The following is a 51358-nucleotide window of genomic DNA, read 5'->3' on the forward strand; positions in this document are numbered from 1 at the left end:
TCCCCCCCACATTGAAGTGCGAAACATGCGTCTACTGACAAGTCTACCTCAAAACTTGTCAACAGCCGCATGTTTCGTGTCTGTTGAGGAGCTGCCGCCGCTCCAGGCAGTGCCGGAGCGACGAAGAAGAGGATCTTGCCCTGGAAGGCTGGTGGACGTTGAAGTGGTCGCTCTACCGGGTTAGTTGGTGAGAGCGGGGAAGGGAAGGTTTCTTCCCCTGTCCTAGCCGGGTTGATGTCGGCGGCCACTGACGAAGACTTGCGAGCAGGAGCAACTTTTTGGCGCGTAACATGCGTCTGTCCACAAGTTTTGCCGTACAGTACCGCTCACTTGTACGTGAAAGGATCGCCAAGTGGGCAATGAAGTAGGGCCGTTGCGCGCACGCCGACCGGCGTCGGCTCCCGTGCTCAAGCCTGTAAGGCCTGTTGAGGGACCGGACCATGACCTAGCCGAACTGATTGCCTCGCAGCTCGGGCACGGTCCGGTTCACGAAGTCAAGACGACGGTCTATCGAAGGCCACCGCACGACATGCTTGGGACCGACGGTTACTCGTTGGTCAGCAACTACTTCCTCCGCCGTGTGCTGCCGTACTGCCTGATGCACAACATCATCAGCAAGCTTCAGGGAGCAGTCCTGTCGAACATCATCGGTCGGCAGAAGAAGGGGCGGATCAGTGTCACTCATGCGGAGATCGCCAAGGAGCTCGGAGTCGCTCGCACGAGCATCGGGAATGCTCTGGACGCACTGTGCAGGAAGAACCTGATCCGGAAGGTTCGGCGCAGCACCTACGAGCTCAACCCTCGGGTTGCGTACAACGGTAACGGCGCAGAGCAGCGAGACTTCCTGGCGGAGCTACGATCGCTTGAGCTGGAGTCCCGTTTCCCTGACGAACTTGCTCCCGAGCTCACTCTTTTCTCCAGGTCCGAGATCAGCTGAACGAAGGGACGGACCCCATGCTGTTCACTACCACCGGCCTCCTCGGCGCGCTCTATCAGCTTCAGCTCACACCGACGGCGATCGACGTCCTCTCAGTGATGGTCAAGCATCAGCAGCCTGGAGGGGCTGTCGAGATGAAGCAGTCCGAGATCGACGCCATCCTCGGCGTCGGCCAGGCCTCCATGAGCCGTGCCATGGCGCTTCTCGTTGACCGGGGGATCGTTCTCCGCTCAGGCGGTGGGCGAGGCCACCGCTACGCGTTGAACCCCGCTGTGGCTGGCTACGAATCGCAGAGTGACCTCCAGGACGAGATGAGCAAGCAACTTGCCCTGGGCGGGCCCGCGCCCATCCTCGTACCGGACTACGCCAAGCGGCCGCCCAAGAATGGCAAGAGCGGGCTGCACGCGGTGGCGTAGGAAGGCTCGGGGAACACGTCCCGGTGGTGAGGAAAGCTCCCTAGAAATCCAATTCCACGTACTGAATTCCGTCGAATTCCACCTGCAGGCCCTGCGCCCGGGTGCCGCTGTTCTTGAAATACTCCTCCTGGAGGCCCTCTGCGACGATGTTTTGCAGTTGGGCGTGCGTCGCACCTGAGTCCTTCGCGGTGAACAGGCGGGCCGCGTACGAGGGGGGCAGGTGCTGGGTGATGAGGCGGAGGCGGGGGTCGTCGGTGGAGGTGCCGGCGGCGGAAAAACCGAAGCGGGCCCTGGTCTCCACGGTGATGCCGCCGGTCGTGGAGGCGCGCTTGCGGGCTGCTGCGCGTACCTTCGGCTGCCAGGTGCGGCGTACCGCTGCTTCGATGCGGGAGGCGAGGACGCCTTTTGCTTTTTTGATTTTTTTATCGCGGTAGCGCTCGACCGTGCGCTGGGTGGTGCCGACCTGGCGGGCGACGCGGCGGGCGAGTTCGGCGTTGGAGGCGGGCTTGGTGCCGGTGGTCCTGGCGTGCTTGCGGTCGGCGATCTGGGCCTGCTTGAGCAGGTAGGTGATCTGGCCGTATGTGGTGGCCGGGATCGGGCGGTGGACGTTCTCCTGTTCCGCCCGCTCCAGTGCGTCGTCGATGAGCCCCACGGGTCTCTCCTACTCTCCGCTGTCCTCGTTGGACTGGGGATCTTTGATGTGGCGGGCGGGGTTGTCGCCCTGGTCGAGGAGGTGGGCGGCCCACAGGAAGGGCTGGACGCCTTCGACCTTGACCATGCCGGGTGATACGCCGAGTCGGAAGATTCCGGGCAGTGGCTTGCCGTCGGGGCCGGTGGGCAGCAGGTTCTGTGGGGCCTGGTCGTCGCTGGGGTAGACGACGCAGTCCGAGAGGACGGCGATCGGGTAGAGGCCCGCGGCCGCCATTTTGAGCATCTTGCGGTGCATGTTGATGCGGGCCGTGGAGATGATGGCGGCGCGGAGGTCGGGGCGCCAGGTCGGGCGGGCGAGGGCCGGCCAGGGTTCGCCGGGGCGGTAGTTCTTGCCCTGGGGGCGTTCGCGCATCTTGCCGACGCCTCCCTTGACGGTGCCCTTGATCGCGGTCAGTACGGCGGCGAGGCCCGGGTCCTGTTGTTTGTGTACGGACATGGCTTCGACGAAGTCGGGGGCGGCCATGCCGGGGGTGACGCCGAGCTGCTCCATCACCGTCAGGTAGGCCTGGCGCAGGTGCTTGTAGACCGGGTCGAAGTAGGCGCCGTTGTCGAAGCGTACGACTTGGTGGAGGAAGGCGGGCGGGGTTGTCGTCAGGCCCAGGCGGTCGAGTCGGTCCGTATCGCCGATTTCCCATGCTGCCGCGGGCGCGGGGATGCCGAGGCGGGCGAGCTGGTCGGTGGTGGGGCGTACCCAGGCTTCCAGCGGCTGTACGTGGTGGCCTAGTTCGGCGGCGTAGGCGACGGTGGGGGTGGCGTACCAGGCGGGGCCGGTCGGCTTCGTTCCGTCGGGGGTGAAGGGGTTGGGCAGGCGGGGGTCGATGTCGATGTGCGACAGGTCGACGTGCCAGGAGCCGGGCAGCGCCTTGTCGAAGTCCGGCGCGTTGAGGTGCACGGCTTCGCCGAGGCCGACGACGAGGCGGTTGAGGGCCGCAGCGAAGGCCATGTTCACGTCGAGGCCGAGGGCGTACGGCTTGAGGCATTCCTCGTCGGTGAGCAGTTCCGGGTCACGGATCCACTCGTATGCCTCTTCGTTGATTGCCTGTTCGAGTGGGCGATTGTTTGTTCCCCACAGGGTGGAGGGGACGGGGTGTTCGGCGGGGGCCTCGCAGGGGGCGGGGTCGACGGCGAGGGTGAGCGAGCCGGGCTGCGGGCCGGACATCCAGCCGCCGTCTTCGCTGCGTACGGCGCGGGTTCGGGGGCGCAGGGCTTCCATCAGGGCGATGCCGCAAGTCGCTCCGCCTCCGCGCGGGGTGAGGACGAGGGCGGCGTACGTGGCGAGGACGCGGGCGAGTTCGGGCGGGGGGATCTCGCCGGCGGTGGCTGCGCGGGCGAAGTCCTTGCCCCAGTCGCGGGCGTCGAGGGCTCCCCAGGAGACGAGGGCGAGCTGAACGCACTGGCGGCGGTTGCCCGTTGCGGGGCGGTAGATGCGCGGCCAGGGGCCGAGGCCTCGCTTGGTGAGCTTCCACTTGGCCCGGGTGAGCGCCTTGATCACTTTATGGTCGTCGGGGAGGCGCTGTGCGCGCTGGACTGCCGGGTCGTCGGGGAGCTGGGCGGGCAGGCCGAACCGTACGGCGGCGGATTCGGTGAGCACGATCAGGGGGTCGGCGTCCTTGCCCGAGGGGTGCAGGGCCTGGGCGCCGAGGCCGGATTCGTTGAGGGTCCAGTCGACGAGGCCGGAGAGGGTTTTGGCGGGGCAGTCCAGGACCAGGCCGCCCGTGCAGTAGGCGGTGCCGTCTCCGTCCACTACGGCTAGGGGGCCGTTGGGGTAGGGCGTGTTGGGGGTGGGCTTGGGGGTGGGGGTGGGTTTGGGGGTGGGGGCTTTGACGGTGGCTTTGGGGGGTGCCGGGGTCGTTTGGGGGGCGATTATCACGGCGTGATAATCGGCGGCCTTCTGTTGGGGTTGGGCCGGGGGCGGCGGAGCCGGGGTGAGGGGCGGGGTGGGCGGCTCGGGCGCGGGTTGAGTCTGTGGCTGCTCGGGGGCGGCGGCATCGGTCTTCGGCGCCGCTTCGTTCTGCGGCTCCGTCTGCGGCTCCGTGATTATCACGGCGTGATAATCCGCGGCGGCGGGCTGGGGGGCGGGGCGGCGGGGCGCGGCTTCGGGGGCCTGGGGCGCTGGGAGGTTGGGCTGGTTGGGCTGGTTGGGCTGGTTGGGCTGGTTGGGCTGGTTGGGCTGGCCGGAGGGGTAGATCTTGGCGAGCTTGTTGAGGAAGTGGGCGTACAGCTCTCGCTGAGGGGGGCGCGGGTGGGTGCGGCCCTTCTCCCAGTCGACGAGGGTGGCCTTGCGTACGCCGAGCGCTTCGGCGAGTGCCTCCTGGGTGAGGCCGTGGGCCTTGCGCAGCCGTTCGCGCTCGCTGGGCGGCGGCAGGAACGGCTGGCTTGCGATCAGGGCATCGATCGCGTCGAAGCGGTCGGACATCGGGCACCTCCTGCCCCAAGGCTACCTTGAGGCGGACTTTGACCGTACTTTTGGCGTACTGGTGTGTCGGGCTGGGGCTGGGGGCTGGGCTGGGCTAAGGGGAGCGGGCGGGTTCGGACCTGCGGGCTGGAGCCGCTGGTGATTATCACGGCGTGATAATCCGGGAGTCGGTCGCCGCGCTTGGCGAAGTGGCTGTCGGTTCGGCCCAGTTGCGGCCTCGGTCTCAACGCCGCGCCGCCCCTCTGGGCGAGCGCGAGCCAGCCGCCGAATTATCACCGCGTGATAGTTGGGCCCGCCCGAGCACCCACGCGGTGGGGGGCGGTGCGGTAGGGCAGTCGCGACTATCACGCCGTGATAATCCGGGCGTTGGCTGCCGCCGGGGCTGCAGTACCGGCCCTGCCCCGGACCAGGCTTCGTCGATGAGGCGGCGATTATCACGGCGTGATAATCCGGCGGCTGGCCCTGGCCCTTGGAGGCTCGGCCCAGGGGAGAGGCGGTCGGGGACCGGCCCGGGGTGCCGGGTGGAGCTTGGTCGGCGGCCGTGATTATCACGCCGTGATAATTCGGCGAGCTCGTCGACCGTCGGTGGCGGGGCCATGGCCGTGGGGCCAGGGGCGAGCCGCCGCCGAGGTCCCGGTGATTATCACGGCGTGATAATCGCGAACCCTCCGCACCGCATGGGTGCTCGGGCCGGTCCAACTATCACGCCGTGATAATCCGGGGCCGGCTCGGCGGGCAGCTGTCCGGTGTCCGGCCGGGAGGGCGACCGGGGGACGACCCGGGGACGACCCGGGGGGGGCGAGCAGGAAGCGCGGCTCCGTGGGGGCCGCCGATTATCACGGCGTGATAATCCGGGTGGGCCGCTGTCCGGCCAGGTGCCGCCAGCCCTGGTCGCGTCGTAGGCGGGGCTTCGGCTCGGGTCTCGATTATCACGCCGTGATAATCACGAGCGCCTCGCTGCCGCCTCGGCACCCTGCCTGGTGTCCCGTCACCCTCCGGTGCTCGCGGAGGGTGGGGGCCAAGTCCCGCCGTCCTCCCGCTCACCGGCCCCCAGTCTCCCCGCTCCTGCGGATTATCACGGCGTGATAATCCGGGGCCGGTCGGCGGAGGGCCGGTTGGTGGGGCGCCGTCACGGGTGGGTCTTGAGTTCCTCTCGGTTCTTTCTCTGGAGGAGCACTGTCAGTTGGAGGCGCTCGGTGGCGGGGACGCGGGCGATGATCATGGCGGCTAGGGCGTTCATGTCGTCCCACGGCATGGTGGCCGCCGGGTCCGAAGGTGCTGCGGGCTGGTCGTGGTGGTCGGGCTGGGCCGGTACGGCTGGTGCTGCTGCCTTCGAGCCGGCCGGGGTTGGCTTGGTCGGGTCGATTATCACGGCGTGATAATCGGCGGCCGGCTTTCGTTCGGCGCGCTGCTTGGCTTCCTTGGCGCGGGCGTCGGCCGCGATGCGCTGTTCCTCGGCGGTCAGCTTGCCGAGGTTGCGTACGTGCTCGACCTGGCGGCGGCCTTCGGCGAGTTCGGCCTGGAGGTCGGTGGAGAGCTTCAGCAGGGACAGCTTCGAGGAGATCGTCGCCTGGGAGATGCCGAGCCGGTGGGATGCCTTGGTCTGGCTTCCGTAGAACTTCACCAGTGCATCGAGGGCGTGGGCCTGCTCGAGGTCGGTCATGTCGTCGCGGTGGAAGTTGGCGACGAACGCGGCTTCCAGGAGTGCTTCGTCGGTGGCCACGCGGGAGTTGTCGACCTGGACCCGGAGGGTCTTGAGGCCGGCGCGGCGGGCGCCTTCGAGGCGGCGGTGGCCGTCGACGACGATGTACTTGGCGCCTTCGTCGAGGTCTCCGGCGCGCTCTCGGCGGGCCTGCAGATAGGCGTCGACGGAGGCGACGGTGATGGCGTTGACCAGGCCGAGCTCCTGGATGCTGCGGGTCATTCCGTCGAGGTCGCGCAGGTGGTCGCGAGGGTTGTCGGGGTTCTGGCTGATGAGCTCGACGGGGAGCTCGGTGGGGTCGGGGACGCCTGCGGTGGGGGCGCCGGTGGCGGCCCCGATGGCGGCGCGGCGGGCGCTGACCGGGCGGGCCTGGCCGAAGGAGACGCCGGCGCCGAGTCGTTCGGCCTTGCTCATGAGATCTCCCTCGCCAGGGCGCGCATGCCGATGGCCTGGTCGGACTTGGGTGCGTACGCGAGCAGCGGGCGCTTGAGGCGTACTGCTTCCTTCTGCTCCTTGAGGTCGGCGATGACGCCGACGACGCGGGGTTCCTTTATGTCGGTCCACGCCTGGAGGGAGGAGGTGGCGATGTAGCCGCGGCGGCCGTCGTACTGGTTGACCACGATGCCGAGGTAGTCGATGTCGAGGGCGAGGTCGCCGCGGAGGTCTTCGATCTGGCTGGTGAGCAGGTCGTAGGCGTCGGCGGAGCTGTCTTCGGCCTGGACGACGATGAGGACGCCGGAGGCGCCGGGGGCTTCGTTGGTGCGGCGCCGTCCGTAGTGGACGGCGGCGTCCATGCTGAGGCCGAGGCTGGGCGGGCAGTCGACGAGGATGGCGTCGAATTCGCCTTCCAGGGGAGCCAGTGCGCGTTCGAGGGAGGCTTCTCTGGCGCGTACCGCGGAGAGGCGGACGTCGAGGAGGAAGGCGTCGTGGCAGCCGGGCAGCAGGTGGAGCCGGTCGCCGAAGCGGTCCTCCTCGATGGGGACGACGAGGTCGGCGAGGCGGCCTGCCGCTTCTCCCGCCATGTGTTTGGTGAGGCTGTCGCCCTCCATGGGCAGGGGGTTGTGGCCGAGCTGGCGGGTGAGGTGGCACTGCGGGTCGAAGTCGACGAGCAGGACGCGCAGCCCGAGGCCGGGGAGGTCTTCCAGGGCGAGCGGGTCGGAGCCGTCGTTGTCGTCGAGCAGGGCCGCGAAGTATTTGGAGACGCGTACGGGGTGGAGGGTGGCGGCGTCCTCGGCGAGGGCTTCGCCGGTGCCGGCGGTGATGGCGGTCTTGCCGACGCCGCCCTTCTGGTTGCAGACGATGATGCGGCGGGGGATTTCGGGGCGTACGACGGTGGGGGCCGGGTGGGTCTGGAGCCAGACCTGGACGGCCTGGGCCAGGCCCTGGGTGAGGGAGATTCCGCGGTCGGCGGCGATGTTCCTGAAGGTGTCCCACTGGCCGGCCGGGAGCCAGGTGGAGAAGGAGTCGGCGCCGGAGGTGTCGACGGCGGTGGGGGCGGAGGCGAGGGCGGACCACTGGGCGAGGCCCTGTTCCACGGCGCCCTGGATCTCTATGCCGAGTTGGGCGGACCTGATCTTCAGGTCCTGCCTGAGCCAGCCGGGCAGTTTGGAGACGACCTTCTCGCGGTCGCCAGCGTTCGCGGGGGAAGCCATAGGGGGAACCTTACTAACGAACTTGCTCAACTTCCGTACCGACACGTTAGTTAGGTATCAGGGTGGGGGGCGATTATCACGGCGTGATAATCGAGGGGCGGCTCGTCTCCGCCGCCGTCCGGCCCTCGTCCGGCCCTCGCCCGGCCCTCGCCCAGCCTCCCGATCGCCTCCTCCTTGCCGCGCCATCGGCCCGGGCGGCTGCCTCAACGGGCCGGGGCGGCGAGGGGGTTCGGGGATTATCACGGCGTGATAATTGCGGCTCGGTTGGCGGGGTGGCTTCGGCCCCTGGGTCCCGCTGCGCGGCGCGGTCCGGATTATCACGCCGTGATAATCACCTGCGGCAGGGAAGCGGTGCCCGGCCCGGGGCTCGCGCGTCGGCCGGTGACGAGGCGAAGTGACGGGGTCTCAAGGGACGGGCGGGAGTCACGAGTGGGCGCCTGGTCCGGCCCGACGAGGCCGATTATCACGGCGTGATAATCCAGCCCCGCGGCGGCGCCCCTCGGGGTCGGCCCGGCGGCGGGTCCCTGAGGGCGGCTCAACAAGCCGTGGTGGCAGGGGGGAGCCGGGATTATCACGCCGTGATAATCCCGGACGCAGGGCGGGGCGGCCTCCGGTCTGCGGCAGTGCACGGCCCCGATTATCACGCCGTGATAATCGGGGCCTCAGGGCGGAGCGGCCTCGGCTCCCGCTGCGCGGCGCGGCGCGGATTATCACGGCGTGATAATTCCGCACGGCGGGGGAGAGGAGCGGATGCCGGGTCGACCGGTACGGGGGATGGACCGGCCGGCCCGGCAGTCTGGGGGTGATGCCGAGTCAGGCCGTCCTGCCGAGGCGGACTTCCAGGCCGTCGAGGATTCGCTCCAGGCCGTAGACGAAGTTCTCGTCGCGGGAGGTGCGCGGGTCCTTGCCGCGCTTGTCGGCGTAGCCCTTCTGCAGGCGCGGGTAGGACTGGGCGGCTTCTTCGGCGGCGGGCCACAGGCGCTCGACCCAGTCCTGTTCGGTCTGGCCGCTGCGGGCGAGCATGGTGAGCCAGGCCGCTTCGCTGGTGGTCATTCCGGTGACGTACGCGAAGACGGTGCGTACCGCGTGATCGGATTCGTCGAGGGGGAAGCCCGCTGCCTCGAAGGTGGCGATCATGCGGTCGGACAGGCGCATCAGGTTCGGGCCGAGGTAGGCGACGCCGACCTCGCCGAGCACCGAGGCGATCCAGGGGTGCTTGAGGATCATGGCGCGCAGGTTGTGGGCGCGCAGGGTGGTGACGTCGCGCCAGTGGGCGGGCCTGTCGGTGTCGGGTTCGTCGATCTCGCCGTACACCTCGTCCACGACGAGCTCGATGAGTTCGTCCTTGTTGGCCACATGCCGGTAGAGGGAGGTGGCGCCGGCTCCGAGGCGGGTGCCGAGCTTGCGCATGCTCAGCGCGTCGATGCCCTCGGAGTCGAGGAGTTGTACGGCTTCGGCGACGATCTGCTCGCGGCTCAGGGCCGGCTGTTCGCGCCGGCCACGCGGGCGGGTCCACACCGAGGGAATCGTCTGCTGCTCGTCGATGGGCACGTGGCCTCCTCATCTGCCCGTTGCGTGGGGGCGCCTGCGGATTATCACGGCGTGATAATCCGGGCCGGTCGTGCTCTGCGAATCACCGTAGCGCACACCATTCGCAACTAGCGTACACCATTCTTCTTCTGAGTACAGTGTTCGCATGGCTGGATGTGAGGAGTCAGCAGGGCGTGCGCAGGCCCTCGGTGGCGGGCTCCGCCGTGTAGTGGCCGATGTGGTCGCCGGAGGCGATGGGGACGCCGGCCAGGATCTCGGCGGGGACGTCGAAGGCGTCGACCAGGGTGGTCATGTGGGGGGCGAGGTCGGCGAGGATCGCGTTGACCGTGCGGGGCAGGGCGCGCACCTGGTCGGCTGTCATGTGCTCATCGGCGAGCAGGTCGCCGGTGTGCTCGGTGATCTGCTTGAGCAGGAAGAGCCGGCACAGGCTCTCCAGCAGGAAGCGGGCGGTGGGGTCGAGGGCCTGGGCGGCCGCGGCGAGGAAGGCGTCGGCGGCTTGGAGGCGGGCGTGGGCGGAGACCATTTCCAGGGCGGCCGGCGAGGTCTCGTTCCAGCGGGACAGCGGGTCGCCGCACGGGCCGTGGCGCAGCGCGGTGCGGGCCCTGGCCTGCCACAGGCCTTCGACCTCGGCGAGCAGGTCGCGCAGGAAGTGCAGGTCGGTGAGGCTGCGTTCGGCGGCGGGCAGGTGGGCGGAGGCCTTGCGGTCGACCTGGTGGCCGAGCACCATCTCGGAGGCCGCCTTGACCCAGATGACGAGGTTGTCGCCCTCGGCGGTGATGCCGCCCTCGATGTTGAGGGTGAGGTCGGACAGGCCGTTGGCGGGGAAGAGGCCCTGGGCGCCGCAGCGTTCGCGGCACTCGGTCGTGATGCCGCGGGCCTGCCAGGTGATCCAGCCCTTGGCGATGGCCACCAGGCGCTCGGTCTCCTCGCGGTCCTCGTCGGTGTGCCGGGCCCAGCGGTCCACGGTGGTGCGGTGCAGGAACGTCATGGCATAGGCGGTGGCGAGCTTGTCGAGGAGGCGGCTGTGGTGGCTGCGGTGGGCGGCCAGCGCCACCTTCTGCCCGGCCTTGGGGCCGGCGATGAGACGGTCGTGGGAGTAGCGCACGGCGATGGAAAGCGCTGTACGTGACATGCCGAGTGTTCCGGCGCTCATGCAGAGCTTTCCCATGGTCACGCGGCCGATGGACCGCAGCAAGCGCTTTCTCTTGTTGCCGAGATTGCTGCTCAGACCGCCCTCCGCGTCCAGCCGTCCGTGGGCGGCCTCCAGGAGGGCTTCGCGGGGGAGCCACACGTGGTCGAAGGCGGTGAGGCAGTGGTCCACGGGGGTGCCGGTGCGCTCGGGCAGCGGGCGGACCTTCACGCCGGGCAGGTGGCCGTTCTCGTCGCTCAGGGGAGTCAGGAAGAGGAAGATCCCGTGGTCCTGGTCGTCGACCAGGAGGCGGGCGGCCACCACGGCGCTCTTGGGCCCGCCGATGGTGCTGGTGTTCGGCATGAACTTCTGCGCGCCCGGGTTGGGGGTGTGCAGCACGAACCCGTCGGTGGTGCGGTCCAGGGTCGCGGTGGTCTCCATGGAGGCGACGTCGTTGCCGTGGGCGAGCTCGGTGCAAAGAAACGTTCCTGTGCGCTTCATCGACGTAAAGGCGGACAGGTCCCGGCCCTCGTTGTCGTGGTCGAGGAGGCTGCCGAGGAACAGGTTGTAGTGAATGCTCGCCACGGTGCACAGGCCGCCGTCGACGGGGCCGGTCCACTCGTGCAGGGCTGCGAGGCGGTGCGGGTCGTCGGCGAGTTCCTCGGCACTGTCGACGGCCTGGTTGGCCAGGCGCAGGCGCCGGTAGGAAAGGGCGGCCCGCTCGGCGGGGGCCAGTCCCGGGCGGTGGGCGAAGTCCGCTCCGCTCACCAGGCTGCGCCAGGTCTCGTGCACGCGGTCGCGGTCCTGGCGGTCGAAGAGCAGGTGGGCCAGTTCACCGGCCGCCAGGGCCGAGGCCCCGAAGGCGAAACGGCCGTCCCGGCCGTCGGCGCCGGCGGCCGCCTCCATCTCTGTGTCGACGAACTCGGTCTTCTGGAACGTCAGCAAGGTCATGGACCTCTCCCCGTTGATGAGGAACCCGGTAGGTGGGAAGCTCAGGCCCTAAAGATACGTACCAACCGGTTTTATTTTCAAGCCCCTTCTTGAGGCCGCCTCAAGCGGCACTTGAGTGGCGCTCATGCCGGGGGCACCCCGCGATCACACCGGAATGGCCCATTCAGGGCATGGAGCCCAGCTCCGGGGGCAGTTCGGCCACCAGGGACCTCCCCCGGGTCCGCCGACTCCGCACGTTGAAAAACCGATCAGCTGGTTTTATTCTTCCCTATGACTGGGCAGTCGTCGATGATCGTCAGGGAATGAGCCTGGTTAGGCGGATATGTGCAGGTTCGGCACGCACGCTGGTGCGGCGTGTCGCCGCTGCTAGAATACGAACCCTTCGGTTTCTTTCTCGGCTGGTCAGGGCATGTGTGGAGGTGGGTTGTGGCGCGGCAGGAACGAGCGGTTCGGACTCGGCAGAAGATCCTTGTTTCGGCGGCCGAAGTGTTCGACGAGGTCGGGTACGAGGCGGCGACGATCACCGACATCCTGAAGAAGTCGGGGATGACCAAGGGAGCTCTGTACTTCCACTTCACCTCGAAGGAGGAGCTCGCCCAGGCGGTGCTCGCCGAGCAGGTGCTGGCCATGCCGCTGGTGCCGGAGCGGGACCTTAAGCTGCAGCAGTCGCTGGACGAGTCGCTGCTGCTCACGTACCTGCTGGGGCGGGACACGGGTGATCCGATCGTGCAGGGCAGCATCCGCCTGACCGTGGACCAGGGTTCGCCGAGGGACGGCCTGGACCGGCAGGTGCCGATGGCGGGGTGGATCCAGCACAACGTCGAGCTCCTGAGTGAGGCGAAGGTCCGCGGGGAGATCATGGCGGACACGGACGTCTCCCGTGTGGCGAAGCTGATGGTGGGCTCGTTCACCGGGATCCAGGTGCTGTCGAGGATCATGTCGGACCGCACCGACATGGCGGAGCGGGTGGTCGACCTGTACCGGCACGTGATGCCGTCGATCGCCATGCCGGCCGTGCTCGTGCGGATGGACTTCACGCCGACGCGCGGGCCGGAGATCTACGAGGCGGCGATGAAGCTGCGCGGCGGCGCGGAGCTGGTCCTGCCGGGCTGAGTGCCGCCCTTTTCCGCGTTGCGGGGGCGGGCGGGGCCGTGCCTGTGCACTGTGTGCGCAGGGGTTTTGGTACGTCAATGCAGTGATCCACTGAGCGGAGGCACGGATGAGTCAGGCTGTCTGCCCGTATGCGCTGGATGTCACGGGGCGGGATCTCGCGGGCGAAGCGGCCGCGCTGCAGGCGCAGGGGCCGGCTGTCGAGGTCGTGCTGCCGGGCGGCGTGCGGGCGTGGGCGGTCACGCGGCACCGCTACGTCAAGCAGCTGCTGCTCGACCCGCGGGTGTCCAAGGACGCGCGGCAGCACTGGCCCGAGTTCGCCGAGGGGCGCATCACGCAGGAGTGGCCGCTGTATCCGTGGGTGGCGAACGAGAACATGCTGTTCTCCTACGGGGACAGCCACGCCCGGCTGCGGCGCCTTGTGTCCGGGGCGTTCACCATGCGCCGCACCGAAGCCCTGCGGGGCAAGGTCGAGGAGGCGGCCGAGCGGCTCCTGGACGTCCTGGCCGAGGTGCCGGCGGGGGAGACGGTCGACTTGCGCGCGTCGTTCGCCAAGCTGCTCCCGATGCAGGTGATCTGTGAACTGTTCGGTGTGCCCGAGGAGTTCAGACAGCCGCTGTGCGCCACGCTGGAGGTCGTCTTCGACACGGTCGTCCCGGCCGAGGAGATGGACGCGGCGCGACTTGAGGCGTACCGGATCCTGGGCGAGCTGGTGGCGGCCAAGCGGGCGCGGCCCGGGGACGATCTGACGTCCGCGCTGATAGCGGCGCGCGACGACGGGGACCGGCTCAGCGAGGAGGAGCTCCTGGGCACGCTGTATCTCATGATCGCGGCGGGCCAGGAGACGACGTCGACGCTGATCGCGAACGCGGTCGGGGCGCTGCTGGCCCGTCCCGGGCAGCTGGCGCACGTACGGGCCGGGCGGGCCGGGTGGGCCGAGGTGATGACCGAGACGCTGCGCACGCACAATCCCGCCGCCTTCCAGCCGCTGCGGTTCGCGGTGGAGGACATCGACCTGGACGGCCTGACGATCCGTCAGGGGGATGCCATCGTCGTCTCGTTCGCGGCGGCGGTCTCGGACCCGGGGCAGCACGGGGCGGACGCGGGCGTATTCGACGTGCTGGCCGGGCGCGGCGAGGACCTGGCCTTCGGGCACGGGGTCCACCGCTGCCTGGGGGCGCCGCTGGCCAAGCTGGAGACGACGGTGGCGCTGGAGGCGCTCTTCGGCCGGTTCCCGCAGCTTGCGCCGGCCGGGCCGGTGGCGGACCTGGAGCCGCTGCCGTCGTTCATCGTCAACGGGTACGCGACGCTGCCGGTGGTGCTGCGGCCCGCCGCCTGAGCCTGCACCCCTCGGGAGAGGGACCCGCACGAGCTCCGCGGCCCGCGTACGGCCGCGGAGCTTTCGCGTTCCCGGAGGCGGGGCGGGCGTGTGTCACTGTGCGCCGTTGCGCACACTGTGCGCTCCACCGTACGGTGTTCCTTACGCCTGCGGGGGTTCGAATCCCCGCAGACCATGAGGTTTCCCTGGGGACGTGCATGGGCCATCTAGAAACCGCCGCAGCGGTTTGTTAAGGTGAGGTGTGCGGTCTTCACGCACAGGCCGAACGAGGGTCTCTCGCGCACGGCATCCCTCCGCACTAACGGAGCGCCTTGATGGCAAGACAGGAACGCGCGGTACGTACGCGCAATGCGTTGATCGAGTCGGCCGCCGAGCTGTTCGACCGGGACGGTTTCGAGACCGCGTCGCTCTCCACGATCAGTGCCCGTGCCGGTGTGAGCAACGGTGCGCTGCACTTCCACTTCGCGAGCAAGGCGGCCCTGGCCGCTGCGGTGTGCGAGGCGGCGGCGCAGCGCCTCGGCCGGATCACCGGGGAAGGCGGAGAGCAGGAGCAGGCGGACGGCGCGCTGCAGATACTGATCGACGCCAGCCACGCCCTGCTGCGGGGCTTCAGTCACGACGTGGTGCTGCGGGCGGGGTTCGACCTCGGCGACAGCCCGGAGTCGACGGGTGCGGGGGAGGACCTGCACCGGCGCTGGCAGGGCTGGGTGGAGGCGGTGTTCGCCCAGGCCGACCGCGAGGGGACGCTGGCCGACGACGTGTCGGCCCAGGACGCGGCGCTGGCCGTGGTGGCCGCCGTGGCCGGCTTCGAGGCGCTGGGCGGGCAGGACCCCCAGTGGCTGTCCCCGGCGTCGCTGACGCGCTTCTGGGGGCTGCTGCTGCCCCGGCTGGCCGAGGAGTCGGTCCTGGACCGCCTGGTGGCCTCGGGGACGGCGGCCGAGGCGGGCTGATGGCCCGGTGTCCGGAGTTCTCCGGCTGCCGTGCCGCGTTTGGGCGTTCAGTACGGGGTGATGGTGCCCGAGGCCTGCATGCGGGCGGCGAGCGAGGTCAGGCGGGTGCCGTAGAGGTCGAGGGTGTCGTCGGTGCCGTGGTCGTCGAGGTGGTCGAGGACCACGGTGATGTCGTAGGTGCCCCGGGCGCGGGCGGTGGCGCGGTCCTCATCGGTGCGCGGAGCCCGGGAGAGGCTCTCGCGGGCGGCTTCCTCGGCCGCGTTCTGCTCGCACCAGTTCCGCCAGGCCGCGTTGTCCTGGGGCCGGACCTGCTGGTCGGGGGGGAGCAGCTGGGCGGCGAGTTCTGCCTGTCGGCGCAGCTGCGTGCGGATGTAGGCGGCGGGGTCGGCGGGGCGCCAGTCCAGGAACCAGGCGTGGAGTTCGGCGGCGATGGTGTCGGCGTCGAGGCCCTGGTCGATGAGCGGGCGCAGGCTGAAGGCGAGCCGCCTCAGGCCCTCGCCCTGGGTCCAGTTGACCCGGGGGCGCACCTGGCGGGCGATCTGGATGTCCTTGGCCACCTGCAGCGGGGAACGGCGGGTCGAACCGGCCTTCCTGCCCCTCCTCGGCTGCTTCGTCTTTCTGGCCCTCGGGGCCTTCTCGGGGCTCTCGGGCGCCGCTTTCGGGGCTCGGTTGCGCCCGCGCGCAAGTGTTGCTCTCGTGTTTGAAAAACCACGTTCTACCTCAGCTGTCGGGCCGGGGGTAGAAGCGGTACGGGAAGGGGGCTCAAGGCCGTGAACAGGGGGTCTGCGCAGAACTGTTTCTCCACAGACTTCTCCACAGCTGTATCCACAGGGGCAGTTCGCCCCGTCGGGAGTGGCTGGTGGGACGGGAGTGAGACCGGTGACGCGCCCCTCGTAGCCGGCGACCGGCACCCGGTGGCCCATGGCGGCGTCGTAGACGGGAGGGATGGCGGCCGCGTACACGGTGGCGGTGGCGGTGTACTTCCGCCCGGGCAGGCGCAGATTGCGCTTGGAGCCGTGAACCAGCCATACAAGTGCGCCGAGTTCGCGCAAATAAGCCACGTGCCTCTTCAGGCCCGCCCGGCTGATGCCGACGCGCCCGGCGGTGCCCTCCAGGTCGTACAGGACGGTGCCCGCGCCGTAGTCCATGCGCGCCGCGAGATCGCGTGCCACGGCGACGGTGACGGCACTGGCCCTGGGGTGGATCCCGCTCCCCACCAGCCATTCCACCGCCCGCAGCCAGGCGCGCGGCTGCGCGTGACGCGAGGCCGTGGTGAGCACGTCCTGGGCAGCCCTGGCCACCGGAAGCCACGAGTTGGCCCGTTTCCTGGCCCGCCGGACAGGGGAGGGAAGGAACGGCGAGACGTCCCCACGAGGTACGGATCCAGCCGATTGACCGTGTGCAGAAGCGAAACGATCGGACAGATCTAACGGATTACAGCTGACGAACTGGCAAACCTGACCGCTGTGCAGCATGATGTGTGGTGCACTCCTGATAGGGCTCTGGCATTAGTTGGGGCACTCCCCCTCTCGGGATCACAAGACGGCTACGGGACGACTGCCTCCTTTCGGGGTGGTGGGACTTACGGAGCCTGACAACTCGTCACAAGACGCAAGTCGCAAGTCGCGAGACGGAACAGATGGGTCGGTTGTCTCCCTTCGGGGGTCGGTTGCCTCCTCTCGGTTTCGGGGTGATGGGTGTGGTGGACGGTCTCCTTGCAGGGAAGCCGTTGTGGTGCGAAGCCCCTTGCGGGGCTGGTTCGGGTGAACCGATTTAGTCCATCGGATTGGCGTCCGATGGGCACTCCGTCCGCCGAGTTGGCGCTCGGTCGGCAGAGACGAGATGCAGGGGCCGCGTAGTGGTGGTGGTTAAAGCCACCCTCGCGGCACGTGAGCGGTCCCTTGGTTCCACAAGGGCCGGACTCACCCCGTGCGTTACGGCATGACACTCCCCTCGACCCGCACACCTGTGCGCTGTCCGCGCGCGGTCGCAGAGGGCATGCCGAAGAGCCCGTGAACGGCGGTGACGATGCCGTACGGGTACTGGTGTGCAAAGGAAATGGCGTACCGGCGCCACGCGTGGTTGGCGTTCCCTCCCACGTGGCCCTCCCCCGGGTCGTAATGGCAGGTCATCAAGGTGACCTCGATCGAACATACCGTGCAACCGGTATGCATTCAATCGGCCTTACGAACCCGGCTTCTTGCCTGCGGCAAACCCCTTCACCTACGGGTTCCGGCATACGAGAAGAAGCCCGCGGCCACCCCCGGCGGGAGCGATGCTCGGCCAGGGATCAACGTACTCTGTCGGGCAGTTGGGTGTGACGCACCTGACTCAGACGGTCATCGCCGCCATGCTTTCGAGTTCCCGCACCGTGCTCGCGGGGTCGACCTCGACGAGGGCGGCGGGGGTGGCCAGGCACGGCATGACGAGCCGCCAGAAGCCGGACAGCGAGCGGTGGGAGACCCACTGCGGGTCCTTGCGGCCGAGCAGTTCGAAGCCGGTCGTCGCCGCCACGATGGCGGCGACCATGTCGTGCTGCTCCATGTGCCCGGCGAGCAGGCGCTCGTCACAGGCCTCCGACAGCAACTGCTGCACGCACGCCTGCCATTCCTGACGCAGGTTCACGTTGCCGGGGTGGGCCGCCTCGCCGCTCAGCTGGAAGCCCGCGCGCGACACGACGTCCTTGTGCAGCTGGTCGACCAGGGCGTGCGAGGTGTCGGTCAGGCGCTGCAGGGCGTTCATGCCGGGACGCTGGGCGATCCAGGCCGCGCGGCGCAGGCTCACGGCCGCCGTCGTCTCCACCGTCGTGGCCAATGCGGCTTTGTTTTCGAAGTGGAAGTGGAGCGCGCCCAGGCTGACGCCGGCGCTGGCGCTGATGTCGGCCAGCTTCGCCTGGACGTATCCGTGGCGCTCGAAGGCCTCGGCCGCGGAACGGATCAGCGAGTGGCGGGTGCGCACGGCACGTTCCTGTTTCATCACCGGTGGCTCCTCAGGGGATGGGGCTGCACCATGAGAACTTATCAAACCAGCTTCGCGGTTTTGTAACCAGGGCTTGCCCGGAGTCGTCCGGATCGCTCCTGTATGCGCGGGCGCCGGCGGCCTTCAGTGCGCCCCGAATGCCCCTGTCCGTACGGGAATTCGATGGGCCCTGCAGTAATCCCGGGCATCGATCCACGCCCCCGTGCCGGCCGTCGGCCACAGGAACCGGCCGCCGCTCCGCCGTTCCGGGTCCGGCACCGGGAGGAGGAATCGGGGTGGGCAATCCGGCCGGAAAGCCATCAGATCCCGCACCCGGGGCGGAAGTTGAAGAGGCGGCTCCGGATTTGGCCGAGATCCGCCGGGGTGCGTCGGGCGTTTTGAGTGCCTATGTTCCTGCTTGAAAACCAGCATGCAGGTATGTTTTAGTCATCGCCGAACCCCGCGGAGGGGGTCGGCGACCCGCCCGGCGGCGGGTTTCCCGTCCCTGACGGCCGGGTCGACGAGAAGGCCGTATATCGCTGGACGCACAGCCTGACCTGGTCTTTTCTGTGATCCGCTCCGTGGGGTCCCCAGCTCCCGCAGCCGCACCATCGTCCCCCGGGGTGCGGCTGCGGGCTGTAGTGCTCCACCGCTTCACACGGAAGTACGCAAGACCTTTCTCGACCGAGTCTCGAAAAAAAACCAGCGGACTGGTACTTTTCCTTCCGAGGTTGAGGTTGCGGCCGTTCGAGGGGAGCCGTACGTGCACTTGCATCACTCGCGTGCCTGGTGGCAGGCGGCGCACAAGCCGGAGCAGTACGGCCGGTCCGGCGCCGCTCCCCGCGGGGACCGCGGACAACTTCCTCCGTACGCGCACCACTTCCGGGGAACCACCGACGACCGACCGATCGTGCCCAGGCCGCACACGGACCTGAGGAGCCACAGGGGGAGGACCCACCACGTCATGAACGTCTTCGACGCTCACACCGAACCGGCCGGCCGCACGCCGTCCGGCGCGGCGACGCAGGGGAGGGTCCTTCGATGAGTCTCGACCTGGCGGCGCCCGCCGAGGACACCCCGGCCGCCGAGGCCCAGCGCCCCGCCGGACAGCAGGCCACCGTCGCCATCGCATCGCTGCTGCCCTCCGACTCCCCCCGGGCGGGCGGCCTCAACGACGAGCACGCGCAGATCCTGGCCGACCTCGACTCCCCGCTCCCGCCGATCCTGGTGCACCGCGCCTCCATGCGGGTCATCGACGGCATGCACCGGCTGCGCGCGGCCCGGCTGCGCGGCGACAAGAACATCGAGGTCGAGTTCTTCGACGGCGAGGCCGAGGACGCCTTCGCGCTCGCCGTCAAGCTCAACGTCGTGCACGGGCTGCCGCTCTCGCAGGCCGAGCGCACCGCGGCCGCCACCCGCATCGTCACCGCCCGCCCGCACTGGTCGGACCGCCGCATCGCCGCCAACACCGGCCTCGCGGCCGGCACCGTGGCCGCCATCCGGCGCCGTTCAACCGTGCAGAGCGAGCAGTTGAACGCCCGGGCCGGACGCGACGGACGCATCCGCCCGCTGCACGCCGCCGAAGGCCGCATCCGCGCCAGCCAGGTCATCGCCGCCCACCCCGACGCGTCCCTGCGCGAGATCGCCCAGCGCGCCGGCATCGCGACCGCCACCGCCAAGGACGTACGCGACCGGATCCGCCAGGGCCAGGACCCGGTGCCCCAGCGCACCCGGGCCGCCGTCCAGCTGCCCGCGCCCCGGGCGGCCGAGACCCCGGCCCGCCCGGCCACCGGCCGCGCCACCACCCGTACCTCGGCGGCCGCCCTCTCGATGATCCTGCCCAACATGAGCAAGGACCCCTCGCTGCGCACGGAGGCGGGGCGCATGCTCCTGCAGCTGATGAACCTGCACTCCATCGGCGACGAGGCGAAGTGGCGCCGGCTCGCCCAGAGCGTGCCCCGCCACCGCGCGGCCACCCTCGCCCAGGCCGCCCGCCGCTGCGCCGACCACTGGCTCCGCCTGGCCCACGAACTCGAGATGCGGTGCTCATGACCGCCCACGACGCACCACGCACTCTCGGGAAACCTCGTCCCTCCTTACGAGTCCCGAGCGGAGAGCACGGTGGACACCAGGCAGCACAGGAGAACCGGACCCTGCACAACGGTTCAGGAACGCACCCGGAAATTGCACCCCGGCCGGTTCGCGGAAACGGCCAGCATCATGAGCCTCTGCCGAAAACGACTGCTGAGCTGGTCGATCCAGTTCCGCAGACCGACCGGGTGACAACCGGGCCGGATTCCACTTCGACATTCGAATCCCACAGAGAATTTTATGGAGGAGCCGTGCGAACAGCTTCGCGGCGCCAGCCGGACCCGAAGAACGCGATATCCGTCCCGGCCTTCACCGATGGCGAGGTGTGAGAAATGAGCGCCGAATTCGCCGAGCTGGTGGCCGAGACCCCGTTCATCTGGCGGGCCCGCAGAGCCGGTGCCCGCCACCGCCTGATCTGCTTCCCGCACGCGGGCGCCGGAGCGGGCGCCTACGCCGAGTGGGCCGAACTCGTCCCGCCGGAGATCGAGCTCGCCGCCGTCCAGCTGCCCGGGCGCCAGAACCGGATCGCCGAGGACCCGCCGGCCGCCGTCGGGCCGCTGGTCAGGGTGCTCACCCAGGCGCTGCGGCCGGTCATGGACGGGCCGTTCTCCTTCTTCGGGCACTCCGGCGGCGCCACCCTCGCCTTCGAGGTGGCCCGGGCTCTCGAGGCCAAGGGCGGGCCGCGGCCCAGCCGCCTGTTCCTGTCCGCGCAGCCCGCGCCCGGCCTGCTCGGCGAGGTGGCGCAGCTGCACGACCTCACCGACGACGAGCTCGCCGCCGAGATCGTGCGCCTGGGCGGCATCGAGCCGGAGATCGCCGAGGACGAGGACGTCATGGACTCGCTCCTGCCCACCCTGCGGGCGGACTTCGACCTGTGGGAGAACCACCGCATCGAGCCGGGCCCCCGCCTCGCCACCCCCATCACGGTGCTGGCCGGCGACGACGACCCCCGGGCCCCGCTGGACACGCTCGGCCCCTGGCGCGAGCAGACCGGCGCCGGCTTCGACAGCCGCTTCTATGCGGGCGGCCACTTCTACTTCCTCGACAAGACCGCCGAGGTGGTCGCCTTCATCAGCCAGACACTGCTGGCGCCCGAGATGGCAGGGAGAGCCTCATGAGCACGTCCCAAGCGATCGACCCGTCGCTGGTCGCCGAACTCGCCGCCGCCGCCCGGGCCGTGCCCGGCGTCCAGGAGGCCGTCGCCGTCGTACGCCAGGGCGCACGGCCCGCCGCGGCCGGGGCCGCCGCCCCGGAGCAGCCCGGGCAGAACGCGCCCGGGCCGGTGGAGCCCGCGGCCGCGGCCGCGGCCCCGAAGAAACCTTCCTCCCAGGTGTACGGCGGTGAGCTGCACATACCGGCGGGCGCCCCCACCACCTTGCAGGGCGCCCTGCGCACCGCCGCCGAACTCGCCCCCGGCAAGGGCACCGTCTACCTGCGCCGCGACAGCGAGCCCGACCTGCAGACCTACCCCGAGCTCCTCGCCGAGGCCGAGCGGGTGCTCGCCGGGCTGCGCGCGGCGGGACTGGAGCCGGGGGACGCGGCGCTGTTCCAGTTCGGCGACCACCGCGCCTACATGACCGCGTTCTGGGCCTGCGTGCTCGGCGGGTTCGTGCCGACGCCGGTCGCCGTGGCCACCACGTACACCTCGCACAACGAGACCAACCGCAAGCTGTTCGGCGCCTGGAACCTGCTCGACCACCCGGTCGTGCTGACCGACGCCGCGACCGCGCCCGCGCTCAGCGAGGTCCGCGAGCTGTGGGGCGAGTCCACCGTGCGGATCCTCACCGTCGAAAAGCTCGCCCGGCACGAGCGGGACGGCGACTGGTTCCCGACCCGGCCCGAGACACCCGTCTTCAACCTGCTGACCTCGGGCAGCACCGGCGTCCCCAAGTGCGTCCAGCACACCAACGCCAGCGCGGCGGCCCGCAGCTGGGCCGTCATCCAGGGCCGCGGCTACACCGAGGACGACGTCAGCGTCATCTGGATGCCGCTCGACCACGTCACGATCGTCTTCTACAACATCCGCGACATGTTCCTGCGGGCCCAGCACATCAACGGCCGCATCGACGACTTCCTCGCCGACCCGCTGTCCTGGCTGGACTCCCTGGAGCGCTACGGCGCCACCAACACCTGGGCGCCCAACTTCGCGTTCGCGCTCATCAACGAGCAGGCCGACGAGATCGCCGGGCGCAGCTGGGACCTGTCGAAGGTGCGCGAGTTCACCAACGGCGGCGAGCCGGTCGTGGCCGGCACCTCCCACCGCTTCCTCGAACTGCTCGCCCCGCACGGCCTGCCGGCCACCGCGATGGCGCCGGCCTGGGGCATGTCGGAGACCTGCTCGGGCGTCACGTACTCCACCCAGAGCCGCGAGGACCGCACCGCCGGGACCGTGGTCGTGGCCCCCTCCTCCTTCGACACCGAGCTCCGCTTCCTCACCGAGGACGACAAGGGCGGCCAGGACGCGGTCGCCTTCTCCACCGTCGGCGGCCCGCTGCCCGGCGTCACCATCCGCGTCGTCGACCCGGACGGAGCGGTCCTGCCGCAGGACCGCATCGGCGAGCTCCAGATCCGCGGCGTCACGATGATGCGCGGCTACCACGGCAACGCCGAGGCCAACCAGGCCGCCTTCGACCCCGAGGGCTGGTTCCGCACCGGCGACCTCGCCTTCGTCCACGAGGGCGCGCTCGTCATCGCGGGCCGCAAGAAGGACCAGATCGTGGTCCGCGGCGCCAACTACATCGCCCACGAACTGGAGAGCGTGGTCGAGGAGGTCGACGGCGTGCGCGTCACCTTCTCGGCGGCCGCCGGCGTGCGCGAACCGGGCGAGGGATCGGACCGCCTGGTCGTCTTCTTCGTCCCCACCCGCTGGGACAACGACTCCCTCGCGCGGACCTTCACCGAGATCCGCGCCCGGCTCGGCCGCGAGGCGGGCCTCGCCCCCGACCTGCTCGTGCCGGTCACCGACGCCGAGTTCCCCAAGACCGCCAGCGGCAAGATCCAGCGCGCCGCCCTCGTCGCCGACCTGCGCGCCGGACGCTTCGCCGACCGCATCGCCCAGGACGACGACTGCGACACCGACGCGGGCACCCTCTTCTTCGAGCGCCAGTGGTCGCGCCTGGACGAGGCGAGCACCACCGAACCGGCCGACGGGGTACGCCTCGTGTTCGCCGAGCCGGGCCAGATCAAGCGCCTGGGTCTCGACGGCGTCGCGTCGGTCGTGGTCACCCGGGGCGACTCCTTCGTCCACGCGGCCCCCGACCTCTTCCACGTCACCCCGGGCGACGCCGGCCAGCTGCGCCACGTGCTGGCCGACGTCACCGCACGCCACGGCCGCATCTCCTCGGTGGTGCACGCCTGGTCGCTGCCCGCCGACGGCGCCCACGGCGACCCGGCCGAGCGCCTGGCGGCCATCAGCGCCGAGGTGACCTCCCTGGTCGCGGCGCTGGAGGACCTCGAAACCCCCGACATCGCGGACGGCGGCCGCCCGCTGCTGCTCCTGCTCACCGCCGGCTCCGTCCACGTACGCCCCTGGGACCGCATCGACCTCGCCACCTGCGCCCTGCCGGGCCTGGTGCGCACCGCGGCCGGCGAGATCGCCTCGGCCACCGTGCGCCAGCTCGACCTGCCGGCCGACCGCGAGAAGTGGGCGCAGGCCGTACGCGCCGAGCTCGCCGACCGCACCCACACCGGCGTCGTCGCCGCCCGCGAGGGCCTGCGTTGGCAGCCGCGGCTGCGCCCGGTCCCCGAGGCCGAGGCCGAGGGCGCCCCGGCGATCACGCCGGGCGGGCTCTACCTGGTCACCGGCGGCCTCGGCGGCATCGCCCACGACCTCGCCGGATACCTGGCCGCCGCCTACGGCGTGAAGCTCCTGCTGGTCGGCCGCTCGGTGCCCAAGGGCGCCAAGGCCGAGGCCCTGGAAGACCTGACCGCGCTCGGCCAGGTCCTCTACCGCCGGGCCGACGTCGCCAGCGCCGACCAGCTGGGAGCGGCCGTCGCCGACGCCGAGGAGCACTTCGGCCGCACCCTGGACGGCGTCCTGCACCTGGCCGCCGCCGATGTGAGCGGGCAGCGCAAGAACCTGGAGGAGCACACCCTGGCCCGCGAGAGCGCGGCCACCTTCGCCGAGCAGTACGCCGCCAAGGTCAGCGGCACCCTCGCCATCGCGGCCGTCCTCGACAGCCGGCCCAAGGCCTCCCTCGTCCTGTTCGGCTCGGTCAACGGCGAGTTCGGCGGCCACTCCTTCGGCGCCTACTCGGCCGCCAACACCTTCCTGGTGGGCTTCGCCGACCACTGGCGCCACGAGCGCGGGCGCGACGTGCGGTGCCTGGCCTGGAGCATGTGGGACGGCGTCGGCATGAACCAGGGCCAGTCCTCGGCCCCGGCCCGCCAGCGCGGCTTCCGGGCCATCGGCCTCGACGACGGCCTGCGCGCCTTCCTGGCCGCGACCTCCATGCCGCACCACTACCTGCTCATCGGCCTCGACCTGGAGAACCCGGCGATCCTGTCCGAGCTGGTCACCGACGAGCTCAGCGCCCGCGAGGTCCTCGTCGCCTACACCGCCGAGGGCGCGGACGCCGAGGCCGTCCACCGGGCCCTTCAGCCGGTCCTCGCCGCCTTCCCCGTCCCCGTACGCCTGATGGAGGTCAACAGCATCCCGACGGACGCCGCGGGCTCCGTCGACACCACCCAGCTGCTCCTGGACGCCGCCCCGCAGCGGCCCGGGCGCAGGAAGCACGTAGAGCCGGTGGGGGCGCTGGAGCAGCAGCTCGCCGGGATCTGGGCCGACATCCTCAACCAGTCCGCCGTCGGCCGGGACGACTCGTTCTTCGACCTGGGCGGCAACTCCCTGCGCGCCACCCGCCTGCTCGCCCGCATCGGCGACGAGCTGGCCGTGCGGCTCACCACCAACGAGCTGTACGAGAACCCGACGGTGGCCGCTCTCGCCGAGACCATCACGCTGGCCACGCTGGCCGAGCCCGTGGCGGCCGGCTGAGGCCTTCCCCGTGGTCCGCGCACCCCAGGTGCGCGGACCACGGGGGCCAAACCGCCGGACCGGGCACCGCATGTCCCGGCTTTTTACCGGCCCCCGCTATTCCTGTTGAGCGTCACCCGCTAATTTGTATTCGACGAAAAAAGCACATGGGCCCCCGGGAAATTGAACACTTGACACCCTCCCGGTGAGAGCCCCCGGCTCCCGAGCCGCCGCCGTACCGTCACTCTTCGAGCGCCAGGGAAAGGGTTGCCCTTCGGCTGGCGCAAAAGTTATGGTCCAGGCGCATCCCAAGGAATTCCGCCGTGTGCCGAAGAATGTCCGCCCGGCGTCGATTTCCAAAGAAATAGAAATTCAGTCGTTCCAGTCCTTGCAGTCCTTATGGGCAGTGTTCTAACGAGAGATGAGGTGTTGGAGATGGCCGGTCAGTGGCGCACCGCATTGGTGGAAACTGCCCTTGAGGATGTCGCTTCCGAGGCGGGAGGGGAGCAGGCCAGGCAGCTGCGGATCGGCATGGACTCCCTGCACCGCACGGACCCGGAGCTCGCGGCCCTGCTGGACGCGGAGGTCCGCCACCAGGACGCGACGCTCGCGATGATCGCCTCCGCCAGCATCGCCGACCCGTCGGTTCTCGCGGCCGGCGGCGCGGCCCTGTCGAACGTGACCGCCGAGGGCTACCCCGGCCACCGCTACCACCCCGGCGCCGCCCGCTTCGACGAGGTCGAGCGCCTGGCGGTCGCCCGGGCCAAGGACCTCTTCGGCGCCCAGTACGCCAACGTTCAGCCGCACTCCTGCTCCTCGGCCAACCTCGCGGTCCTCGCGGCGCTGGTCCCGGCGGGGGAGACGATCCTCGGCCTGCACCTGGACGCGGGCGGCCACCTCACCCACGGCTCCCCGGCCTCGGTGACGGGCCGTCACTACAACGCGGTGCACTACGGCCTGGACGAGGCGGGCCGCATCGACTACGGCCAGGTCGCCGAACTCGCCCGGACGCACCGCCCCAAGCTCATCATCGCGGGGGCCAGCGCGTACCCGCGCACCATCGACTTCGCCCGCTTCCGCACCATCGCCGACTCCGTCGGGGCGTACCTGCTCGCGGACATCTCCCACATCGCGGGCCTGGTCGCCACCGGCGAGCACCCCAGCCCCGTGGACCTGGCGCACATCACCACGATGAGCACCTACAAGCAGCTCGGCGGCCCGCGCGGCGGACTGATCCTGTCCGGCCGCGACCACAGCACGTTCGGCCCCGACGGCAAGACCCCGCTGTCGCGGCTGATGCAGCGGGCGGTGTTCCCGCAGTCGCAGGGCACGCCCAGCCCGGCCACCATCGCCGCCAAGGCCAGGGCGTTCGCGCTGGCCGACACCGACGGCTTCGCCGAGACGACGCAGCTGATCGTGGCGAGCGCGAGCGCGCTCGCCGCCGAACTGGCCTCGCTCGGCTACCGGATCCTGACCGGCGGCACCGACAACCACATCGTGCTCGTCGACATCATCGAGAGCGGCCTGAGCGGCGTCGTCGCAGAGCGCGCCCTGGAGCAGTGCGCGATCCTCGCCAACCGCAACCGCATCCCGGGCGACACCAAGTCGCCGCTGGTCACCAGCGGTCTGCGGCTCGGCACCAACATCCTCGCCCAGCGCGGCATGGGCCCCGCCCAGATGCGCGACTGCGCCCGCCTGATGCACACCGTGCTTTCGGCCACCACCGCCCTGAGCGACACCGAGTACCAGATCGACCCGGCGCTGGCAGCCCAGGTCCGCGAGGACGTCAAGAGCCTGTGCGCCCGCTACCCGCTGCCGCTGGAGCGCTGCGACAGCATCCCCGCATCCCTGATTGGAGCCGGACAGTGAACCACGACCCCCAGGACGCCGCCGCACCGGTGTGGCCGCCGGTGCTGCTGCCGACGGACCGGCCGCGCAGGCCGGGCGTCGGGTCCCGGTGCTCGGCCGTGGCCCACGCGGCCATCGACGTACCCGAGACGGCGGTCGAGACGCCCCGCGAGGACGTGCTGCTCGCCGCCTTCGCCGCCTTCCTCTTCCGCTACACCGGCCAGGAGGCCGTCTCCTTCGCCCTCGAGGGCGGCGAGGCCCGCTTCCCGGTCGGCGCCGACGCCACGCTGTGGTCCCTGGCCGACTGCGCCGCGGACGCCCGCACCCCGGGCGCGAGCGCTGCCCCGGTCGCCCTGCGCGTGGCCGGGGAGGGTGAGGCAGCCGCCGGCGGCGCCCCGTTCGAGCTCCAGCTGGTGGTGCGCGGCACCGCCCTGGAACTCCACTACGACGGCGAGCTGTTCGGCGCCGCGACCGCGGCCCGCCTCCTCGCCCACTTCACCACCCTGCTCACCGACGCGCTCGGCGCGCCCGACAAGGCCGTCGCCGAGCTCCAGCTGCTCACCGACGCCGAGCTGCACACCACCCTCGTCGAGTGGAACCTGACCGGGACGGACCTGCCGCACGACGTCACCCTGCACGAGGCGTTCGAGGCGCAGGCGGCCCGCGACCCCGAGGCGACCGTCGCGATCCACGCGGGCGTGCGCCACACCTACGGCGACGTCAACACCGCGGCCAACCGCCTCGCCCACCACCTGATCTCGCTCGGCGTCGGCCCGGACGTACGCGTCGGCCTGTGCCTGGACCGCTCGCCGCAGCTCCTGGTCGCGGTGCTCGGCATCCTGAAGGCGGGCGGCGCCTATGTGCCGCTCGACCCGGAGTACCCGGCCCAGCGCATCGCCACCATGGTCCAGGGCACCGCCTGCGCCGTGATGGTCAGCCGCGAGGCGCTCACCGCGAACCTGCCCGCCGACGGCGACGCCCGCCCGCTGGTGCTCCTCGACCGCGACGCCGACATGCTCGCCGCGCTCCCGGCCGGCAACCAGGGCCGCACCTCCGGCCCCGACGACCTCTGCTACATCATCCACACCTCCGGTTCCACCGGCGCGCCCAAGCCGATCGCGCTGCGCCACCGCGGCGTGATGAACAACCTCGCCGACCTCAACTCCCGCTTCCGGGTGGGCCCCGGCGACTCGGTGCTCTCGCTGTCCTCGCCCAGCTTCGACCTGTCCGTGTACGAGTACCTGGGCATGGCCACCTCCGGCGCCGCCGTCGTGATCCCGGAAGCGGCCCGCACCAAGGACCCCGCGCACTGGACCGAACTCCTGCGCACCCACGGCGTCACGCTGTGGAACTCGGCTCCGGCCCTGCTGGAGCTGCTCACCGACCAGGTCGAGCAGAGCGGCTGCGAGCCGCTGCCGCTGCTGCGCCTGGCGCTGCTCGGCGGCGACTGGGTGCCGGTCACGCTGCCCGACCGGGTCCGCGCGATCGCCCCCGGCCTGACGTTCATCGCGATGGGCGGCGCCACCGAGGCCTCCATCCACTCCACGATCTTCGAGGTGGAGCAGAGCGACCCCGAGTGGACGTCCATCCCGTACGGGCGCCCGATGGCCAACCAGCGCACCTACATCCTGGACGCGGCCCTGCAGCCCGTCCCGCCCGGCGTGCCCGGCGAGCTGTACCTGGCGGGCGTGGGCCTGGCCCGCGGCTACCTCGGCCAGGCCGAGCGCACCGCCGAACGCTTCCTGGAGTGGTCGCACGGCGAGGTCACCGACCGGATCTACCGCACCGGCGACCTGGCCCGCCACGGCGCCGACGGAATGATCGAACTGCTCGGCCGCATCGACTTCCAGGTCAAGATCCACGGCCTGCGCGTCGAACTCGGCGAGATCGAGGCCGTCCTGCGCTCGCACCCCGCGGTGCTGCAGAGCGCGGTCGTCGCCCACGACGGGCGGCGCCTGGTCGCCTACGTCGGCACCGGCGGCGGACACGTCGACACCGATGAACTGCGCACCCTGGCCGCGGCCAAGCTGCCCGACTACATGGTCCCGGCCGCCTTCGTCGCCCTGGACAAGCTGCCGCTCACCCCGAACGGGAAGCTCGACCGCAAGGGCATGCCCGCCCCCTCGTTCACCGACACCGACTACCGGGCGCCGCGCACCGAACGCGAACAGATCCTGGCCGGCGTCTTCGCCGAGGTCCTGGGCGTGGAGCGGGTCGGCGTCGACGACGACTTCATCGCGCTCGGCGGCGACTCCATCCGCTCCATCCAGGTCGTCACCCGCTGCCGCGCCCGCGCCATCGAGGTCACCCCGCGCCAGGTCCTGCAGTCCCGCACGGTCGCCGAACTCGCCCTGGTGGCCACCGACGCCGACGAGAACGCCCAGGCGGAGGACGCCTCGGCGCCGCTCGTCGACCTCACCCAGGACGACATCGAGGCCTTCGCCCGGCGCTACCCGAACCTCGCCGACGTGTGGCCGCTGACCGCGATGCAGTCCGGGATGCTCTTCGAGTCGATGCTGAGCGACACCGGCGACGACGCCTACCAGATGCAGACCGTCTACCACCTGTCCGGCGCCGTGGACGCGGACCGCATGCGGGCGGTCGGCCAGGCGCTGCTCACGCGCTACGCCAACCTGCGGGCGGGCTTCACCGCGGATGCCGCGGGCAACCTGGTGCAGGTCGTCGTCGACGGCGCCGAACTGCCCTGGCGCGAGATCGACCTGAGCGACCTCACCGACGCCGACCGCGACGCCGCCTTCGAGGCGTTCCTCGCCGAGGACCGCGCCGACCGCTTCGACCTGGCCGCGCCCCCGCTGCTCCGCCTGGCCCTGGTGCGCCTGAGCCCCGAGCGAAGCGAACTGGTCCTCTCCTCCCACCACGTCCTGATCGACGGCTGGTCGGAGCAGATCATCGGCCAGGACCTGCTGCGCCTGTACGCGAGCGGCGGCGAGGCATCCGCACTGCCCGAGGTGCGCGGCTTCCGCGACTTCCTGGCGTGGCTGGCCCGCCAGGACCGCGCCGAGAGCGCGGCCGCCTGGGCCACCGAGCTCGCCGGGGTGGACGCCCCGACCACGCTGGTGCCCGCGACCGCCTCGCGCACCCAGAACGCGAGCGTCGGCGAGGTCGCCCTGGACCTCACCGCCGACGAGGTCCGTCGACTGGCCCGGCGGGGCGCCGAGCTGGGGGTCACCACCAACACGCTGGTGCAGGGCGCCTGGGCGGTGCTCCTGTCCGCGCTGACCGGCCGCCAGGACGTCGTGTTCGGCGCCACCGTCTCCGGCCGCCCCGGCACCCTGTCCGGCGTCGAGTCGATGGTCGGCCTGTTCATCAACACCCTCCCGGTACGGGCCCGGTGCGCGCCCGGCGACTCGCTCGCCGAGCTGCTCACCGGCCTCCAGGAGCGCCAGACGGCGCTGCTCGACCACCACCACCACAGCCTCACCGAGATCCACCAGGCGACCGGCTTCGACGCCCTCTTCGACACGCTGGTGGCGTTCCAGTCCTACCCCGCCGACCGGGCCGCGACGGCCGAGGCGAGCGCCGCGGCCGGCATCGAGGTCACCGGCATCCAGTCGGTGGGCGGCGCCAGCTACCCGCTCGCACTGATCGTCGAGGCGGACCGGCTCACCCTGCAGTACCACCAGAACCTCTTCGACCGGGGCACTGCCGAGGACATCGCGGCCCGCTTCCGCTCGGTGCTCGGCCAGCTCGCCGACGACGCGGGCCGGCGCATCGCCTCCGTGGACGTGCTGCTTCCCGCCGAACGCGAGCAGCTGCTCGGCGCGTACGACGCCACCGGCGGCGAGCTGCCCGCCGAGACCGTCACCGCGCTCTTCGAGCGGCAGGCGGCGGCCACCCCGGACGCGGTCGCGGTCCGCTTCGAGGGCAGCGAGCTCACCTACGGGGAGCTGAACGCGCGGGCCAACCGCCTGGCGCACCACCTGGTGCGGGCGAGCGCGGGCCCCGAGTCGGTGGTCGGGCTCGCGCTGCCGCGCACCGCGGACCTGGCGATCGCCCTGATCGGCACCCTGAAGGCCGGCGCCGGATACGTACTGATCAGCCCGGAGTACACCGAACGCCGGCGGGACGTCGTCCTCATGGAGGCGGCCCCCGAGCTGATCCTCACCTCGACGAGCGCCCCGGCCCTGGCCGACGACCTCCTCCAGGCGGGCGTACCGCTCCTGTCGATCGACGAACTCGCCCTGGAAGAAGGCGAGTTGACGGGTGACCTGGGCGACCGGGAGCGCAACGCGGCCCTGCGGCCCCAGCACCTGGCGTGCGTGCGCTACCTGTCCGGCGCCAACAGCGGCGTCGCCATCAGCCACCGGGCGCTCGCAGGCGGCGTGGTCCGCTTCGCCGACAGCGCGGGCCTGGTGCCCGGGGCCCGGATGCTGGCAGCATCTCCGCACGGGGACGCGACCGCCTTCGAGCTCCTGACCGGCCTGTGCGCCGGAGCGGGCGTCGAAGTCGTGGCGGACCTGATGACGCTGGCCCGCCCCGAGGGCTGGAGCGGCGACGTCATCAGCACGGTCGCCCCGCTCTTCGCTAGCCTCCTCAACCGCGCGGCCGGCCCCATCCGGGCCGCCACCACGGTGTTCACCGGGGACGTCCTGCTCGGCTCGTTCGTCCAGCGCGTGCGCGAAGTGATCCCCGGAGTGCGGGTGGTCAGCGCGTACGGGCCGACCGAGACGATCCGCGCGACCGCACTGACCGCCGCCGAAGGATGGACCGGGCAGGGCGCGGCCCCGCTCGGCTCCGTGCTCGGCAGCATGCGGGCCTACGTCCTGAGCCCCGCGCTCCAGCTCGTACCGGCCGGAGTGACCGGCGAGCTGTACGTCGCGGGGGAGGTGGCCCGCGGCTACCACGGGCACGCGGGCCTGACCGCCCAGCGCTTCATCGCCGACCCGTACGGGGTGCCCGGCTCGCGGATGTACCGCACGGGCGACCTGGCCCGCTGGAACAGCGAGGGCCGGCTCGAATACGTGGGGCGCGGCGGGGCGCAGGCCAAGGTCCGCGGCCACCGCTTCCAGCTGGGCGACGTCGAGGCCGCCCTCGCCGCCCACCCGGCGCTCTCCCAGGCGGCGGCCCTCGCCCGGCCGGGCGAGGACGGCAGCGACCAACTGGCCGGCTACGTCGTCCCGCTGCGCGGCGCCACGGCGCCCGGGGCGGAGGAACTGCGCGAGTTCGTGGCGCGGAACCTGCCCGAGTACATGGTCCCGGTGACCTTCGTGACGCTGGAGGAGCTGCCTCTGGCCGCTGACGGAACCGTGGACCACGGGGCGCTGCCCGAGCCCGGCGCGCAGGGCGCGGACGACGGGTTCCGGGCGGGGCGCACCGAGCAGGAAGAGGCGCTGTGCGCGCTGTTCGCCGAGATCCTCGGCGTGGAGCGGGTCGGCATCGACGACAACTTCTTCGCCCTCGGCGGCAATTCGCTGAAGGCGACCCGGCTGATCGGCCGGATGCGCCGGACGCTCGGTCTCGAAGCGTCCATCAGAACAATTTTCCAGTATTCAACAATTGCGGAGCTTTCGGGTCAGATCCAGGCCACTGCTACGAAGAGCCGGCCCCGTCTGCGCAAGATGACCAAGGAGTAGACCCAAAGTGATCCCCTTGTCCTATGCACAGCGACGCCTGTGGTTCCTCGACCGTTTCGAGGGGCCCTCGGCGACCTACAACGTCCCCCTGGCGTTGTGGCTGACGGGCGACCTGGACACCGCGGCGCTCACCGCGGCGCTCAGGGACGTGGTGGGCCGGCACGAGAGCCTGCGCACCGTCCTCTTCGAGGAGGAGGGCGTCCCGTACCAGCGGATCCTGCCGGTCGAGGACGCCGTCCTCGACGTGCCGGTCGTGCCGGTGCGGCCGGACAAGGTGGACGACGCCATTGCCGAAGCGATCAACTACGCGTTCGACCTGTACGCGGAGATCCCCGTCCGGGCCCGGATTCTGAAGCACGGCCCGGACGGGCACGTCCTGGTCCTCCTGTTCCACCACATCGCGGCGGACGGCGAGTCGGCGGTGCCGCTCCTGCGGGACCTGACCGAGGCCTACACCGCCCGCATCGGGGGCGAGGCCCCCGGGTGGGAGGACCTGCCGGTCCAGTACTCGGACTACACGCTGTGGCAGCGCGACCTGCTCGGCGACGAGAACGACCCCGAGTCCATGCTGTACGGCCAGCTCGCCCACTGGCGCGAGGAGCTGGCCGGCATGGACCAGCCGCTCCAGCTGCCGCTCGACCGGGTCCGCCCGTCGACGGCCAGCCACGGCGGCGACACCGTCGAGTTCCACATCGAGCCCGAACTGCGGGCCGCCGTCGAGCAGTTGGCGCAGGACAAGGGCCTGACCGTCTCGATGGTCCTGCAGTCCACGCTCGCCGTGCTCCTGCACCACCTGGGCGCCGGCACCGACATCCCGATCGGCTCGCCCATCGCGGGCCGCATCGACGAGGACCTCGCCGACCTGGTCGGCTTCTTCGTCAACACCTGGGTGCTGCGGGTCCAGCTGCCCGGCAACCCCTCCTTCGAGGGCCTGCTCGACCAGGTGAAGGACAAGGCGCTCGGCGCGTACGAGAACCAGGACGCCCCGTTCGAGATGCTGGTCGACCAGCTCGCGCCGGAGCGCTCCACCGCCTACAACCCGCTGTTCCAGGTGTTCTTCGCCTGGCAGAACATCAGCCGCGCCGAGATCGACCTGCCGGGCCTCGAGGCCCGGCTGGACTTCGAGCAGCTGGGCACCAAGAGCTCCAAGTTCGACCTGGAGTTCAACGTGGCCCCGGCCGCCGAGGGCGACGGCGCGCGCGGCACCATCGAGTACGCCACCGACCTGTTCGACCGCGACACCGTCCAGAGCATCGGCGAGCGCTACGTACGGGTCCTGGCCCAGCTGATCGCCGACCCCGCCAGGCCCGTCGGCGCCCTGGAGATCCTCTCCCCGGCCGAGCGCGAGCAGTTCGCCGCGCTCAACGCCACCGCCGCCGAGGTCCCCGAGGTCACCGTCCCGGCGCTCTTCGAGCAGCAGGCGGCGTCCACGCCGGACGCGGTCGCGGTGGTCTTCGAAGACACCGAGCTGACGTATGCGCAGGTCAACGCCCGCGCCAACCGCCTCGCCCGCGAGCTGGTGGCGCCCGGAGTCGGCCCCGAGTCGGTCGTCGCCCTGTCGCTGCCGCGCTCGGCGGAGCTCGTCATCGGCCTCCTCGCGGTCCTGAAGGCCGGCGGCGCCTCCCTGCCGATCGACCCGAAGTACCCGAGCCACCGCCTGGAGTTCATCCTCGGCGAGGCGAAGCCCCAGCTGATCCTCACCGACACCGAGACGGTCTCGGTCCTGCCGGAGACCGACACCCCGGTGCTCTTCCTCGGCGACGTCGACCTCACCGAAGGCGCGGACAACCTCACCGACGCCGACCGCTCGGGAAACCTGGCACAGCAGCACCTGGCGTACGTCATGTACACCTCGGGCTCCAGCGGCACCCCCAAGGGCGTCGCCATCACCCACGCCAACATCGTCAACGGCATCACCCACCTCGCCGAGCGCATCGGCGCAGGTCCCGGCCGCAAGGCGCTCGCCGGCACGTCGATCAACTTCGACGTCTCCGCGTTCGAGATCTTCACCAACCTCTGCCACGGCGGCACCATCGAGGTCGTCCGCGACGTCCTCGTCCTCGCGGACCGCGAGCGCTGGGACGGCCACATCATCTCCACCGTGCCGTCCGCCTTCGGCGAGCTCGTCGACCAGATCGCCGACCGCATCACCGTCGACACCCTGGTCTTCGCCGGAGAGGCCCTCCCGGCCTCCCTCGTCACCAAGGTCCGCGAGACGTTCCCCGGCGTACGCGTCGTCAACGCCTACGGCCAGACCGAGTCGTTCTACGCCACCGCCTTCACCGTCGCCGACGGCCAGGAGTGGGAAGGCAGCGGCAACGCCCCGATCGGCCGCCCGCTGGGCAACATGCGCGCCTACGTGCTCGGCCCGACCCTGCGCCCGGTCGCCCCGGGTGTCGCGGGAGAGCTCTACATCGCGGGCAACGTGGCACGCGGCTACCTCGGCCGCCCCGACCTGACCTTCGAGCGCTTCCTGCCCGACCTGTTCGGCACCCCCGGCGACCGGATGTACCGCACCGGCGACATGGCCCGCTGGAACAGCGACGGCCAGCTCGAATACGTCGGCCGCGGCGACTCCCAGGTCAAGGTGCGCGGCTTCCGCATCGAACCCGGCGAGGTCGAGGCGGCGCTGCTCGCCCACCCCGGCGTCGGCCAGGCCGCCGTCATCGCCCGCGAGGGCCAGGGCACCAACTCCGCCAAGCAGCTCGTCGGCTACGTCGTCCCCGCCTTCACCAGCGACGAGAACAGCCACGACTTCCGCTCCGGCATCGAGGCCACCGACCTCAGGTCCTTCGCCTCGCAGCGGCTGCCCGACTTCATGGTCCCCTCCGCCTTCGTCATCCTCGACCGGCTGCCGCTGATGCCCAACGGCAAGCTGGACCGCAAGGCGCTGCCGGAGCCCGAGTTCACCGGCGGCGAGTACCGCGCGCCGCGCAGCGACGCCGAGAAGATCCTGGCCGGCGTGTACGCCGAGGTCCTGGGCCTGGACCGGGTCGGCATCGACGACGACTTCTTCGCCGTCGGCGGCGACTCCATCCGCTCCATCCAGGTCGTCTCCCGGGCCCGCGCCCAGGGCCTGGAGGTCACCCCCCGGCAGATCTTCGAGTGCCGCACCGTCGCCGACCTGGCCGACGTCGCCAGGACCGAAAGCACCGGCGGCATCGTCCTGGAGGAGTTCGAGGGCGGCGGCACAGGCCTGCTCCCGCTGCTCCCCATCGCCCAGTACATGCTGGAGCTGGGCGGCGGATACGACCGGTTCTCCATGTCGCTCCTTGCCGAACTCCCGCTGGGCATCGACGAGTCGGGCCTGGCCGCCACAGTGAACGCGGTCTTCGACCGGCACGACATCCTGCGCTCGGCCATCCTCACCGAGGACGGCGGCGCGATGCGCGTCGACCCGGCCGGCTCCGTCGACACGTCCGCACTGATCCGCCGCATCCCCTGCGACGGCACCTGGGACGAGGCCTGGCGGGCGAGCGCCGAGGCCGAACTCGATGCCGCGACCGGCCGCCTGGACACCGCCGCCGGCGTGATGGCCCAGTTCGTGTGGTTCGACCCGGCCGATGCCGCCGTCCCCGGCCGCCTGGTCATCGCCCTGCACCACGCCGTCGTCGACGGAGTGTCCTGGCGCATCCTGCTCCCCGACCTCGCCGCCGCCTGGCAGCAGGTCAAGGACGGCAAGGCCCCCGCACTGCCGCAGTCGGGCACCTCGGTGCGCCGCTGGACGCACGCACTGATCGACGAGGCCAACAGCCCCGAGCGCACCGCGGAACTCCCGCTGTGGCGCTCGGTCCTGGACGGCCCCGACCCGCTGCTCGGCTCCCGCGCGCTCGACCCGGCCGTCGACACCCGTACGGCGCTGGACTACCTGAACGTGCAGCTCCCCGCGCACATCACCGACGCCCTCCTGACCAAGGTGCCCGCCGCCTTCCACGGCGGCGTCAACGACGGCCTGCTGGCCGCCCTCGCCCTCGCCGTCGCCCAGTGGCGCCGGGCCCGCGGCATCGAGGAGACCTCCACCCTCATCAAGCTGGAGGGCCACGGCCGCGAACAGGACGTGGTGCCCGGCGCCGACCTGTCCGCCACGGTCGGCTGGTTCACCTCGATGTTCCCGGTACGCCTGGACACGGCGGGCTTCGACCTCGACGAGGCGTTCGCCGCGGGCCCCGCCGCGGGCGGCGTCGTCAAGGCCGTCAAGGAACAGCTCCTGGCCATCCCCGACAAGGGCCTCGGCTTCGGACTGCTGCGCTACCTCAACGAGGAGACCGCCGCCGAGCTGAAGCAGCTCGCCACCGGCCAGATCGGCTTCAACTACCTGGGCCGCTTCTCCTCCGCCGACATGCCGGAGAACCTGCGCGGCCTCGGCTTCACCCAGATCTCCGAGATGGCCGCCCCCCTCGACGAGGACATGCCGGCCATGTCGTCGCTCGAAATCAACTCGATGGTCATCGACACCGACCGGGGCGCCCAGCTGGACGTATCGGCGGGTTTCCCCGCGGGCCTGCTCGCCCGCGCCGACGTCGAGGAGCTCATCGGGCTGTGGTTCAAGGCCCTGGAGGCCCTCGCGCTGCACGCAGCCGCCCCCGGGGCGGGCGGCCTGACCCCCTCGGACCTGCCGCTGGTGAACGTCACCCAGCAGGACATCGAGGTGTGGGAGGAGCGCTACCCGGGCCTGACGGACGTGTGGCCGCTCACCGCGCTCCAGTCCGGCCTGCTGTTCCACACGATGCTGAACGACGACTCGTGGGACGCCTACCAGATGCAGATGGCCTTCCACATCGAGGGCCGCGTCGACCCCGCCCGCATGCGCGCCGCGGCTCAAGCCATGCTGGACCGGCACGCCAACCTGCGGACCGCGTTCGTCAACGACCTCGCGGGCAACCAGGTCCAGGTCGTCGTCGACGGCGTCGAGGTGCCCTGGCAGGACATCGACCTGCGCGGCCTCGACGAGCAGGCCCGCACCGAAGCCTTCGACCAGTTCCTCGTCGAGGACCACCGCAGGAGCTTCGACCCCCTCACCCCGCCCATGCTGCGCCTGACCCTGGTGCGCACCGAGGACGACCAGTCCGAGCTCGTCCTGACCGCCAACCACGTCCTGTTCGACGGCTGGTCCCTGCCGATCCTCATGCAGGACCTGCTGCGCCTGTACGGGTCGGCGGGCGACGCCTCGGTGCTGCCGAGGGTCCGCGGCTTCAAGGACTTCCTCGTCCACCTCTCCCGCCTGGACCACGACGAGACGGCCCGCGCCTGGGCCGAGGAGCTCGCCGGGGTCGAGGAGCCGACCGTCCTGCTGCCGGGCGCGGCCTCCGAGCACGGCAGCTCCGGCATCGGCCACGTCCAGGTCCCGCTGCCCCTTGACGAGGTCCGCGAGCTGAACCGGCGCGCCTCCGAGCTCGGCGTCACTGTCAACACCCTGGTCCAGGGCACCTGGGCGGTGCTGCTCGGCCAGCTCACCGGCCGCCAGGACGTCGTGTTCGGCGCCACCGTCTCCGGCCGTCCCCCGGCCGTCACCGGCGTCGACTCCATCGTCGGCATGTTCATCAACACGCTCCCGGTGCGCGTCGAGTACACCCAGAGCGACACCCTCGCCGAGGTCCTGCACAACCTGCAGATGCGCCAGGCCGCCCTCCTGGACCACCACCACTACGGCCTCACCGAGATCCACCAGGCCACCGGCCTCAAGACGCTCTTCGACACCCTGGTGGTGTTCGAGTCGTACCCGGTGGACCGCGACGGGCTCAGCGACGCCAACTCGGCGGCCGGCATCGCCTTCACCGGCATCCGCCCCTCGACCGGCACCCACTACCCGCTGACCGTCATGGCGGACGCCGACCCGCACCTGCGCCTGACCCTCCAGTTCCAGGAGCACGTCCTGGACCGCGACACCGTCGAGGTCATGGCGGGCCGGCTGCTGCGGGTCCTGCGCCAGCTGATCGCCGACCCGACGGTCCCGGTCGGCCGGGTCGACGTCCTGGAGCCGGCTGAACGAGTGCATCTGATTGAGCAGTTGAACAGCACCGAGGCCCTCACCCCGGACGCCACGATCCCCGCGCTCTTCGAGCAGCAGGTGGCGGCGACGCCGGACGCGGTCGCGGTGGTCTTCGAAGCCACCGAGCTGACGTATGCGCAGGTCAACGCCCGCGCCAACCGGCTCGCCCGGGAACTGGTCAGGGGGGGAGCGGGCCCGGAGTCGGTCGTCGCGCTCTCGCTGCCGCGCTCGGCCGAACTCGTCGTCGGGCTCCTCGCGGTCCTCAAGTCGGGGGCGGCCTACCTGCCGATCGACCCGAAGTACCCGAGCCACCGCCTGGAGTTCATCCTCGGCGAGGCGAAGCCCCAGCTGGTCCTCACCGACACCGAGACGGTCTCCGTCCTGCCCAAGACCGACGCACCGGTGCTGTTCTACGGTGACGTCGACTTCGACGACGTCGACCTGGACATCGAGGCAGGCGTCCCCGACCTCGGAGACGGCGACCGCAGGGGCGCCCTGGTCGCCGACCACCTGGCGTACGTCATGTACACCTCGGGCTCCAGCGGCACCCCCAAGGGCGTCGCCATCACCCACCACAACGTCGTCAACGGCGTCACCCAGCTCGCCGAGCGCATCGGTGCAGGTCCCGGCCGCAAGGCGCTCGCCGGCACGTCGATCAACTTCGACGTCTCCGCGTTCGAGATCTTCACGACCCTGGTGACCGGCGGCACCGTCGAGGTCGTCCGCGACGTCCTCGTCCTCGGCGAGAGGGACGGGTGGAGCGGCAATGTCATCTCCACCGTCCCCTCCGCCTTCGCCGAACTCCTCGACCAGATCGCCGACAGGACGAAGGTCGACGTCCTGGTCTTCGCCGGCGAGGCCCTGCCCGCCGACCTGGTCAACCGGGCCCGCGAGGCCTTCCCCGGCGTGCAGATCATCAACGCCTACGGCCAGACCGAGTCGTTCTACGCCACCACCTTCACCGCCTCCGGCTCCCCGGCCGCCCTCGGCAGCGCCCCCATCGGCTCGCCGCTCGGCAACATGCGCGCCTACGTCCTGAGCCCCGGCCTCCAGCCGGTCCCGCAGGGCGTTGCGGGAGAGCTCTACATCGGCGGCAACGTCGGCCGCGGCTACCGCGGCCGCCCCGACCTGACCGCCGAGCGCTTCGTCGCCGACCCCTACGGCACACCCGGTTCGCGGATGTACCGCACCGGCGACATGGCCCGCTGGAACAGCGAGGGCCGCCTCGAATACATCGGCCGCAGCGACACCCAGATCAAGGTGCGCGGCTTCCGCATCGAGCCCGGCGAGGTCGAGGCCGCGATCGTGGCGCACCCGGCGGTCGCCCAGGCCGCCGTCGTCGCCCGGGCCGGAGCGGGCAGCAACGCGGGCAAGCAGCTCGTCGCCTACGTCGTCCCCGCCGAGGCCGGAGGCATCACGGCCGAGGAGCTGCGCGAGGCCGCCGCCGAGCGGCTGCCCGACTTCATGGTCCCCGCCGTCTTCATGACCCTGGACCGGCTGCCTTTGATGCCCAACGGCAAGCTGGACCGGGCCGCCCTGCCCGAGCCGGAGTTCACCTCCGGCGCCTACCGGGCGCCGCGCACCACCGACGAGGAGACCCTGGCGGGCCTGTTCGGCGAGGTGCTCGGCCTGGAGCGGGTCGGCATCGACGACAACTTCTTCACCCTCGGCGGGCACTCGCTGCTCGCGACCCGCCTGATCAGCCGGATCCGTACGGTGCTCGGCGCGGAGGTCCCGATCAAGGTGGTCTTCGGTTCGCCGACGGTCGCCGAGCTCGCCACCCACCTCTCGGCCGGCGTCAAGGTCCGCACCGCGCTGACCCGCCTGGAGCGGCGGCCCGAGAAGCTGCCGCTGTCCTTCGCCCAGCGCCGCCTGTGGTTCATCGACAAGTTCGAGGGCCCCTCGGCGACGTACAACATCCCGCTGAACCTCAGGCTCACCGGCGACCTCGACGCACCGGCGCTCGCCGCCGCGCTCAAGGACGTCGTGGACCGGCACGAGAGCCTGCGCACGGTCTACCGCGAGGACACCGAGGGCGTGCCGTTCCAGCTGGTCGTGCCGGTGGGCGAGGCCGTCCTGGACGTGCCCGTGGTCGAGGTCGCCGACGGCCACCTGGACGCGGCGATCTCCGAGACCGCCGAGTACACCTTCGCGCTCGACCGCGAGATCCCGGTGCGCGCCCGCATCCTGGCGACCGGCCCGCAGGAGCACGTCCTGTCGCTGGTCATCCACCACATCGCCAGCGACGGCGAGTCGATGGCCCCGCTGATCCGCGAGGTCTCCGCCGCCTACGCGGCCCGCCGCGCGGGCCAGGTGCCCGAGTTCGCGGAACTCCCGGTCCAGTACGTCGACTACGCCATCTGGCAGCGCGAGCTGCTCGGCGAGGCCGACGACCCCGAGAGCGTCCTCGCCGACCAGTCCGGCTACTGGCACAAGGAGCTCTCCGGCATCCCGCAGCCGCTCCAGCTGCCCGCCGACCGGCCGCGGCCGCCGAAGGCCAGCTACCGCGGCGACATGATCGAGTTCACCGTCGAGCCCCAACTGCTCGCCGCCGTCGAGGAGTTGGCGCGCGAGCGCGACGTGACGGTCTCCATGGTCATGCAGTCCGTCCTCGCGGTCCTGCTGCACCAGCTGGGAGCGGGCGACGACATCCCGATCGGCTCGCCGATCGCGGGCCGCACCGACGACGCCCTCGACGACCTGATCGGCTTCTTCGTCAACACCTGGGTGCTGCGCGCCGAACTCGCGGGCAACCCCACCTTCGACGAGCTGATCGCCCAGGTGAAGGACAAGGCGCTCGGCGCGTACGGCAACCAGGACGCCCCCTTCGAGCGCCTGGTCGAGCTCCTCAACCCGGACCGCTCCACCGCGTACCACCCTTTGTTCCAGGTGATGTTCGCCTGGCAGAACTTCGCGCAGGCCGACTTCGACCTGCCGGGCCTGCGGGTGGACTTCGTGCCTGTCATCACCGGCACCGCCAAGTTCGACCTGTTCTTCAACCTGACCGAGGTCACCGAGCCCACCGGCCGCGAGGCCCAGGGCCTCATCGAGTACGCGACCGACCTGTTCGACCGATCGACGGTCGAGGCGATGGCGGCCCGCTTCGTGCGGGTGCTGCGCCAGCTGGTCGCGGACCCGGCGGTGCGGGTCGGCCTGGTCGACGTCCTGGAGCCGGCCGAGCGCGAGCTGGTCCTGCGCGGCCGCAACAGCACGGCCGTGCCGACCCCGCAGGTCACCGTGCCCGGCCTGTTCGAGCAGCAGGTGGCGGCGACGCCGGACGCGGTCGCGGTGGTCTTCGAAGACACCGAGCTGACGTATGCGCGGGGTCGGCCCGGAGTCGGTCGTCGCGCTGTCGCTGCCGCGCTCGGCGGAGCTGGTGATCGGCATGCTGGCGGTCCTGAAGTCGGGCGCGGCCTACCTGCCGATCGACCCGAAGTACCCGAGCCACCGCCTGGAGTTCATCCTCGGCGAGGCGAAGCCCCAGCTGATCCTCACCGACGCCGAGACGGTCTCGGTGCTGCCGAAGAGCGACATCGAGGCCCTGTTCCTCGGCGACGTCGACCTGGACAACGGGGATGCGGCCGACCTGACCGGCCGCGACCGCACGGCAGCCCTGAAGCCGCAGCACCTGGCGTACGTCATGTACACCTCGGGCTCCAGCGGCACCCCCAAGGGCGTCGCCATCAGCCACGCCAACATCGTCAACGGCGTCACCCAGCTGGCCGCACGCATCAACGCGGGCCCGGGCCGCAAGGCCCTGGCCGGCACGTCGATCAACTTCGACGTCTCCGCGTTCGAGATCTTCACCAACCTCTGCCACGGCGGCACCATCGAGGTCGTCCGCGACGTCCTGGTGATCGGCGAGCGCGGCGGCTGGAGCGGCAACGTCATCTCGACCGTGCCGTCCGCCTTCTCCGAGCTGCTCGACCAGCTCGCGGGCAGCATCGAGGTCGACACCGTCGTCTTCGCCGGCGAGGCCCTCCCGGCCACGCTGGTCACCCGCATGCGGGAGCTCATCCCGGGCGTCCAGGTCATCAACGCCTACGGCCAGACCGAGTCGTTCTACGCCACCTCCTTCGCCGTCTGGGGCGACCAGGAGTGGGAGGGCATGGGCAGCGCGCCCATCGGAGCGCCGCTCGGCAACATGCGCACCTACGTGCTCGGCCCGGGCCTGCAGCCCGTCGCCCCCGGCGTGGTCGGCGAGCTGTACGTCGGCGGCAACGTCGGCCGCGGCTACCTCGGCCGCCCCGACCTGACCGCCGAGCGCTTCGTCGCCGACCCCTACGGCGAGCCCGGCTCGCGGATGTACCGCACCGGCGACCTCGCCCGCTGGAACACCGACGGCGACCTCGAATACGTGGGCCGCAGCGACACCCAGGTCAAGGTGCGCGGCTTCCGCATCGAGCCCGGCGAGGTCGAGGCCGCGATGGTCGCCCACCCCGGCGTCGCCCAGGCCGCCGTCGTCGTACGGGCGGGCGCGGGCAGCAACAGCGCCAGGCAGCTGGTCGGTTACGTCGTGCCGGTCGGCGCGGGCGAGCACACCAGCGCCGAGAACGTCGGCGAGAACGACTACGACCTGACGGCCGGAGTCTCCTCCCGCGACCTGCGCGCCTTCGTCGGACAGCGCCTGCCGGAGTTCATGGTCCCCTCCGCCTTCGTGATCATGGACCGGCTGCCTTTGATGCCCAACGGCAAGCTGGACCGGAACGCGCTGCCGGAGCCGGAGTTCACCGGCGGCACCTACCGCGCGCCGCGCACCCCGGAAGAGAAGGTCCTCGCCGCCGTCTACGCCGACGTCCTGGGCCTGGACCGGGTCGGCATCGACGACGACTTCTTCGCCGTCGGCGGCGACTCCATCCGCTCCATCCAGGTCGTCACCCGCGCCCGCGCCCAGGGCGTCGAGGTCAGCCCCCGGCAGATCTTCGAGCAGCGCACCGTCGCCGAGCTCGCCCAGGTCGCCGAGAGCACCGGCACCGCGGTCGTCCTGGAGGAGCTGGAGGGCGGCGGCGTCGGCCTCGTACCGCTCCTGCCGATCGTCAAGTACATGATCGAACTGGGCGGCGGATACGACCGGTTCTCCATGTCGCTCGCCCTCGACCTGCCGCTCGGCATCGACGAGGCGGGCCTGGTCGCCACCCTCAACGCCGTCGTCGACCGGCACGACATCATGCGCTCGCGCCTGCTCCTGGAGGACGGCGGCGCCATCGAGATCGACCCGAAGGGCACCCTGGACGCCGCCGGGCTCATCCACCGCGTGGAGTGCGACGGGGTGTGGGACGAGGACTGGCAGCGGCTCGCCGCCGTCGAACTCAACGCCGCCACCGGCCGCCTGGACACCGCGGCCGGGGTGATGGCCCAGTTCGTCTGGTTCGACTCCACCGACCCCGAGGTCCCCGGGCGCCTGCTCGTCGCCCTGCACCACATCGCGGTCGACGGCGTGTCCTGGCGCATCCTGCTCCCCGACTTCGCCGAGGCCTGGGAGCAGGTCAAGGCCGGAAAGACCCCCGAACTCCCGGCGGTCGGCACCTCGGTGCGGCGCTGGACGCACGCCCTTGTCGACGAGGCCAGGAGCGAGAGCCGGCTCGCCGAGATGGACCTGTGGCGGCGCACCCTGGACGGCCCCGACCCGGTCCTCGGCTCACGCCGCCTGGACCCGAAGGTCGACCTGCTGTCCACGGTCGAGCAGTTCACCGTCCGCCTGCCCGTCGCGGTCACCGAGGCGCTGCTCACCAAGGTGCCCGCCGCCTTCCACGGCGGCGTCAACGACGGCCTGCTGGCCGCCCTCGCCCTCGCCGTCGCGAAGTGGCGCCGGGGCCGCGGCATCGACGAGCCGTCGACGCTGATCAAGCTGGAGGGCCACGGCCGCGAACAGGACGTGGTGCCCGGCGCCGACCTGTCCACCACGGTCGGCTGGTTCACCTCGATGTTCCCGCTGCGCCTGGACACCACCGGCTTCGACCTCGACGAGGCGTTCGCCGCGGGCCCCGCCGCGGGCGGTGTCGTCAAGGCCGTCAAGGAACAGCTCCTCGCCATCCCCGACAAGGGCCTCGGCTTCGGCCTGCTGCGCTACCTCAACCCCGACACCGAGGCGGAGCTGAAGCAGCACCCGATGGGCCAGATCGGCTTCAACTACCTGGGCCGCTTCTCCTCCGCCGACATGCCCGAGCACCTGCGCGGCCTCGGCTGGACCCAGGTCGCCGACCTGGACCTGGCCGCCGACCTCGACGCCGACATGCCCGCCATGTCCACCGTCGAGATCAACTCCGCGGTCATCGACACCGAGCTGGGCGCCCAGCTCGACGCGATCGTGGGCTTCCCCACCGGCGTACTGAACCGCGAAGAGGTCCAGGAGCTCGCCGACCTGTGGTGCCAGGCCCTCGAAGCCCTCACCCGGCACGTCGCCGACCCCGAGGCCGGCGGGCTCACCCCCTCCGACCTGCCCCTCCTGAAGAAGGTCTCGCAGTCCGACATCGAGACCTGGGAGCGCACCTACCCGGGCCTGGTGGACGCCTGGCCGCTCACCGCGCTCCAGTCCGGCCTGCTCTTCCAGTCGATGCTCAACGACGACGAGGCCATCGACGCCTACCAGATGCAGATCGCCTTCCACATCTCCGGCCAGGCCGACCCGGCCCGCATGCGCGCCGCCGGCCAGGCGCTCCTCGACCGGTACGCCAACCTGCGCACCGCGTTCGTCAACGACTCGGACGGCAACCAGGTCCAGATCGTCGTCGACGGCCTGGAGGTGCCCTGGCAGGAGATCGACCTGACCCACCTGCCCGAGGCCGAACGCGACGCCGCGTTCGAGAGGTTCCTCGCCGAGGACCACCACCGGCACTTCGACCCGGTCACCCCGCCGCTGCTGCGCCTGGCCCTGCTGAAGACGGGCGAGGACAAGTCGGAGCTGGTCCTGACCGCCCACCACGTCCTGTTCGACGGCTGGTCCTTCCCGATCCTGATGGAGGACATCCTCAGGCTGTACGGATCGGCCGGCGACGGCTCGGTGCTGCCCAGGGTCCGCGGCTACCGCGACTTCCTGGTGTGGCTCGACAAGCAGGACCACGACGAGACGGCCCGCGCCTGGGCCGCCGAACTCGAAGGCGTCGACGAGCCGACCATCGTCGCCCCCAAGGACGCCGACGAGAGCGACGATTCGGCAGCCGGTCAGGTCGACGTGGTGCTGCCGATGGACGAGGCCCGTCAGCTCAACCGGCGCGCCTCCGAGCTCGGCATCACCGTCAACACCCTGCTCCAGGGCGCCTGGGCGGTCCTGATCGGCGAGCTCACCGGCCGCCAGGACGTGCTGTTCGGCGCCACCGTCTCGGGCCGCCCGCCGACGGTCACCGACGTCGACCTGATGGTCGGCCTGTTCATCAACACCCTTCCGGTACGCGTCGAGTACGCACCCGGCGACACCCTCGCCGAGATGCTCCAGCGCCTCCAGAAGCGGCAGGCCGCCCTTCTCGACCACCACCACTACGGGCTCGCCGAGATCCACCAGGCCACCGGGCTCAAGACGCTCTTCGACACCCTCGTGGTGTTCGAGTCCTACCCCGTCGACCAGGAGGGCCTGACCGAGGCCAACACCGCGGGCGGCATCACCTTCACCGGCATCCGCCCCTTCTCCGGCACCCACTACCCGCTGACCCTGCTCGCGGACGCCGACCCGTACCTGCGGCTCACCCTGCAGTACAAGGAGGGCGTCTTCGGCCGGGACACCGTGGAGTCGCTCGCGGCATCGCTGGTGCGCATCCTCAGCCAGCTGGCCGCCGACCCGGGCAAGCACATCGCCCAGGTCGAGGTCCTGGAGGAGGCCGAACGCGACCGGCTGCTCAACCAGTTCAACCAGGCCGACGACCCCGCCCCCGAGACCACCGTCCCCGAGCTCTTCGAGCGCCAGGTGGTGGCCACCCCGGACGCCGAGGCCGTCGTCCACGAGGGCGTCTCGCTCACCTACCGCGAACTCGACATCCGGGCCAACCGCCTGGCCGCCGAGCTCACCGAGAGCGGGGTCGGCCCCGAGAGCGTCGTCGCGGTCGCCCTGCCGCGCTCCACCGACCTGGTGGCGGGCCTGCTCGCGGTCCTCAAGGCGGGCGGCGCCTACCTGCCGATCGACCCCAAGTACCCGAGCCACCGCCTGGAGCACATCCTCACCGAGGCCGCCCCGCAGCTGGTCCTCACCGACTCCAGGACCGTCTCGGTGCTCCCCGACAACGACGTGCCGAAGCTGTACGTCGACGAACTCGACCTCGACAGCGAGCGCGAGGGCGTCGACGACGGCGAGAAGGTCGCGACGCTGCGGCCCCAGCACCTGGCGTACGTCATGTACACCTCGGGCTCGACGGGCAAGCCCAAGGGCGTCGCCATCACCCACTCCAACGTCGTCAACGGTGTGCTGCGCCTGGCGACCCGGATCGGCGCGGCTCCCGGGCGGCGGATGCTGGCCGGCACCTCGGTCAACTTCGACGTCTCCGCGTTCGAGATCTTCACGACGCTGGTGACCGGCGGCAGCGTCGAGGTCGTCCGCGACGTGCTGGCGCTCGGCGAGAAGGACCGGTGGGAGGGCAACGTCATCTCCACCGTCCCCTCCGTCTTCGCCGAACTCGTCGACCAGCTCGCCGACAAGACCACCGTCGACACCCTCGTCTTCGCAGGCGAGGCGCTGCCCGCGAGCCTGGTGCAGCAGATCCGGGAGACGTTCCCGGGCGTCAGGATGGTCAACGCCTACGGCCAGAGCGAGTCGTTCTACGCGACCACCTTCACGGTCCCCGACACCGAGGACTGGGACGGCTCGGGCAGCGCCCCGATCGGCTCGCCGCTCGGCCACGTACGCGCCTATGTGCTCGGCCCCGGCCTCAAGCCGGTGCCGGTGGGCGTGGTCGGCGAGCTGTACATCGCGGGCAACGTCGGCCGCGGCTACCGCGGCCGGGCCGACCTGACGGCCGAGCGCTTCGTGGCGACGCCCTACGGCGCGGCCGGCGAGCGCATGTACCGCACGGGCGACCTGGCCCGCTGGAACCGCGACGGGCAGCTCGAATACGTCGGCCGGGGCGATGCCCAGGTCAAGATCCGAGGGTTCCGCATCGAGCCCGGCGAGGTCGAGGCGGCCCTGGTGGCCCACCCGGACGTCTCCCAGGCGGCCGTCGTCGCCCTGGACGGCGGGGCGGCGGGCAAGCAGCTCGTCGGCTATGCCGTCGCCGAGCAAGGGGCCGTTGACGTGGACGAACTGCGCCGGTTCGCGACGGACAGACTGCCCGCGTTCATGGTTCCGGCGGCCTTCATGATGCTGGAGAAGCTGCCGCTGACACCGAATGGAAAGCTCGACCGGGCAGCGCTTCCGTCGCCGGAATTCGTCGGCGTCGAATACCGGGCGCCCCGCAACGAGACGGAATCGGCACTCACCGAACTGTTCGCGGACATTCTGGGCCTGGAGAAGGTCGGCATCGACGACAACTTCTTCACGCTGGGCGGGCATTCGCTTCTGGCGACCCGGCTCAACAGCCGGATCCGCGCCAGGATGGATGTGGCGCTGCCCATGCGGGCGGTGTTCCAGTCGCCGACAGCGGCCGAACTCGCCGCCTATATCGACGCGGACACCGATTCCCAGGAGAACGCCGACCCGTTCGCGCGGATCCTGCCCATCAAGACCGGCGGGGACAAGGAGCCTCTGTGGTGGATCCACCTCGCCGGCGGCCTCGCCTGGCCCTACCTGAGCTTCACCGGGCACCTTTCCGGACAGCGCCCGTCGTACGGAATCCAGGCGCGCGGACTGGACGGCACGCTGCCTCTTCCGGATTCCGTGGAATCTCTGGTGAACGACTATCTGGAGCAGATATTCTCTAACCAGCCCGAGGGCCCCTACCACCTGGCAGGCTGGTCCTTCGGCGGAATCGTCGCCCACGCAATGGCGGCAGAACTCCAGCGCCGCGGCCACGAAGTGGCCTTCCTCGGCCTCCTGGACGCCGCTCCCGCAAGCCACTTCGCCAACAACGCAGAACTCGAAGTGGCCCAGGTCCGAAGTCTCCTCAAGGACCACTCCGGCGAACTGGCCGACAACGGCGAAGAGCGCCTCCTCGAAATCGCATCGTCCATCGTGGTCAACAACGTGGAAATGCTGAAGAAGTTCGACCAGCCCGTCTTCGACGGCGACGCCCTCTTCTTCAACGCGACGCTCAATCCCGAGGCCCCGTACATGGACCAGTGGAAGTCGCACATCCTCGGATCACTGACGGTGCACGACGTAGTGAGCACGCACTACGAGATCTGCCGTCCCGAGCACGCGGCCGCTATTGCGGCGGCCGTCGACCGTTTCCTCGAAGAACAGTAAGGCGCGCTCCGGCCCCAGGGGCGGCCTGGCTTTCCCGGGGGCGCGCACAGCGCGCCCCCGGGCGGACCAACCACCTTTCCCGGCACCGAAGGATGTGCTTCTTCCATGTTCGTTCCTGCCCCTTATCGTCAGCCGGCCTCCTCCTGGATGGTCGACCTCCTGCGCGGCAATCCGCTGGCGCTGATGGTGTCCAACGGCCCCGGGGCCGCCGGCCCCTACGCCACCCATCTGCCGGTGATCCAGGACCCGACGATGACCGAGGAGTGGTCGAAGGACCTGGCGGGCGCCAAGCTGCTCGGCCACATGAACAGGGCGAACCCGCACTGGAAGGCCCTCAAGGACGGCACCCAGGTGCTGCTGGCCTTCACCGGGCCGCACGGCTATGTCTCGCCGACGGTGTACCAGGTCACTCCCGCCGCCCCGACCTGGGACTTCACCTCCGTCCATGTGCACGGGGTGCTCCGCAAGATCGAGCCGGACGAGGCCGAGGAGGAGACGCTGGAGCTCGTCCGCTCGACCGTCCGCGCCTTCGAGGGCGACTTCGGGGCCGGCTGGGACATGTCCGAGTCGATCGACTACTTCCGCAAGATCCTGCCCGCCGTGGGCGCGTTCCGGGTCGATGTGACCGGCGCCGAGGGGATGTTCAAGCTCAGCCAGGAACAGGACCCCCACGTCCGCGAGCGGGTGCGCGAGTCCTTCGCCGGGCGCGATTCCAGCCGCCACCGCGAAGCCGCCGGCCTGATGAGCAGGCTGCCGCCGCCGGGCTGCCCGCACGCCGCCTGAGAACCGCCCCGAGAACCGAAAAGCCAGAAAAGCAATTTCGCACGGCATCGGTGCCGGTGCATAAATACAGGCCGCCCGGAATTACTCGAAAATAATTCCCCGGAATTCTTTTCAGCCCGGTTGACCGGCCGAAGAAATACCGAGTACGGTCTCATACAACCACCACGAATCGGCGGGAGAATTGCATGGAAACCCAAGGCGAAGTCTACGAGGTCGTCGGAATCGGATTCGGTCCGTCCAACCTGTCCCTTGCAGTGGCACTGGAGGAGCACGAGAGCAAGGCACACGGAAACCCGATTTCGGCCGCTTTCTTCGAGCGGCAGCCGACCCTCGGATGGCACCGCAACATGCTGCTCCCGTCGGCGACCATGCAGATCTCCTTCCTCAAGGATCTGTCCACGTTCCGCAACCCGGCGTCGCAGTTCAGCTTCATCTCCTACCTGCACTCCGCGGGCCGCCTCGCGCAATTCGTCAACAACCAGAGCTTCTTCCCGACCCGCGAGGAGTTCCACGACTACCTCGAATGGGCCGAGTCCAGCTTCGCGGACCGCGTCTCCTACAGCTCGGAAGTCCTTTCGGTCCGGCTGCCGCAGAGCGAGGGCCCCGCCGACCACGTCGAGGTCCAGGTGCGCGACCGGACCAGCGGCGGATCGCGCACGGTCAAGGCCCGCAACATCGTCGTATCGACCGGCCTCGTACCCAAAATGCCCGCCGGTATCGACCGAGACGAGCGCATCTGGCACAGCTCCGAATTCCTGGAGAAATTCCGGAAACTCGACCACAGCAAGGTCAAGCGGGTGGCCGTGGTCGGCGCCGGCCAGAGCGCCGCCGAAATCGTCCGGTTCGTCTACGACACGATTCCGGACGCCACCGTCAGCGCGATCATGCCGTCCTACGGATATTCGATCGCGGACGACACCCCCTTCGCCAACCAGATCTTCGACGCCGATGCCGTCGACGACTACTACCACGGCTCCGAGCGCTCGAAGGACTCCTTCTGGCGCTACCACAAGAACACGAATTACGGGGTGGTCGATGACCAGGTAATCAGGGACCTCTACCAGCGCGCCTACGACGACGAGGTGCGCAAAACCCCCCGGCTGAACTTCCTCAACCTCTCGCGCGTCGACGGTGTCAAGCAGGTCGGCGACGACGTGCGGCTCACCCTGCAGTCGGTGCGCAACGAGGAGACGTACAACCTCGACGTCGACGTCCTCATCTGCTCGACGGGCTACGACTCCATGGAGCCCAGCGAGCTGCTCGGTGACCTGGAGGCGCACTGCCTGCGCGACGAGCAGGGCCGGCTCCGGGTCGAGCGGGACTACCGCCTGGCCACCGGACCGGATGTGACCTGCGGTGTCTACCTCCAGGGCGGCACCGAGCACACCCACGGACTGGCGTCCTCGCTCCTGTCGAACATCGCGATCAGGAGCGGCGAGATCGCCGATTCGATTGCCGAGAGGAGGACGCCTCGGCACTACAGCACGGCGTGATTCACATGACGCGGATGTATCGAAAAGATTAGGAGTTGCCCATGAGCACCAACCCGTTCGACGACGCGGATGGCCGGTTCTACGTTCTGGTGAACGACGAGGAGCAGTATTCGCTCTGGCCCTCGTTCACCGACGTGCCCGCCGGCTGGCGGGTCGCGTACGGCGAGGAAGGCCGCCAGCAGTGCCTGGCGCACATAGAGCAGAACTGGACCGACATGCGGCCCAAGTCTCTGCGTGAGGCCATGGACAGGGACGCTCTCGTCGTCTGATCCGTGGCAGGGAGAGGGCGGGCGAGGAGCCCGTTCCGGCCGACGAAGCTCGGCACGGGCCCCCGCCCCGCCCCCCACGACCACCGGAGTGCGAGCCACGTCCCTGTGGCGCACCCCCTACGCCAGCCCTGATCACCCCCCTTAATCCGGAGATGTCATGACTTCCGTATCGG

The 51358-nt window shown here is 70.6% G+C and carries 22 protein-coding genes and 2 pseudogenes; 16 read left to right on the forward strand and 8 right to left on the reverse strand.

The annotated features are described in order from the left end of the window. Nucleotides 1–352 precede the first annotated feature (352 nt). Nucleotides 353–937 (forward strand): replication/maintenance protein RepL, encoded by a 585-nt coding sequence (locus ABD346_RS03005; RefSeq protein ID WP_344371227.1) that lies wholly within the window; start codon nucleotides 353–355, stop codon nucleotides 935–937. 17 nt (nucleotides 938–954) lie between these two features. Beyond that, nucleotides 955–1353 (forward strand): Fic family protein, encoded by a 399-nt coding sequence (locus tag ABD346_RS03010; protein WP_344371229.1) that lies wholly within the window; start codon nucleotides 955–957, stop codon nucleotides 1351–1353. Between the two features lie 40 nt (nucleotides 1354–1393). Here ABD346_RS03010 and tpg read toward each other — a convergent pair whose 3' ends face one another. From tpg to ABD346_RS03040, 6 genes are all read right to left on the reverse strand, one after another. Continuing rightward, entirely contained in the window at nucleotides 1394–2005 is a 612-nt protein-coding gene (gene tpg, locus ABD346_RS03015; RefSeq protein ID WP_189970467.1) for a telomere-protecting terminal protein Tpg, read from the reverse strand. Nucleotides 2006–2014: 9 nt separating this feature from the next. Beyond that, nucleotides 2015–4480 carry a telomere-associated protein Tap gene (tap, locus tag ABD346_RS03020; RefSeq protein ID WP_344371233.1) on the reverse strand — a complete coding sequence of 822 codons (2466 nt, stop codon included), beginning with the start codon at nucleotides 4478–4480 and terminating at the stop codon, nucleotides 2015–2017. 1129 nt (nucleotides 4481–5609) lie between these two features. Further along, nucleotides 5610–6596, reverse strand: a complete 987-nt coding sequence (locus ABD346_RS03025; protein ID WP_344371235.1) for a ParB/RepB/Spo0J family partition protein — start codon at nucleotides 6594–6596, stop codon at nucleotides 5610–5612. After that, on the reverse strand, nucleotides 6593–7834 hold the full coding sequence (locus tag ABD346_RS03030) for a ParA family protein (protein WP_344371236.1): 1242 nt from the start codon (nucleotides 7832–7834) through the stop codon (nucleotides 6593–6595). Before ABD346_RS03030 ends, ABD346_RS03025 begins: the two co-directional genes overlap by 4 nt. A gap of 813 nt (nucleotides 7835–8647) precedes the next feature. Then, nucleotides 8648–9385, reverse strand: a complete 738-nt coding sequence (locus ABD346_RS03035; RefSeq protein WP_344371238.1) for a TetR/AcrR family transcriptional regulator — start codon at nucleotides 9383–9385, stop codon at nucleotides 8648–8650. Nucleotides 9386–9548: 163 nt separating this feature from the next. Next, on the reverse strand, nucleotides 9549–11465 hold the full coding sequence (locus tag ABD346_RS03040; protein ID WP_344371240.1) for an acyl-CoA dehydrogenase family protein: 1917 nt from the start codon (nucleotides 11463–11465) through the stop codon (nucleotides 9549–9551). A 426-nt stretch (nucleotides 11466–11891) separates the two neighbouring features. Here ABD346_RS03040 and ABD346_RS03045 point away from each other — a divergent pair, with 426 nt between their 5' ends. The 3 genes from ABD346_RS03045 (at nucleotide 11892) to ABD346_RS03055 (ending at nucleotide 14864) form a co-directional block, all read left to right on the forward strand. Beyond that, nucleotides 11892–12578 carry a ScbR family autoregulator-binding transcription factor gene (locus ABD346_RS03045; protein WP_344371242.1) on the forward strand — a complete coding sequence of 229 codons (687 nt, stop codon included), beginning with the start codon at nucleotides 11892–11894 and terminating at the stop codon, nucleotides 12576–12578. Nucleotides 12579–12684: 106 nt separating this feature from the next. Further along, on the forward strand, nucleotides 12685–13914 hold the full coding sequence (locus ABD346_RS03050) for a cytochrome P450 family protein (protein ID WP_344371244.1): 1230 nt from the start codon (nucleotides 12685–12687) through the stop codon (nucleotides 13912–13914). Nucleotides 13915–14228: 314 nt separating this feature from the next. Continuing rightward, on the forward strand, nucleotides 14229–14864 hold the full coding sequence (locus ABD346_RS03055) for a ScbR family autoregulator-binding transcription factor (protein ID WP_344371246.1): 636 nt from the start codon (nucleotides 14229–14231) through the stop codon (nucleotides 14862–14864). 47 nt (nucleotides 14865–14911) lie between these two features. Here the strand turns inward: ABD346_RS03055 and ABD346_RS03060 are convergent, their stop codons facing one another. Next, nucleotides 14912–16165 (reverse strand): cell wall protein, encoded by a 1254-nt coding sequence (locus ABD346_RS03060; RefSeq protein WP_344371247.1) that lies wholly within the window; start codon nucleotides 16163–16165, stop codon nucleotides 14912–14914. Nucleotides 16166–17195: 1030 nt separating this feature from the next. Next, a complete protein-coding gene (locus ABD346_RS03065; RefSeq protein WP_344371249.1) occupies nucleotides 17196–17840 on the reverse strand; it encodes a ScbR family autoregulator-binding transcription factor in 645 nt (214 codons plus the stop codon). 1023 nt (nucleotides 17841–18863) lie between these two features. On the opposite strand from ABD346_RS03065, the gene ABD346_RS03070 reads away from it, so the two are divergent. The 11 genes and pseudogenes from ABD346_RS03070 to ABD346_RS03115 all read left to right on the forward strand — a co-directional run bounded on the left by ABD346_RS03070 (nucleotide 18864) and on the right by ABD346_RS03115 (nucleotide 51185). Beyond that, nucleotides 18864–19874, forward strand: a complete 1011-nt coding sequence (locus ABD346_RS03070) for a ParB/RepB/Spo0J family partition protein (protein WP_344371250.1) — start codon at nucleotides 18864–18866, stop codon at nucleotides 19872–19874. Between the two features lie 371 nt (nucleotides 19875–20245). After that, nucleotides 20246–21031 carry a thioesterase II family protein gene (locus tag ABD346_RS03075; RefSeq protein WP_344371252.1) on the forward strand — a complete coding sequence of 262 codons (786 nt, stop codon included), beginning with the start codon at nucleotides 20246–20248 and terminating at the stop codon, nucleotides 21029–21031. Continuing rightward, a complete protein-coding gene (locus tag ABD346_RS03080; protein ID WP_344371254.1) occupies nucleotides 21028–24906 on the forward strand; it encodes an SDR family NAD(P)-dependent oxidoreductase in 3879 nt (1292 codons plus the stop codon). The genes ABD346_RS03075 and ABD346_RS03080 overlap by 4 nt, the downstream gene beginning before the upstream one ends. Nucleotides 24907–25416: 510 nt before the next feature. Further along, the gene (locus tag ABD346_RS03085; protein WP_381230234.1) at nucleotides 25417–26754 is read left to right on the forward strand and encodes a serine hydroxymethyltransferase; all 1338 of its coding nucleotides are present in this window, start codon (nucleotides 25417–25419) and stop codon (nucleotides 26752–26754) included. Next, a complete protein-coding gene (locus ABD346_RS03090) occupies nucleotides 26751–32327 on the forward strand; it encodes an amino acid adenylation domain-containing protein (RefSeq protein ID WP_344371257.1) in 5577 nt (1858 codons plus the stop codon). Before ABD346_RS03085 ends, ABD346_RS03090 begins: the two co-directional genes overlap by 4 nt. Nucleotides 32328–32334: 7 nt before the next feature. Then, nucleotides 32335–39594 (forward strand): annotated as a pseudogene (locus tag ABD346_RS03095) (amino acid adenylation domain-containing protein); the annotation flags it as partial. A 69-nt stretch (nucleotides 39595–39663) separates the two neighbouring features. After that, nucleotides 39664–41445, forward strand: a pseudogene (locus tag ABD346_RS38575) (condensation domain-containing protein); the annotation flags it as partial. Between the two features lie 187 nt (nucleotides 41446–41632). Continuing rightward, the gene (locus tag ABD346_RS03100) at nucleotides 41633–48640 is read left to right on the forward strand and encodes an amino acid adenylation domain-containing protein (RefSeq protein WP_344371258.1); all 7008 of its coding nucleotides are present in this window, start codon (nucleotides 41633–41635) and stop codon (nucleotides 48638–48640) included. 105 nt (nucleotides 48641–48745) lie between these two features. Continuing rightward, on the forward strand, nucleotides 48746–49423 hold the full coding sequence (locus ABD346_RS03105) for an FMN-binding negative transcriptional regulator (protein WP_344371259.1): 678 nt from the start codon (nucleotides 48746–48748) through the stop codon (nucleotides 49421–49423). 185 nt (nucleotides 49424–49608) lie between these two features. After that, complete coding sequence (locus tag ABD346_RS03110) at nucleotides 49609–50916, forward strand: lysine N(6)-hydroxylase/L-ornithine N(5)-oxygenase family protein (protein ID WP_344371261.1); 1308 nt, start codon at nucleotides 49609–49611, stop codon at nucleotides 50914–50916. A gap of 41 nt (nucleotides 50917–50957) precedes the next feature. Continuing rightward, complete coding sequence (locus ABD346_RS03115; protein ID WP_189970506.1) at nucleotides 50958–51185, forward strand: MbtH family protein; 228 nt, start codon at nucleotides 50958–50960, stop codon at nucleotides 51183–51185. Nucleotides 51186–51358 lie beyond the last annotated feature (173 nt).

The sequence above is a fragment of the Streptomyces mauvecolor genome, from assembly GCF_039532965.1.
Classification (GTDB): Bacteria; Actinomycetota; Actinomycetes; order Streptomycetales; family Streptomycetaceae; genus Streptomyces; species Streptomyces violascens.

Coding starts and splice junctions, on each gene's coding strand:
- ABD346_RS03055 (WP_344371246.1), top strand. CDS start 14,229: ATGGCAAGACAGGAACGCGCGGTACGTACGCGCAATGCGTTGATCGAG.
- ABD346_RS03010 (WP_344371229.1), top strand. CDS start 955: ATGCTGTTCACTACCACCGGCCTCCTCGGCGCGCTCTATCAGCTTCAG.
- tap (WP_344371233.1), bottom strand. CDS start 4,480: ATGTCCGACCGCTTCGACGCGATCGATGCCCTGATCGCAAGCCAGCCG.
- ABD346_RS03050 (WP_344371244.1), top strand. CDS start 12,685: ATGAGTCAGGCTGTCTGCCCGTATGCGCTGGATGTCACGGGGCGGGAT.
- ABD346_RS03065 (WP_344371249.1), bottom strand. CDS start 17,840: ATGAAACAGGAACGTGCCGTGCGCACCCGCCACTCGCTGATCCGTTCC.
- ABD346_RS03115 (WP_189970506.1), top strand. CDS start 50,958: ATGAGCACCAACCCGTTCGACGACGCGGATGGCCGGTTCTACGTTCTG.
- ABD346_RS03075 (WP_344371252.1), top strand. CDS start 20,246: ATGAGCGCCGAATTCGCCGAGCTGGTGGCCGAGACCCCGTTCATCTGG.
- ABD346_RS03030 (WP_344371236.1), bottom strand. CDS start 7,834: ATGGCTTCCCCCGCGAACGCTGGCGACCGCGAGAAGGTCGTCTCCAAA.
- ABD346_RS03100 (WP_344371258.1), top strand. CDS start 41,633: ATGCGCGGGGTCGGCCCGGAGTCGGTCGTCGCGCTGTCGCTGCCGCGC.
- ABD346_RS03105 (WP_344371259.1), top strand. CDS start 48,746: ATGTTCGTTCCTGCCCCTTATCGTCAGCCGGCCTCCTCCTGGATGGTC.
- ABD346_RS03040 (WP_344371240.1), bottom strand. CDS start 11,465: ATGACCTTGCTGACGTTCCAGAAGACCGAGTTCGTCGACACAGAGATG.
- ABD346_RS03080 (WP_344371254.1), top strand. CDS start 21,028: ATGAGCACGTCCCAAGCGATCGACCCGTCGCTGGTCGCCGAACTCGCC.
- ABD346_RS03070 (WP_344371250.1), top strand. CDS start 18,864: ATGAGTCTCGACCTGGCGGCGCCCGCCGAGGACACCCCGGCCGCCGAG.
- ABD346_RS03110 (WP_344371261.1), top strand. CDS start 49,609: ATGGAAACCCAAGGCGAAGTCTACGAGGTCGTCGGAATCGGATTCGGT.
- ABD346_RS03085 (WP_381230234.1), top strand. CDS start 25,417: ATGGACTCCCTGCACCGCACGGACCCGGAGCTCGCGGCCCTGCTGGAC.
- ABD346_RS03025 (WP_344371235.1), bottom strand. CDS start 6,596: ATGAGCAAGGCCGAACGACTCGGCGCCGGCGTCTCCTTCGGCCAGGCC.